Here is a 56,147-nt window from a genome sequence, read left to right as displayed (position 1 = left end):
GCGATTGCCTGGCGGACTAAACGGTACGATACGAAGCAACGCACCCGAACGCGAAAAGCGCAGCGGGCGAACGGCGTGCCCCCGATTCACGTGGGGCTTTCGGCCACGATGGCGCGCAAGAGCGCATCGAAATCGGTGGTGGTCGGTGCAGTGTTGTCGAACATCAGCAGGCCCTCGCGCGCGGCGCCGCTCGGCACAAAGCGGCGCTGACGATACTCGTCCCAATGAGCCAGCTTGTAGGCATCGTTCGGATTGCGGCGCGCGACGATGCGCGCATGAGCGGTCTCCTCGGAGGTCGATACCCACACGATCCGGATCGCGATGTCGTCGTTGATGCCAAGCCATTTTCGATCGAAGAGCCGGCGGTCGCGGATCTCGCGCGACAGCGGGCCAACCACGACAGCGCTAATACCAAGCTCCAGATTCTCGCGCGCGGTATCGAGGAGCCCCCGATATTCGGGCTCGCGCAAGTGCTGCAAGTACAGTGGACTATCGCGATCGTTCGGGTCGCCGGTCAGCGCACGCATGGCCGCGGCGCTGTAGTTGCCGTAGAGCGTGTCTTTGTCGAGCAAGCAAAACGCTTCGCTCGTCGCTCGCATGAGTGGGCCAATGAGCCGCTTCGCGAGCGTGGTTTTGCCCGTGCCGGCATGGCCGCAGAAAAAAACGAGGTGGGTCACGAATCGATATCCTTCGAATTCAGCGCGAAATCAGCGGGAAAGGGTGCTCCCGTACGTATGCACTCGATCATCCGCACGAAGCTCGCATCGCGCAAGGGGGACGGCTAGGGTTCTCGCCGCGATGGCGGCGCAACGGGGCCGTTAAACTGTCATGGCTTTCATTCGTCCACCATTCGCAAGGACCCGCTCATGACTGTTCCGCACGATGCTGCTCGTTTGTTGATCGACCGGCTAGGCCTTGCTGCACACCCGGAGGGCGGCTATTACCGCGAAACGCATCGCGATGCCGCGCATGTCGCCCGCCTTGGGGCCGACGGCGCCGCCCTCGGCGCGCCGCCTCGCTGCGCATCGACGGCCATCTATTACCTGTTGGCCGATGGCGCTTATTCAGCGTGGCACCGAATAGACGCGGACGAACTGTGGCACTTCTACGCGGGCAATCCACTCGACATCCATATGCTCGATGAAGCGGGGCAGTTGACCACCCAGCGGCTCGGCAACGCGCTCGTGCATCCGGACGCCGCGTTTCAGGTGCGGGTGCCGGCGGGCTGCTGGTTCGCGGCCGAGTGCGTTCGTTCGACGGATGAAAGCGCCTCGTTCGCGCTGGTCGGATGCACGGTGGCGCCCGGGTTCGAGTTCTCGGCCTTCGAGTTGGCCGACACGCCAGCGCTCGTTGCCGCTCATCCGTTCCACGCTGCGCTGCTGCAACGGCTCGCGCCGGGCGGCCCGCGGCCGGCTACCGCGAGCTAGTGAAGCGGATTGTCGGCAGATTCACCGACGACGGTCGTCCAAGGCCTGATCTGCCAGCCTGTGACCACGCCGTTGAGCACGTAGGGATCTTTCTTCGCGAAGGCGTCGACGATTTCCTTGCTCTCGCATTGGAACAGCAGCACCGACCGATCGACGGGGTCGCCAAGCGCGCCGCCCAGCACGAGCTCACCGCGTTCAACGGCCTGCCATGCGTAACTCAGATGTGCAGCGCGAAACTCGGCGCGCCGTTGCAGATAGTCGGGCGCAACGTCGTAAAAGAGCAGAAAGTGCATGGTCAGTCTCCTTTTGATTAGTGAACATCAGGGCTCGAGCAGCGACGCTCATCTTAGCAGGCGGCGTGAAAATCGCCGTGAACGCGCACAGGCACGCTCGATGCTGAATCACTCTCGATCGCATCGGCTGCGCCGGCGAACAAATGGCCGGCCGCCAGGGGGAACACACTGACACTCAATTCAGATGCGCATTGCTCAAGTTGCCCCGTTGTACGAAGCCGTCCCGCCACAGGCGTATGGCGCTACCAAGCGCGTGATTCATTATTTGACGGAAGAATTGGTACGCCTCGGCCACGAGGCCACGCTTTTTGCCACGGCCGATTCGACGACCTGCGCGGAACTCATCCCGCTCTGCGCGCGCGGGCTATGGCGCGACGCCGAGGTGTGGGACACGCTGACTCATCATGTGCGGCAACTCGAGGCCGTCATGCAGCGCGCGGAACGTTTCGACGTCGTGCATTTTCATGGCGACCCGCTGCATTTTCCGCTTGCGCGGCGCTTGCGTTGCGCACATCTGACGACGATGCACGGCCAATTGCTGACGGCCGATCACGGGCCGCTCTTTCGCGAGTTCGCCGAAGCGCCGCTCGTTTCGATCTCCGGCGATCAGCGCCGGCCGCTTCCGTGGGCGAACTGGCGCGCCACGATTCATCACGGCTTGGCGCGCGCCGCGCTGCCGTTTAACGATGCGCCGGACGACTACCTGTTGTCTCTGGGCCGCATGATGCCGCAAAAGCGGCCCGATCTCGCGATCGAGATCGCCCGTCGCGCGGGGCTGCCGCTCAAGATGGCAGCAAAGGTGCATCCAAGCGAGACCGATTATTTCCGCAGCCGGATCATGCCGCTCATCGACGCGAATAAACATTTTGTCGACTATCTCGGCGAAGTCGGCGGCAGCGAGCGCGTCGATCTGCTCTCGCATGCGCGCGCTGGTATTTCCGATCGAATGGCCAGAGCCGTTCGGGATGGTGATCATCGAGGCGATGGCGTGCGACACGCCCACAGTGGCATTTCGCGCGGGCGCGGTGCCGGAGATCATCGAAGACGGAACGACCGGATTCATCGTCGACGACGTTGACGAAGCAGTAGCGGCTCTTGAGCGCGTTCCGACGCTTTCCCGCCGACGCTGCCGCGAGCGCTTCGAGGCACACTTCACGGCCGAACGTATGGCGGCCGAGTACGTGTCGGTCTATGAGGGCCTGACGTCGTCGCATGCGGCGCATCGGGGTATCCCCGAAGAAGAGCGAGAAATGCGCGGTGAGTAAGCTCCGGGTAAGTGAAGCCGATTAGCTTAGGCACTCGAAAGCGCATGCGAGAGAACATCGCGCGACCTGATCCTCGTCCGGGCTTAAGGCGACCTCGATGCGTCGCCCTTGAGCCCGCGTGTTCAACGTCCATGTATGGAGAAGATAGTGAGTCCTATCGAATCGGTCCTGCGCGAGGGCCGCGTATTCGCTCCGCCCGCTGAGCTTGTGGCCAACGCGACGATTTCGGGCGTGGACGCGTACCGCGCGCTGGTCGAGCACGCGGCGCGCGACTACGAAGGTTTCTGGGCAAAGCTCGCTCGTGAAACGCTGAGCTGGCACCAGCCGTTCACGAAGGTGCTCGACGAGTCGAACGCGCCGTTTTACCGCTGGTTCGAAGACGGCCAGCTGAACGCGTCGTACAACTGCCTCGATCGCCAAGTGGCCAATGGTCATGCCGACAAAGCAGCGATCATTTTCGAAGCCGATGACGGCACCGTCACGTCGGTCAGCTATGGCGAGCTGCTGCAGCGCGTGTGCCGGCTGGCCAATGCATTGAGAGCGCGCGGTGTGGGCAAGGGCGAGCGCGTGGTCATCTACATGCCGATGTCGGTCGAGGGCGTGGTGGCGATGCAAGCGTGCGCGCGCATTGGCGCCACGCACTCGGTGGTGTTCGGCGGCTTCTCGTCGAAGTCGCTCAACGAGCGGCTCGTCGATGTGGGCGCCGTGGCGCTCGTCACGGCCGACGAGCAAATGCGCGGCGGCAAGGCACTGCCGCTCAAGAGCATTGCCGACGAAGCACTGAGTCTGGGCGGGTGCGAGGCGGTCAACAGCGTGATTGTCTATCGGCGCACGGGCGGCGCGGTGCCGTGGCAAGCCGGGCGCGATGTGTGGCTGCACGAGATCACGCAGGGTGAGGCCGACACGTGCGAGCCCGAGTGGGTGAGCGCCGAGCATCCGCTGTTCGTGCTGTACACGTCGGGCTCCACGGGCAAGCCCAAGGGCGTGCAGCACAGCACGGGCGGCTATTTGCTGTGGGCCGCACAGACGATGAAGTGGACGTTCGACTGCAAGCCCGCGGACGTGTTCTGGTGCACGGCCGACATCGGCTGGGTGACGGGCCACACTTACATCGCGTACGGGCCGCTCGCGTGCGGCGCGACGCAGGTCATGTTCGAAGGCGTGCCGACCTATCCGGACGGCGGGCGTTTTTGGAACATGATCGCCAAGCACAAGGTGAGCATTTTCTATACGGCGCCCACGGCCATCCGCTCGCTGATCAAGCTTGCCGATGCTAACCCGCAAGTTCATCCGAAACGCTACGACTTGTCGACGCTGCGGGTGATCGGCACGGTGGGCGAGCCGATCAACCCCGAGGCGTGGGTCTGGTATCACGAGAACGTGGGCGGGTCGCGGTGTCCGGTCATTGACACCTGGTGGCAAACGGAGACGGGCGGGCACATGATCACGCCGCTGCCGGGCGCCACGCCGCTGGTGCCGGGCTCGTGCACGCTGCCGCTGCCGGGCATCGAGGCGGCGATTGTCGACGAGACCGGGCAGGACGTGCCGCACGGGCAGGGCGGCATTTTAGTCGTCAAGCGGCCTTGGCCCGCGATGATCCGCACGATCTGGGGCGACCCGGAGCGCTACAAGAAGAGTTACTTTCCCGACGAGTTGGGCGGTCGGCTCTATCTGGCGGGCGACGGCGCGGTGCGCGACAACGAGACGGGCTACTTCACGATCATGGGCCGCATCGATGACGTGTTGAACGTGTCGGGGCACCGCTTGGGGACGATGGAGATCGAATCGGCGCTGGTCTCGAACCCGTTGGTGGCGGAGGCGGCGGTGGTGGGGCGGCCTGACGAGACGACGGGCGAAGCGGTGGTGGCGTTCGTGGTGCTCAAGCGCACGCGTCCGCAAGGCGAGGAGGCGGTGAAACTGGCCAACGAGCTGCGCGCCTGGGTGGGCAAGGAGATCGGGCCGATCGCCAAGCCGCGCGATATCCGTTTCGGCGAGAATCTGCCGAAAACGCGCTCGGGCAAGATCATGCGGCGATTGCTGCGCTCGCTGGCCAAAGGCGAGGCGATTACGCAAGACGTCTCCACGCTCGAAAACCCCGCTATTCTCGATCAGCTTAGTGAGGTGCGTTGAGAGAGCGAGTAGACGGATGAACACAAGCCCGGACCTTCGCGGTGCCGGGCTATTTTTTCCGCCGTTGCAGTCAAGACAAGCCGTGCCCCAGTGCGGGCACGATCGACGCGACGAGCAGCACGGCCATCGTCCAATTGAACCCGCGCAGCACGATCGGCTTCGATAACAAACGTCGCACGCCGAGACCGCAAGCAGCCCAAACCGAGATGCTGGGCAGATTCACGATCGCGAACGCGACGGCAAGCAGCACTGCGTTCACGAGCAAATTAGCGTGTAGATGAAATGCGGTGACGCCAGTCACGGCCATCATCCACGCCTTTGGATTCACCCACTGAAACGCCGCTGCCTGCACGAACGTCATCGGCCGCCCGTCAGCGGTGCCGAGCGACAACGACCGCGAGGCGGCAATCTTCCAAGCGAGATACAACAGATAAGCGACGCTCACTGCTTCGAGCGCCGTATAGAGTGCCGGCACACGCGCGAACAACTGACCCAAGCCCAGGCCGATCGCGATCATCATCACCATGCAACCGAACGTAATGCCGGCCATATGCGGCAATGTTCGGCGAAAACCAAAGTTGACACCCGAGGCCAGCAGCATCGCGTTGTTCGGACCAGGCGTGATCGACATCACGAGCGCAAAAGTCATCGCGGCGGACACAACGCCATAAGGCAAAGCAAGCATTGCAAAGCTCCTCATCTCATCTCGACATCTCGATAATCTCGACCCGACTGGACGTGATACGAGGGACAGTCTATCCGGTCTTACCGATACGGTACCGGTACAGATGAAGGGTTAATCGACAGTACGGGTCTGTGGCGTGAGGGCATGCATGGCGCTCCGCGGTGGTCTGGCGCCTCGGGAAAACACTGAGCCTGTAGTGAGCCTGTAGTCAGACTACTTCCATAACATCAGTAGTTATGCAATCTGCTTACGTCGATGGTACCGGTCCCTTTACGAGAGTGGCTCGCTGGTCCCTATGTCGCCATGGCGCGTTCGCCTTGCATCAAGATTGCCGGTGCCTGTCTGGTGTCCCGGAGCCACATGTTTCGGAAAATCATGACAGCCGGTGTTGTTCCGTAGCATCCCCCAACGTTCACGGAGAAACATACATGCAGGTTTATCGTTGGCCAATGGCATTGCTGTTGACGGCTGCGTTCGCGACCGCTCATGCGAGCGAGAGCGATACAGCCATCATCCCCGCCCCATCGTTTATCGCCCCCGGCATCGACTTCACCGCGCATCGCCGCGCCGACGCGCTCGTGAGGCAAATGACGCTCGATGAGAAGCTGCAGTTGATCCATTCGAAATATCAAATGAGTGACGTGCCGGGTGGCGGAGCCGGCTACATTCAAGGCGTGCCGCGCCTTGGCATTCCCGATCTCAACATGGTCGATTCGGCGACGGGCTCGGGCAGCACCTCGCAGCCCAGCACCACATTCCCGGCGACGATCGCGCTGGCCGCAAGTTGGGACCGTCACTTGTCGTATGACTTCGGCGCGCGAATTGCCAAACAATTGCGCGCTCAGCGCTTCGGCATGGGGCTTGGCGGCGGGACCAATCTCGCGCGTGAGCCGCGTGGCGGACGCCTTTTCGAATACCTAGGCGAAGACCCGGTGCTGGCCGGCGAGATGTTGGCTGCACGCACCGTCGGTACGCAAAACCAGAAGGTCATTGCAACGATCAAGCATTTCGTCGGCAACGAACAGGAAACCGGCCGTATGGGCGGCAACAGCCAGATCGACGAGCGCACGCTGCGCGAAATCTATCTGCTGCCGTTCGAAATCGCCGCGCGACAAGCCCGCCCGGGCAGCGTGATGTGCAGCTACAACCGGCTCAACGGCACCTATGCGTGTGAAAACACGCACGTGTTGACCGATGTGCTCAAGCACGACTGGGGTTTCGAAGGGCAGGTCCAGTCCGATTGGGGGGCGGCGCATAGCACTGCCGCGTCGATCAACGCCGGGCTTGACGAAGAAGAAGATGTCGGTCCGACCGTGTTCCTCACGCCCGACGCCGTGAAGCAGGCGCTCGCGAATCACCAGATCACCGAGGCGCGGCTCGACGACATGGTGCGCCGCAAGCTCTACGTCATGATTCGCACCGGCGTATTCGATGACCCGCCCAAAGGCGGCGCAATCGATTTCGCGGCTGGGCGCGCGTTTGCCCAGGCGGCCGCGGAACAGTCGATCGTCTTGCTGAAGAACGACAACGGGCAATTGCCGCTTGCCGCGCAAGCGCTCCGGCGTGTCGCCGTGATTGGCGGGCATGCCGATACAGCGGTGCTCACAGGGGGTGGCTCGGGTAATACACGGGCCCCTTACAGCGGCAATTTTGCTGGCTGCGGCGGTTTAACGTTTGGCACCGCAACCGGTTGCAGCTGGTGGACCAATCCTTGGCTCAAACTCGATGTGCCGATCGCCAAAGCGATTCAGACGCTCGCGCCCACTGCGCAAGTAAGCTTTGCAGGCAACAGCGACCAGCAGGCTCCGTTCAGGGCCTATACGCAACAGGAGATCGACCAGGCTGTAGCGCTCGCGAAACAGTCGGACGTCGCCGTGGTCGTGGTTGCGCAGGCGTCGGGCGAAGATTTCGGCGAACTGAAGAGCCTGAGCCTTGCGAATCCGACGAATCAGGATCAACTCGTGGAGGCAGTCGCGGCTGCCAACTCGCATACGATCGTCGTCGTCGAAAGCGGCAATCCGGTACTGATGCCATGGAAAGACCGCGTCTCGGCGATCGTCGAAGCGTGGATGCCAGGCGAGGGCGGCGGGCAGGCAATTGCCAACGTTCTGTTCGGCAAGGTCAATCCGTCGGGCAAGCTGCCCATCACGTTCCCGGCGCGCGACCAGGACACGCCGACCTGGGGTGCCGACGGCACGTTGCAGACCGATCCTGTGTACTCCGAAAAGCTTGACATGGGGTATCGCTGGTACGACGCGAAAAATATCGCACCGCTTTTCGAGTTCGGCCACGGCTTGTCGTATACGCACTTCACCTATTCGAACCTCTCGGTGCGTCGTGGTCCCGGACACATGCTGATGGCGAGCTTCACGGTGAAGAACGACGGCAAAATGGGCGGCGCCGATGTACCGCAGGTTTATCTCGGCGTGAACTATAACGGCGAGCCGCCCAAGCGGTTGGTGGGATGGAGGAAGGTCTATCTGAACCCGGGCGAAGCGCGGCAAGTGGAAGTTCCGATTTCCGAGCGGATGCAAAGCGTGTGGGACACGTCGCGCAGCGATTGGAAATTCGTGCCGGGCAGTGCGGTGTATGTCGGTGCGTCCTCGCGTGATATTCGTTTGCAAAGACGGTAACGAGAACGCTGCCGCCGCCGCGCCGCTTAGCGCGCGCAGCGGCGGCAGGGCGCGGGCTTTTTAGTTGTGAGCGTCCGGTATTGTCGCCAAGCGTGCAGCAGGCGAGCGCAGAATCACGCATGCCTGTATGACGAAGGCGAATACCGCGGCGATCAGACACGGCGCGGGTCCGGCGAAACCGCCGAGCACCGCGCCGATCAATGCACCGAGCGGCCGCGCGCCATAGGTCGCGGTACTGATCAGTGCCGACACGCGTCCCAACATCGATTCCGGCGTAATTGCCTGCCGGAGGGTCGTCGAGCTGATGGTCCAGAGTATTGGCCCGGCACCGAGTTGAAAATAGGCGGCTGCCGCAAGCCACGGTGACGGAACGACCAGCGTCGCGCAGATCGTCAACGATGCCGCGAGCCCGCATAACGGGCCGATGATGATCATCTGGCCAAACCGTATGGCGGTTGCCAGGCGTGGCGCAACCAATGCGCCCGCCACCATGCCGGCGCCGTAGGCGGCCAAGGTGGCGCCGACACCGGCAGGGGACAAGCCGAGCGCTCTACTTGCATACGGCACATAGACGGCTTGAATCGTGAAGAAGCCGACGTTGAAAAACACTGCCGTCAGGACGATGGCCCGCAGCAGCGGGTTCAGCGCCACGAAGCTTGCCCCGTCGCGCAAGTCGGCGAAGAATTGCCGCCGCGGCGCGGGTTTGCGCGGCGGTTCCGCGATTCGCCCCAGCAGCAGCGCCGCGATGGCGGAGAGGATTGCCGCCACGATGAACGCGGCGGCCGCACCGATTTCACCGACGAGCAGACCGCCGAGCGCGGGGCCTGCCGCATAGGCGACGCTGCGTGCGAGCTCGGTGCGTCCGTTGGCAGCGGCCCAGGCATCGCGGGGCACCAGCCCGGTGATCAGCGATGGCGCCGCGACGTTATAGGCGACCGTACCGCATGCGCCGATAAAACCGCATATGGCCAGCAATGGTAACGAGACAGTCGCCGTTGCGAGTGCGGCGAGCACGACGAGCAGTGCAAGCGCACGGACGGCTTCCGCTCGATACATCAGCTTTCGGCGCGAGGACTTGTCGGCCCACACGCCCAGCGGCACCGATAGCAACAGAAAGGGCAGCGTCTGAGCCGTCTGCAGCCAACCTGTTTGACCGGCACCTGCGCCAAGCGTGAACACAGCAACCATCGGCGCCGCAGCAAGGCCGATCTGCTCGGCTGACTGGGCGGCTAGGTTGGACCACGCGAGTCGATGGAAAGCGGGCGTCAGGCCTGCGACGGAACGGGAAGGGGCGGCTCGGACATTCATCGTGCGATCTCTGGGCTCGGTTGACGAGCCTCATGATCGCAATACAGTTAGGCGCGTGCGCCCCGATTCTTGCGGTTTCGTTCCGAGCCGGCCACTGTCACGGCCAACCAATGCGACGGCTATCGTTGATATCGTTGAGCACGAGGACGAGATCAGGTTTGCGTTCAGAGGCCTGCACGAGAGGCGACGCATCGGCCCATCGCTCAGCTGTGACGAACGAGAAATCCTTTCCGCATCTCGGCAGCGCATCAACCAACGCATCAATCGCCCGTTCAACGTGGCTAACGGGCGCAGGGCCATGGTCATCAAATATCGATTTCAACCCGTTGCCTTCGTCACGCGTCGATTGCACGGCGAATCGGCTGGCGATGGCCACATGTCGGGTGTCCTCCATTGCAAGCTGGGCCACCACATCTTCAAAGCTGGTGACAACTCGGGTACCGTCCAATCGATAAGCTCGCACGCTGCAGTGCCTCAGATCTTCCAACGCGGTAGTTAGCAATCCTCTACGGAACTTCTCCGCCTCGCTCGCAGGGCGAGCTTGGGCCGGCCGGCTGCCTGCAGGGGCAGGTTCAGCCGGCCGCTGGGGGAGACCCGGCGGACCGCTGAAAGCAGCAGGTACCTGTGGGGGCGGCGTCGAAGCGACGGATACGCCGTCGCCGTCCGTCGCGGGTAATCGATGATCACCGTTAAAGTCACGGTGTGGCCCAAAGCTGGCTCGCATATCTTTCTCTCCATGGGGCGGACGCGCCCGTATTCTCAGTGGGCTTTATAGCAAGCGCGCGTGCGCCATGGGATGGCGCTCACGAACTGGTCAAACGAAAAGCGAACGAAGGCCGGCGTCGCGCCACCCGAGTGGCTAATACGCGCGGCAAGCCTCAGGGTTAGCCGCCATCCTAGCTACGAAAGCAAGCACCTGTTCGCGAGGACGCCCAACGCCGGGCCTCAACGAGCAGTAAGTGATTAACATGCTGGCGCGCCTGAACCTGACGCCGCGGCCGGACAACGTTGAGACGAAACGTGTCCTACGGCCGACGCAGACGGGTCTGCGACGTCTGTCAGTCCCGGCGCACTCCGCCGTCAAGCAATGGGGAAGACCGGACACTCACGGTAGTTCGCGATGCCCGGCCACAGATGTGCCGTAGGCAGACGTCGACGCTCACTGAACCAGGTTTGCTACGAAGTCGAGCAGGGCTCGTGTCTTGGCCGGAACATGGTGACGCGACGGATAGTAGGCGTATAGCGGGAACCGCTCATCGGACCAGTCTGGAAAGAGGTTCACGAGCTTGCGCTCCGCAAAAAACTGCTCAGCCCCGAGTTCCAAGATTTGCCCAATGCCATGGCCAGCAACGCAGACACTTTGCATCGTGCCGGCCTCATTGACAGTCAATTGACCGCGCGAGTTGAACACGATCTTCTTGCGCCGCTGGTGAAACTCCCACGGAAACGGCCGTCCGGTCTCGGGGTCCCGGAACTGGATGCAGACATGACTGCCCGACTCCAGATCCCTCGGTTCCTTGGGCAGTCCGTATCGCTGAATGTAGGCGGGCGCCGCCGCGGTGATGATCCTCGTCTCCAGGAGCTTTCTTGCTACGAGCGCCGAATTGCGAGGGTGGCCGAATCGGATAGCCACATCGAAGCCATCCGTGATCATGTCGCCCAGCTCGTCGCGTGTAATCAGCTCGAGCTGCAAGCCCGGGTGGCTTTGCAGAAACGCTCCAAGCCGCGGACCCAGTATCAGTCGAGAGAAGAACGGGTCGACGTTGACGCGAAGGCGTCCGTTGATGGTCTTCGCATTTCCGCTTGCTGACGCAGTGATGGCGTCGAGGCTTGCGATCAGAGGCATGACCTGCTCGTAGAAGGATCGCCCTTCGTCTGTCATCCGAACGGAGCGCGTAGTGCGGTCGAAGAGTCGCAAGCCAAGCTGCTCTTCGAGCCGCGCGATCGCGCGACTGACACCGGACTGCGACATGTCGAGCGCCTCGCCCGCGCGTCCGAAGCTCCTGCTGTCCACCACCGCCGCCATTACCCGAATTCCGTCCAATACGCGCTGGTCGAGCCCACCCATTGATGCGCTCCAAGCATAATTTAAATGCCATCCATGCTATCGCCTTTTGTTGGCCTTGTCACCAGAATGCATGTCACGACGAGGCGTCAACCGACTACGAGGAACGTCACGCGACCCATCTCCGTCGACCGCTCGGCAATCTAGAAAGGGGAGCCCATGCTCAAAGCAAACAAATTCGTCGTTCGCCAAGGACTTTCACGTCTGGCCGTCGCCTTCGTGTCCATCGTGGCATTGGCGGCAACAAGTCCAGCGTTCTCACAAACCGCCAATCATCAAAGGAGCGGCACCATGTCCATGAAAGACGATCTCGCCAACCGCTCACCGGACATCCACTGGCCGGCCGGCTTCGATCCGCGCAAGGCTGACCTCTTTTCGCACAATGAGTTGTTCATCAACGCAACGTGTGAACGCGTCTGGCAGCACATCATCGAGGCGCCGAAGTGGCCTCAGTGGTACCCCAACTCCAAAGATGTCCACATCATCAGTGACGCGGGTTCTGTGCTCAAGGAAGAGAGCACGTTCCGCTGGACCACGTTCGGTCTGCCCATCGAGAGCAAGATCGACGAGTTCGTACCGTTCTCGCGCATTAGCTGGTTCGGCTACGCGCCGGGCACCAAGCCGGCCTTCTATCACACGTGGTACCTCATACCTCGTGGCAACGGCTGCCAAGTTGTGACCGATGAAGTAGGTAATGGCCCCGATGCTGCCGACCTTCGCAAGAACGATGAAGGGCTGATGCACCGTGGTCACGACCTCTGGCTGGCAACTCTGCGTTGGGTTGCCGAGAAAAGCTGGAGCTCAAGGAGCAATTAAAGGCCTATGAGCGGCGGCTCTCTGAGTAAAGGAGGCTCTCATGTCCCTGATTCCTCGTCGACCGTTCTCTCGCACGGCTGTCGATGCCGCGTCTGATCATGATCCTGGGCACGAAAGCCCGCCGCTAGCAAGCTCACCCCACATTGGCTCATCCCCGGGAACGAACCCCGTTCTCCAGGAGCTGTTGCAGCCCCGTCCGATGCGCAATAATTGTGAAGACGAACCATCCATCGCACATCATGCGCCCCCAGCTCAAGCGCCAGTTGGTAGGATCCGAAGCGCATCGTTTCCCGACATACATGGTGCTTCCCATGGAACGGACGGAGAACAAGAGAAACGGCCCGATCCCGCTGTGCGAGATATCAAGGCCCTGTCCGTACAAGACGCTAAATCTGCGCTCATTCAGCGACCGTATGAGATGGACGAATCCGACGTTGCCCAGATCGCTAAATATGGCGGGATCGAAGCGCTGCAAGCGGTGATGCTCAATTGGCTCAGCCTCGCTATGTCGGGCTTTTCTCCAGCCGACATAACATTCATGGCCAGCAACAAAGGAGCTGCCGAAACGCTGCCAGTGGTAGTCGAACTTTGCGGCTTGTTAAGCGATATGGGGTTCCCAAGGTACGAAATCGTGCGCGTGGCGAGCGACGGCGACGGCGCAGGCGCCTGGAGACTGCGGCAAACGGTCGTGTTGTATGGCGCACTGAGAGACCGCGAATTTTCCTCAGACACCATTACAACCGCCCTTCACTACAGCGATGTGCCTACGATGCGCGAGATGCTTCGCCTGGCGGAAGATCCTTCGCATGACGATGTGCTACGAAACCTCGTTTTGTTATTGGAGCGCTTTGCCCAGCAGAGTTACACCACTCTGCCCCAACTGGTCGAGATTGCCAAAAATCCCCGCGAGGTGCGTCGCACGCTCAAGCAGCTGGAAAAAAGGACGTTTGACCCGTTGGAATGGAGATCGAGAACCAATCCAGCAAACCTGAAGCCGAGGCCTAGCTCGGTATTGAGCACTAAACCTTCGCTAGTTTGGGCCACGCAAGCTCATCGGTCAGCTAGAGAAAACCACGCTTCAGTCGATGTGGAACTGATGGCAACCGTCTCATCCATTCTCGTCGAGCCGCCCTACTCGATCGATGAAAGCGACGTTGCACGGATCGCTGAGACGGGCGGAATCGACGCATTGCAGGCGGTCAAGACATATTATGCTGACTTGATAACTGCCGGCCTGTCGCCGCGCGACATCACGGATATCGCGACCAAGAAAGCGGGCGCCGAAGCGCTGCGCGAGATGACGCAGCTTCATGTGCCGCTCGAGTATGTGGGCTTGTCAATGGAGCAGATTGTCCGCATAGCGAACCATGATAATGGCCACCTTGCATTGCAAAGCGCTTTAATGCTCGGTAGCGGACTGCACCAGCGCGGCTTCTCTCGCGACGCGGTTTTGAGCGTCCTTCGGCACTGTGATCCGGAAGCGATGCACGCGATGCGGTCTTTATGTTTGAGCGTCACCGCGACTTATACTGGGCAGGGGCCCATCGGGCTATTCAGCGCCCAATGGCGATCATCGAAATGGCCGAGCACGGAGTGAAAACTGGCGATCGGTACTTTGTGAAAACACTGCAGCGGTGGCAGAAATACGAACTGAAGAGGAAAAGGAGCTAAAGTCAAGCCAGATGGATTGGCAATTTGACGGCGGGTTTCGTGGAGGCTGTTTGATCCAAGGCAGCGTAGAAAGCAAGCAGGCACGCACCTGAACGAGCAGGGCGATCACGCTTCAGGTGAGGGCGCTCGCAGACCGACGGGGGACTTGTGTGGTGCTTGTGCTTGATCACGGGGTTCGGGGGCAATGGAGCAGCCGCTCAACTTATAACACCGCTGGAGTGCGCAATCATAGGAGATGATCTGATTGCGGCACGAAGTCAGGACGACTACGGAGTTACGACTATTCTTCAAGACGTTGTCGGGCAAGAAGGCGTGCCACGGTAGAGGGATGGACGCCAAACAGGGTCCGTTCGCGCAGCATCTCTCGTTCGAATTCCGCAAATGAGCCGACGATCTGCATCATCATCCGACCCGCTGGCGAGGTGGTATCGATCGCCTCGGTCAGGCTTCGGAAGCCGGCTCCGGCCTGCTCGATGTGTTCCATCAGGATCAGCACATCTTTCAGGGACCGCGAGAGTCGATCCAGTTTCCAGACGATGAGCACATCGCCCTCGCGTAGCTGTTCGATGACGCGCGTCAACTCGTTTGGCCACGACCATATCAACCTACTGGGGCGATATTCGTTTGCGGTGCCTGATGCCGGCGCTCGCGGCGAACTACGACCGCTCCGGCGCCCAAATGACGCTTAAGTCGGTGGGTCTGTCAGCAATTTCGTGTTCAAGGCATATGATGCTCCCCAGGAGAATATATGCCTCGCAAACTGAAAGCCCTACCTGCAGACCTGCCGGCGATCCCCGCCGAGCTGCTTGAGCAATTCGGCAGCGGCCCGATGACAGCCGAATCGATTAACGCCGCGACGATGGCTCTGAAAAAGGCGTTGATAGAGCGGGCGCTGGGTGGCGAGATGAATCATCATCTCGGCTATCCGTCTGGCGCGGCCAAGCCCGCTGCTGTGACGAACCAGCGCAACGGCACTGGCGCCAAGACGGTGCTGACCGAAGACGGTCCAATGCGCATCGAAGTGCCACGCGATCGCGATGGCAGCTTCGAGCCGCTGCTGATTCCGAAGCACGGACGACGCTTCACGGGCTTCGACGAGAAGATCGTCGCCATGTACGCCCGCGGCATGACCGTACGCGAGATTCAGGGCTTTTTGCAGGAGCAGTACGGCACGGAGGTCTCGCCCGATTTCATCAGTTCGGTGACCGACGAGGTGATGGCGGAAGTCACCGCATGGCAATCCCGGCCGCTCGAACCGATGTATCCCGTGGTGTTCTTCGATGCGCTGCGGGTCAAGATTCGCGAAGACGCGGTCGTGCGAAATAAGGCCGTCTACCTTGCACTTGGCGTGCTGCCCGACGGCACGCGCGATATTCTGGGCCTGTGGATCGAGAACACCGAGGGTGCCAAGTTCTGGATGAAGGTGTTCAACGATCTCAAGACCCGAGGCGTCCACGACATCTTGATCGCCGTGACCGACGGCCTGAAGGGCATGCCCGAGGCATTGGCGGTCGTATTTCCGGCAACCACGCTACAGACTTGCATCGTCCACCTGATTCGCAACAGCCTTGAGTACGCGAGCTGGAAGGACCGTAAGGCGTTGGCTGCGGCGATTCGACCGATCTACACAGCCCCGAGCGTCGAGGCAGCGCAGGCCGAACTCGATGCCTTCGCCCAAGGGCCTTGGGGGCAACGGTTCCCGACCGTCAGCGCCGCCTGGCGCAACGCTTGGGATCGCGTGATTCCGTTCTTTGCGTTCCCGCCAGCGGTGCGCAAGGTGATCTACACAACGAATGCCATTGAGAACATCAACGCGCAACTGCGCAAGATCATCAAAACGCGAGGCCACTTCCCCACCGATGATGCCGCCACGAAACTCATCTGGCTTGCACTGCGCAACATCACGGCCGGCTGGAGTCGCTCTGCTCACGATTGGAAGCAGGCCATGAACCAATTCGCTATCCTTTACGCCGACCGATTCGTGCGACCATCCGTGTGAATCTTAGCCCCGCCTTGAACACAGAAATTCTGACAACCCCAAGTCGGTTGGCTGTTCCATTGCTCCCCGAACCCCAACTTCCATTCCGCATCCTTGAGAAAGATCGGCGACGAGCGTCATCGCGTAGATTTCCTGTATCTGCGTTCAATGCGGGACTGGATCACCTCCAGCATCATGGATAGCACCCAGTAGACCAAGGCGGCGGTAATCAGCATTTCCATATGCCGGAATTCACGCTGCCCCTCGGTAGTCGCCACGTACGTCAATTCCCATACGCCGACGACCGACACCAGAGAACTGTCCTTAAGCATCGCGATAAATTGATTCCCTGTCGGCGGAATAATGATCCGCAACGCCTGAGGAAGAATGACCAGCCGCATCATCATGCCGTGACTCAGACCGAGAGCGCGGGCTGCGTCCCATTGTCCTCTTGGAATGCTTTGAATGCCGGCCCGAAAAATTTCAGTCATGTAAGCGCCGTAGCAGAGCGACAACGCAGCGACGCCGGCGGGTATCGGGTTGACGATGTAACCCAACTGCGGCAAACCCAGGTACAAAATGAAGATTTGCATCAGCAACGGCAAGCCCCGAAACAACGACGTATAGAACGTCGCAATACCAATCGCGATACCATTCGACGACAGTTTTGCAAGCGCACCGATCAATGCAAGCACAAATGCAATCGCAATCGAGATCGCGGAGATGTAGAGCGTCGTCGTCGCGCCCTGCATCAGCAGATAGCCGATTTTTCGCTCGATGAACTCGAAGCTCAGGTTGAAGGTGGAGAAAAACAGCACCACTAGGGAGCATCTGATCTATTCGAGCCGTTAAGATTGATCCGTTGCCACTTGCCTCCGAGCCATGAAACAAACGACGTTCGCCTCGCTGGCGTTTGATGGAAAGAAGAAGCAGACGCGCCGGGAGCGTTTCCTGACGGAAATGGAAGCGGTGGTGCCGTGGACGGCGTTGCTGGCGGTGATCGAGCCGCACTATCCGAAGTCGGGCCGGCGTGGCCGACCGCCGATGCCGTTGGCCACGATGCTGCGGATTTACTTCATGCAGCAGTGGTACGCGTTGTCGGACCCGGCGATGGAAGACGCGCTCTACGAGATCGAATCGATGCGCCGGTTCGCGCAGCTTGAACTGTCGGACGATGCGCTGCCCGATGAGACGACGATCCTCAAGTTCCGACATCTGCTGGAGCAGCACGGGTTGACCTCGAAGATGATGAACGTCATCAACGAGACGCTGGAAGCACGGGGCATGCTGCTCAAGGGCGGCACGATGGTAGACGCGACGATCATCCATGCGCCGCCGTCGACGAAGAACGAGGGCAAGCAGCGCGACCCGGAGATGCATCAGACGAAGAAGGGGAACCAGTGGTTCTTTGGCATGAAGATCCACGTTGGGGCGGACGTCGATAGCGGCCTGGTGCATACGGTATCGGTGACGCCGGCCAACACGGCGGACGTGAGCGAGTTGCCGGTGCTGCTGCGAGAGAGCGATCGGGCGGTGTTCGGCGACAAGGGCTACGTGAACAACGCGTTCAAGCGTCTGGCGCGTGAAGCCGGTGTGTTCTGGGGTGTTGCGCTCAAGGGCAGCAAGCCGTATCCGCTGACGAGCGCAAACAAGCGCTTCAATCACCGGATGTCCTCGATCCGGGCCCGGGTCGAGCACGTGTTTCGGGTGATCAAGCGGCAATTTGGCTACGCGAAGGTGCGCTACAAAGGGCTGGCGAAGAACGCGGCGCAGGTGTTCTCGCTGATCGGCCTGACGAATCTTTATCTAGCGAGGCGAAAGCTGATGGCTTGATGGGAAAAATCCGTCCGCTGCCTCGGAAAATCGGCGCTCGGGGCCGATATGGCCTCGATTGGTAGCGTGATGGCCGGAAAAATCGATCATCGAAGCTCGCAGAAAATTGCTGGCATGAACGTCAACGTTCAAAACGTCAATAGATCAGATGTTCCCTAGCAGCGCCAGTTCAATCCACACGACGATGATTTGCAGTCGCACCGACAGACGCAACAGCAGATAGCAATTCGCGACAAACGCCGCGACAACCATCGTGCCGCCTATTAATTTTCTGACCAGATCTGCATCCAGACTAGCCGCTGGAAAGCCGTGCGCTGCACCGGCAAGCCAGTCCGGCACGACGTGCACGGCGTAATAGCCGACGATCAGTAACAAACCCAGCAAGGTCAGAACGACACCCGGATTGTGCTTCGGGGCTCCGGCAACATCTTCCGCAAACATGTCTGCCTCCAGATAAGCCGACGCGCTTTTTTTACGCCGCGCGTTCTCGCATGAAATCCATTAACTGGTAGTACCAGTACGTGAGTTGCACGGCTGCGGTGCCGGCTGGGCCGCCATTCCATTGCAAACCAAAAGGCGCGAATATCCTGTATCGATCGGTCTCACCCGTAATGCCTTGCGCTATCAGCCGGCCGCCGATTGCCGTCGTATTCATCCCGTGGCCGCCGAAGCCCATGCAGTACCACACGCCCGTTTGTAGTTGACCGATAAGCGGCATCAGATGCCTTGCATACGACATCCGTCCAGACCACGCGATCGCCACTTTCATATCGCTCAACTGGGGATAGGTGTCGACCATTCGATTGCGAAGGATTTCGGCCAGCCGATCCGGCTCCGAGGTGCGCGTCGTGATCGTGCCGCCCCACAGAACGCGCTCGCCGCCGTCCACCAGGCGGTAATAATCGCTGGCTCGACGGCTGTCCCCTACGGATGCCGTCGTGCGAATCGCTGTAGCGATCTGGTCTTTGGCCGGTTCGGTCAAAAGCATATAGGTCGAGATCGGCAGATAGCTGCGAGCCAGTTCAGGAACCAGGCCACCGGTATAGCCGCCGCAGGCGAAAATGACGTCACGAGCGCTAACGGTGCCTCTAGCGGTCTTCATCCGTTTAATGGCTGAAGTCGAGTCGAACGATATGACTTCCGAGTCTTCGAATACCTGCCCACCCAGGCGATCGATCTCTGCAACCAGCGCACGCGCGTAGTTCAGTGGATGAAAGTGGAAAGCTCGCCCGTCGTATAGCGCCTGACGGTATTTGCTCGATACCAGCAATTCGCGTACTTCTTCAGTTGATTTGAACGCAAGGTCGTACTGAAACTCATGCGCCATCCACGATTGATGGGCACGCATTTCGGCGGCGTTCTCATGACGGGTTGTGCGAAGCACGCCGTGAACCTGCTGTGCCTCGCGAATATCGAGTTGCGCAATATTGCCGGCCACGATGTTGACGCCTTCTATCGACATGCGGTAGATGGATTTGGCATCGTCGATGCCCGTACGCTGGGCGATTCGAGCAAAGCTCGTTGAATAGCCGGGGCTGACGACGCCCCCGTTGCGCCCCGACGCGCCCCACGATACACGTTGCGCCTCCAGCAAAATGACCGAGCGGCCACGCCGGAGCAACTCCAATGCAGCGGTAATGCCTGCCAGGCCGGCGCCAACGATGCAGACGTCGACCTCTTTGGCCCCGCTTAGCCGCGGTCTTGACTCGGAGGTTCGAAGGGTTCGCGTGTAATACGTGTCCGGGTAAGAAGCCATCTTGTGAGTCGCACCAGTTGTTGTGCTTGTCGGTCAGGCTACGCGACAGCGCAAGCCGCCGCTATCGCTCATTGTGTGTAATCGCGACCGAACCACTTCATGCTTATTTTGGTCAATGTGCCGTCCTGCTTCATCTGGTGGACCACGTCGCCGACTTTCTTGTCCCATTGCGCATCGCCCTTGTCGGCAACGATGGCAAGCGGTTCACGATACGCGTAGTCACCCGGGATGATCTTCACTGGATAACCGCTCTTGATCGCCGCGATCGCGGTCTGCTCCGGCGTGATGATGCCGTCCAGACGCTTGCCGTCGCCGAGACGCAGGTCGTCGTAGGGGAGCATGGAGTCCGTATACGTCTTTATTTCCTTCGGTTTCTGCGACATGTACTTGAACGGGGGGACATCGGGACCCGCGATTTCAAGGTGCCCTTGCGCGTAGTCTTCCGAAGTAGTGCCCGCTTCCACGCCGATGATCTTATTGTTCAGATCCGCACGTGTCGTGGCTTTCGAGTCTTTGTTTACAACGAACACGTATGGGCTGTAGTAATAGACAGCGGGGAAATCAAGCAGTAGGGCGCGCGGTTTAGTCGGAGTTACGGAAAGAACCGAGAGATCCCAGCGGCCGTGCCAATGCCCACCGGTCATCAGACTGAACTGAGGCGTATCGAACGATACCTTGACGCCGAGACGGCGCGCGATTTCCTTTGCGACGTCGATATCGAAACCGTCGAATTCGTGTTTGTCGTTCAGGAACGCCTGTGGAGGCCATTTGCCGCTCGTTGCCACCACCATGTTGCCGTTCTTCATGACCCGGTCCAGTGTTGCGCCCGCCTGAGCATTGATCGCGGTAAGGGCAACGCTCGCGCCGATCGTAAACCCTAGAAATCTGCTTAGAATTGTCGTAACCATGTTGCGTGTCTCCTGTTTATTGTTTTGGCGCACGGGTAGCCTGAAGGACTCCTCGTCGTTCCGTCTTTGCTGGCGCGACTGTACGGCGCGCACGGGAGGCGCGCTACTAATAAAAAGGCATCAAGTCGTTCTGCGACTGCATCAAGTCCGCCTGGCACGGGTCGCGGCCAGATAAAAGCGGACATTACTTATATGGTCGCCTCCCATTTGCAAGGCAATTGTTCATGGCGAGGAGGGTGGTTGCGGACTTATATCCGGACTCGATCGCGGGCATGCTCGCCGGCCCCGATGGATTTCGCCGCAAAGGTCCTAATCTAAATAGCGGACTCGAAGTCCGAGTAATGTCTCAGGTTTGCCTTTGCGCGGTCCAACCTGTCTTGCCATCGCTCAATACACCTGTGCAACCTTGGATGGGTTAAAGGGCTTCAATGCGTCATTCACTGCGCTGGCGTCACCTGATACGTTCGACCATAGGCGAGCAGCGCCCAGATCGTTCGCGCCATCTTGTTGGCGAGTGCTACAGCGACAACATTCGTTGGACGTCGGGATAGCATCTGACGCAAATGCTCGGGCAAGTGCCTTGCGCTGGAGATGACTGATCGCGCGCCGTGGATCAGCAGCGTGCGCAAATACACATCAATCACCGCGCTTGCTGATGCCGCCGAGCTTCACCTTGCCGCCCGAGCCGTTCTGACGCGGCACGAGGCCAAGATAGGCGGCAAACTCCCGTGCTGAGTGAAACGCATTTTCATCGTTGCTGCGCCATTCGAGAATGCGCTGTTTGGTTCTCCTTGTCGGCAGGACTGCCGAACAGCAATGTCGCATGCTGCAAAACGCAGTGCCTGTGGCGTCGGGCGACGCGTTAAGGCGGGAGGCGACCATTCCATCTAAAAAGCGCCCACATTCGTTTCAGTGATAATTCGCATTATGTCAAATTGATGAGGCACGCCCCAACGTCGTCTTCGGACTGCGGCATCGTTTCCAATTCCTCTGCTCACAGGTCAGTGACAATCGCCCGCTACGGCTACCGCTTCCTACGCAACGTGGTTGTTTTGGACACGGTTTTCCCTGGAATCATTAAGTTGCGTCGTCCGGGACGATCGTGGAGCCGCCGTAGGCTCCGGGGGGCTTCTCATGCCGCATATCATTATCGAATACACCGCAAACGTCGAAGCCGATGCTCGGATCGCGGAGCTCATGCGAGTGCTGAGTGATGTGTTGATTCGGCATGCGGATGTATTCCCGCCAGGAGGCGTCCGTACGCGCGCGCTGCGGTTGGACCAGTACCGCATGGCGGACGGCGCCGCAGATGGCGCCTTTATCCACGTCGCCTTCCGCGTCAAGGCGGGCCGGCCAAAAGCGGTCACAGGGCCGATTTGCGCCGAATTGTTTATGGCGTTGCGTGCTCACCTCGCCGACGTCTTCGCGCGGCGCTACCTCGGTTTGACATTGGAGCTGACTGAATTCGATACGCACGGCTTTCATGTCGAAAACAATATGCACTCGCGCTTCGTCAAGGGCGAAACGGCGTACGCGGACACAGCCGTGCAGATCGCAATGCCGCCGCCGCCGTTGTATCCGAAGCGGCGGCGGCCGCAATCACTCTAGCCGAAATACCGACACCGCCGATCGTAGCAACCTCGCCTCTTCTACGCGCGCGATGTTGCGTTGCGCATTGCGTCACTCCGTCCAGCAGGCGGCGATCGTTGTTCAATCGTTAGCTCGAACAAAACCGCAAGGTTCGGAGTGCACGCCCATTCAACGCGAGGTACTTTGAAGGACATCGATCTGTCCCGGAGTTCATCGTGAGTACGCCCGCCTACGGCACCGATCTCGTCCAAACACTGGATTGGCAAACGCTCGGCCGTGCGCTAGACGAATCAGGCGTTGCGGTGATCCCGCACCTTTTATCCAAGGAGCAATGTCGCGCTATAGCGGCCTTGTACGCGGACGACACCTGCTTTCGCAGCCGAGTCGTCATGACCCGCCACGGTTTCGGCCAAGGCGAGTACAAGTACTTTGCCTACCCGCTGCCCGATCTCGTCGCAGCATTACGAGAAGCGATTTATCCGTTTCTCGTTCCGATCGCCAATCATTGGAACGAGTCGCTCGGCTCGGACGTCAGGTATCCACGCACACACGCCGCGTTTATCCACCGTTGTCACGCGGCGGGACAAACGCGCCCCACTCCACTGCTACTCCAATACGAAGACGGCGACTACAATTGTCTGCACCAGGATCTATACGGCGAGCATGTGTTTCCATTGCAAGTGGCGATCCTGCTTTCGCAGCCGGGAGAAGACTTCACCGGCGGAGAGTTTGTATTGACCGAGCAGCGGCCGCGGATGCAATCGCGTGTAGAAGTCGTGCCGCTCGCTCGGGGGGATGCCGTCGTATTCGCTGTCAGTCATCGGCCGGCACAAGGCACGCGCGGAACCTATCGGGTCAATCTGCGGCACGGCGTAAGCCGCGTGCGATCAGGACACCGGCATACGGTCGGCATTATTTTTCACGACGCGCTGTAACGCGCAAGCACCGGCTGATCGCGACGATGATGCACGCATTGTTCAAGGATCGGGCCGAGGCGGGCCGCATGCTCGCCGAGCGCCTAAAGGACTACCGCAGCCCCGACACCGTGGTGCTCGCGCTGCCGCGCGGCGGCGTGCCGGTGGCGTTCGAACTCGCCGCGGCGCTCGGTGCGAAACTCGATGTGTTGCTGGTTCGAAAGCTGGGGGTGCCAGGACAACCCGAGCTGGCAATGGGGGCGATTGCGTCCGCCGGCGCTCAATTCGTGGATCGCGACATCGTCCGCTCGGCGCACGTATCGCAGGCGCAATTCGAATCGGTGCTCGCGCAGCAGACGGCGGAACTCGCAAGGCAGGAGAAGCTGTACCACGCAGACAACACCTCGCTCGAAGTCGAAAGCAAGACGGTCATCGTCGTCGACGACGGTATTGCGACCGGCGCCACGATGCAAGCAGCCGCGCACGCGCTGCGCGAAAGGCACCCGGCACACGTCATCGTCGCCGTGCCCGTCGCGCCCGCCGGCGTGCAAGCAGCGTTTGAGGACATCGTCGACGAGTTCGTCTGCGTAGCCCAACCGACGCTTTTTCTCAGCGTCGGTCAACACTACGATGAATTCGCACAGACGAGCGACGGCGAAGTCCTCGACCTGCTCTCACGCTCGCGCCGCCAATGAACGATCGATTTGTGACTCAGCCCTGCCCGCGCGCCGTCAAAGCCTCAGCTCAGGCGCCACATACCGACACTCGTAGCGTTTTCTAACGGTGCCGTTCTCGTCGACGCTCTCCAGAAAGACGTCGAACTGCCACAGCCGCGCCATATGCTTGAGCACTTCCTCGGTATCGCCATGCAGATGCCGGTTATCGCTCATGAAATGCCGCAGCGTCAAACTCCGATCCCCGCGCGTATTGACTGACCATACCTGGATGTTCGGTTCGCGGTGATGCATGTCGTACTGCCGCGACAAGGACTGCCGCACGTGCTGATAACCGCTATCGTCATGAATGGCAGAGACTTCGAGGGCCTCGCGCGTATCGTCATCGAGCACCGAGAAAAGCCGCATATCGCGAATCAGATGCGGCGATAAATACTGCGCGATGAAACTTTCGTCCTTGAAATTGCGCATCGCGTAATGCAGCGTGTCCAGCCACGGCGAGTCGGCAATCTCCGGAAACCACTTGCGGTCTTCGTCAGTGGGCGACTCGCAAATACGGCGGATGTCGCTCATCATCGAGAACCCGAGCGCATACGGATTGATGCCGCTGTAATAAGGCTTGGTGACCGGCGGCTGGTAGATGACGTTGCTGTGCGAGTGCAGGAACTCCATCATAAAACCGTCTTCGAGCAACCCCTGGTTGTACATCGTATTGAGCAACGTGTAGTGCCAGAAGGTGGCCCAGCCTTCGTTCATGACCTGCGTTTGCCGCTGCGGATAGAAATACTGGCCGATCTTGCGCACGATGCGGATCACTTCGCGCTCCCACGGCTCGAGCAACGGGGCGTTCTTCTCGGCAAAGTACAGCAGATTTTCCTGAGGCTCAGGCGGATACCGCTCCTCCTCTTCCGTCGCTGCGGGCTCGTTGCGCGCCGGCAGCGTACGCCAGAGTTCATTGACCTGTGATTGCAGATAGGCCTCGCGGTCGCGGCGCAATTCGGACTCCTTCGCAAGCGAAGGTCTCTGCGGCCGCTTGTAGCGATCGACTCCGTAGTTCATCAACGCATGGCATGAGTCGAGCAGTTCTTCGACGCGATCAAGGCCAAAGCGCTCTTCGCATTCGGCGATGTAATTCTTCGCATAGACGAGGTAATCGACAATCGCATGGGCATCCGTCCAAAGCTTGAATAGATAATTGCCCTTGAAAAACGAGTTGTGCCCGTATGCGGCATGCGCAATGACCAGGGCCTGCATCGTCATCGTGTTCTCTTCCATCAAATACGCGATGCAAGGATTCGAATTAATGACGATTTCATAAGCGAGCCCCATTTGCCCGCGGCGGTAGCTCTTTTCCGTCGACAAAAAGTGCTTGCCGAACGACCAGTGACGGTAGTTCACGGGCATGCCGACAGACGCATAAGCGTCCATCATCTGTTCCGCGCTGATGAGTTCGAGTTGAATCGGATAGACGTCGAGCTGGTATTGCTCGGCGACTTGCGCGATATGCGTGTCGTATTCCTCGATCAGCTCGAACGTCCAGTCTGAGGGCCACGGCAGCGGTCTGCGGTTGGCAACGTTCATGCGGCGTTCCCCTTGCGGCGCGGGCGGCACTTCGACACGGCTTGGCGTCGGCTCGATATCGCCGTGCTTGCCCTGTCCGTGCGGCCCGTTCCCATGTGAGCCCTTACGGCGACGCTCCGGCTGATATCCACGCGATTCGTTATGCAGATGCTTAGTACTCATGACTTGCCACCTGCTTCTCGAATAACTCCCTGAAAACAGGGTAGATATCAGCCGCGGCATCCACCTTCTTCATTGCCAAATGCGGTTGCGTCAATGCCAATTGCGCGTACTCGAGCCAAAGATTCTGCTCTTCCGGTGCGACCTGAATATACGCGAAGTAGCGCACCATGGGGAGGATGTCGTCGAGCAAAATGCGGCGGCATTTCGGCGAATCGTCGGTCCAATTGTCGCCGTCCGATGCCTGCGCGCCATAAATGTTCCATTCCGTCGGTGAATAACGCTCGGTCATCACTTTGCGCATCAGTTCAAGCGCGCTCGAAACGACCGTTCCGCCACTTTCCGTCGAGTGAAAGAACGTATCTTCGTCGACTTCCTCAGCACGTGTGTGATGGCGGATGAAGACGACCTCGATCTTTTCGTAATTCCGTCGCAAAAACAGATAGAGCAGGATAAAGAAGCGCTTGGCCAAATCCTTGCGCTGCTCGTCCATCGAACCAGAGACGTCCATCAGGCAAAACATCACAGCTTGGCTCGAAGGCTGTGGCTGCTTGACGCGGTTGATGTAGCGCAAGTCGAACGGGTCGATGAACGGAATGCGCCAGATGCGTCCGCGCAAGTGGTGAATTTCCTCTTCGCGGCGTTTGATTTCGTCGCCCGTGTCGCCCGGCTCGTTCTTGAGGTCCTCCAACTGGCGTTCGAGTTCGCGCAACTGATTGACGAGCGGCGCGCCGAGCGCAATGCGGCGTCCCAGCGCGCTGCGCAATGAACGCACGACGTCGATATTGTTCGGCGTGCCTTCGGCGGCCCAGCCGGCCCGGATATTCTTCCAGGTGGGCACGGCAAGCAGATGCGTCTTCACGAGCCGGGGCAACTCGAGATCGTCGAAAAAATACTGCATGAATTCTTCGCGACTCAACTCGAAGACGAAGTCGTCCTGCCCCTCTCCGTCGTTGCTGGCCTGGCTGCCACCGCCTCCACCACCGCCGTTCGGGCGTGGGATTTTATCGCCGCGGATGTAATCCTCATTACCCGGATGGACAATTTCCCGCTTGCCGCCGGGACCATGCCGGAACAGCGGCTCAGCGATATCCTTGCGAGGAATCGTGATGCTCTGCGTGCTTTGAATGTCCTTGATGCTCCGATCTCGCACCGCCTCGGAGACGGCACGCCGAATGTAATTCTTTACGCGACGTAAAAAACGTTCACGATTCGCAATGCTCTTGTTCTTCCCTGCCAGCCTGCGGTCGATGATTTGATGAAGCACATCCAGTCTCCCGCTTTGATTCCTGAAAGCGACATGCGTAGCCAGTTCGCAGGCATCGTGCCCGCGCCTGAACGCATCTCGCGAAGCGTTCGCCCTGCTTTCCGGCAGGACGAACGCACTGCCTTACGTTACGACGACTTACGCACGCGCAAGTACCAGTCGCACAGCAGGCGTACTTGTTTCGGCGTATAACCTTTTGCAACCATCCGATTGACGAAATCTTCGTGCTTGCGTTGCTCCTCTGCCGAACCTTTGGCATTGAACGAAATAACCGGCAACAGTTCCTCGGTATTCGAGAACATTTTCTTCTCGATCACCACACGCAGCTTCTCGTAGCTGACCCATGCCGGATTCTTGCCGCCGTTCGCCGCCCGTGCCCGCAGCACGAAATTGACGATCTCGTTGCGGAAATCCTTCGGGTTGCTGATGCCCGCCGGCTTTTCGATCTTCTCGAGCTCTGCGTTCAGCGCTGCGCGGTCGAAGCTCTCGCCTGTGTCGTGGTCCCGGAATTCCTGATCCTGAATCCAGAAATCGGCGTACGTGACGTAACGGTCGAAAATGTTCTGCCCGTATTCCGAGTACGACTCCAGGTAGGCCGTCTGGATTTCCTTGCCGATGAATTCGGCGTAACGCGAAGCCAGCACGTCCTTGATGAACGACAGGTATTTCTGCTCCGTTTCCGGTGGGAACTGCTCGCGCTCGATCTGCTGCTCGAGCACGTACATCAAATGCACCGGGTTGGCGGCTACTTCCATCGAATCGAAGTTGAACACGCGCGACATGATCTTGAACGCAAAGCGCGTGGAGATGCCGGTCATGCCTTCGTCGACACCCGCGTAATCGCGATACTCCTGGTATGACTTCGCTTTCGGATCAGTGTCTTTCAGGTTTTCGCCGTCATACACCTGCATCTTCGAGAACAGGCTCGAATTCTCCGGTTCCTGCAAGCGCGTGAGCACGGAAAACTGCGCCATCATTTTCAGCGTGCCTGGTGCGCATACCGCATCGGCAAGTGACGAGTTGCGGATCAGCTTCTCGTAGATCTTGATCTCTTCGGATACCCGCAGGCAGTACGGCACCTTCACGACGAAGATCCGATCGAGCAACGCCTCGTTGTTGCGGTTGTTCTTGAACGTCTTCCATTCGGACTCGTTCGAGTGAGCGAGGATGATGCCGTCGAACGGTATTGCGCCAAACCCTTCCGTGCCCTTGAAGTTGCCTTCCTGCGTGGCCGTCAACAACGGATGCAGCACCTTGATCGGCGCTTTGAACATTTCGACGAACTCAAGCAAGCCCTGGTTCGCCAGACACAGGCCGCCCGAGTAGCTGTAGGCGTCGGCATCATCTTGCGCGTATTGCTCGAGCTTGCGGATATCGACTTTACCGACCAGCGAGGAAATGTCCTGGTTGTTTTCGTCGCCGGGCTCGGTCTTCGCGATCCCGATCTGGCGAAGAATCGACGGATATCTGCGCACGACGCGGAACTTGCGGATGTCGCCGTTATATTCGTGCAGGCGCTTGACCGCCCACGGGCTCAAAATGCTCTTGAGGTATCGCCGCGGAATGCCGTATTGCTCTTCGAGAATCGGCCCGTCTTCGTCGTAGTCGAAAAGACCCAGCGGCGATTCGTTGACGGGCGAGCCCTTGATCGAATAGAACGCTACGTGCTCCATCAACTGCTTCAAGCGCTCCGCGATCGACGACTTGCCGCCGCCAACCGGGCCGAGCAAATACAGAATTTGCTTTCTTTCTTCGAGACCCTGTGCGGCATGACGAAAGTACGAGACCACCTGCTCGATCACGTCTTCCATTCCGTAGAACTCGCGGAACGCCGGGTACACCTTGATGACCTTATTCGCGAAGATTCGCGATAAGCGTGGTTCGTGGCGTGTATCAACCGGCTCCGGCTCGCCGATAGCCGTCAACATGCGTTCGCTCGCAGTGGCGTACGCGGCGGGGTCGTCTTTGCAGAGCGCGAGGTACTCCTCGAGCGAGAACTCCTCTTCTCGCGTCTTTTCGAAGCGACTCGCGAAGCTGCTGTAAATATCCATGCTACCTCCTCGCCGAAGTAAGGATCGATGCCGTGTCCGGTGCCCTATCCCGAAACGACCTCGCTCGAATTCATCCTAAACCCTTTTAAATTATTTTTCACGGCTTCCTTTGTTCGCGTGACTACTAACTTGGAGATGCGCCGACACTCGCATACAATCTTCGTCCGCAGCGTGCAGGTGCGTCGCATACCCTCGCATGCGCCGTCTTACATCGATCGATGGGCGCACTGCAAAAACGCACCGCAAATCGCCGTTCAAATCCCACATATCGTGCGCTCGGCCTCGCTTCGCGCCGACCGCATCGCGAGTTCACGGCTGAGGAATCACCGCGACATCAACTCGCTTTGCACGCCTTTTTCCTCTATACGCATCACGCCGCATTTTCGTCGACGCATGTAGGCATTCGTTACAACTTCGCATCGCTGCTTTGCGCCCCATTTCAATTGGCATACGGCGCGCGACGTGCAAGCGCCCCTATACCGATTAACGGCGGCGCGGCGCGGCGCTTGAGAGGGTTGGGAAACGCGAGCCCCCCGAGGAAACCCGCGGGCGCTCGGGAAGGAAGGAGGCAGTCAGCGCGTGGCGGCGTCGACTTCGGCGCGCGTGGGAATCGACGGCTGCGCGCCCGAGCGCGTCACCGATATCGCGGCGGCGCGCTGTGCAAAGCGCAATGCCAGCTCGCGTGGCGCGCCCAGAGCAAGCTGCGCGGCGAATGCGCCGATGAATGTGTCCCCGGCAGCCGTCGTATCGACCGCCTTCACGAGCGGTGCCGGCACGTGCACGGTTTTGCCGCCGACCGCGGCCAGCACGCCCGCTGAGCCAAGCGTAATAAGCACGTTGCGCACGCCCTGGTCCATCAGCGCGCTGGCAGCGGCCACCGCGTCGGCGGGAGAGCGGATCGGCTGCCCCGTCAGGGCGGCTGCCTCGATTTCATTCGGAATCAGGTAATCGATCAGCGGCAGCCAGTGCGCCGGCAACGGACCCGTGGCCGGCGCGGGATTCAAAATGACAGTCTTGCCGAGCCGTCGGCCCGCCGCCAGTGCCGCGGCAACTGTCTCGAGCGGCGTCTCGAGCTGGCAAACGAGCACGTCGGCCGCGGCCAGCACAGCTTCGTGAGAAACGATATCATTTGGCGTCAACTCGCCGTTACTGCCCGCTACGATGACGATCGAATTGCGGCCGTCATCGTCAACAAAAATCAAGGCGACGCCCGTCGGCGCGGCGCTCGTCACGGAAAGAGCGTGGCAATCGATGCGCTCGGCTTCGAGGCCGTGGCGCAACGTCACGCCGTTCGCGTCGTCGCCAATCCGCCCAATCATCGTCACGCTCGCACCAAGCCGCGCCGCGGCGACGGCCTGATTGCCGCCCTTGCCGCCTGGCACCTGGGCGAACGTCTGGCCTGCCAGCGTCTCGCCCGCAACCGGCATGCGCGGCACGCGCGCGACCAGATCCATGTTGAGACTGCCGACCACGGCCACGCGTCCCGACGCCGGCGTTATGGCTGCTGTCATACGGTGTTCTCCTTCTCGGCGTGCTGCGCGCTGCCGGCGTACACCGCGGTGGACTCCCGCATGACGAGGCGCGGCGACACGACGCGCCGCTGAGATGGACCTGACACGGAGCCGTTGATGCGCGCGATCAGCAACTGCGCCGCCCGTTCGCCGAGCGCGCGGACCGACTGGCCGACCGTCGATAGCGCCGGATACGTGACCGCGGCGAGTTCGATGTCGTCAAAGCCAATGATCGAACACTGATGCGGTACGCGAATGCCCCGCTCGGCGGCGGCACGCAACGCGCCGATTCCCATCATGTCGTTGCAGGCGAAGATGGCAGTGGGTCTGATGGTGTCGAACAGGCGGCCCGCCGCTTCGTAGCCGCCGCGACCCGAAAAATCGCTTTCAACGATCGCCTCGGGCTCGATTTCGATACCGCGTTCCGCCATCGCGTGAATGAAGCCATGCACGCGCATCGCGCTGACCGCCATCGATACCGGCCCGGTAATGCACCCGATCCTCACATGTCCGAGCTCGAGCAGGTGGCGCGTGGCGAGACAAGCGCCCCGTTCGTGGTCGATCTGCACGAGATCGGCGGCCAGCCCCTCGATATTCCGATCAACGATGACGAGCGGCTCGCGGGCATCCGCCAAACTCTTCGCGAGCACCGCATCCTCACCCGCCGACGCGATGATCAAGCCGTCGATACGTTTTTCCTGTAACACGCGTAGATAATTGCGCTGCTTGGCCGGATCGTCGTCGGAATTGCAAAAGAACATGCAATACCGCTCGCGCGCGCATTCGTCCTCGATGCCGCGCGCCAACTCGGCGAAATAAGGATCGCTGCTGTTGGGCACGACCACCCCGATCGTGGCAGTCGTCTTCGCCTTCAACGAACGTGCGACGGCCGAAGGTACGTAGTTGAGGTGGATGATTGCGCGTTCCACTTTGGCGCGGACATCGGCCGATACGGGCCGCGTGTTGTTGACCACATGCGACACCGTGGTGAACGACACGCCTGCCATGGCCGCTACATCTTTGATCGTCGCCATAACTCATTTCTCTCTCGTTTTTGTGCGCCCGCAATCGGACCGCCCTCACCCTGTTGATTCGTTCACGCGCGCTTGCGGCTTCGATACGTATCCAGCACCACCGCGACGACGATAACAGCCCCCGTGATGATCCGCTTCGTTGGCTCGTTCGCTCCCACTTGCGCCAATCCGGCCGCCAGCACCGAAATGATCAGCACGCCGAAGAAGCTGCTGATGACCGAACCGCGGCCGCCCATCAGACTCGTGCCACCAATGACCACCGCCGCGATGACTTGCAGCTCCAGGCCGACGCCGGCATTCGGGTCCGCCGCTTCGAGGCGCGACACCTGGAAAAGTGCGGCGAGTCCGGCCAGTGCCCCCATCAACGCGAATACGGCCACCTTGTAGGGGCGCGGATCGACGCCTGCCAGCCGCACGGCTTCCTCGTTCGTCCCGATGCCGACCAGATGCCGGCCGAATACCGTGCGCGTCAGCACGAATTGTGCGGCTACCATCACCGCGACAGCGATCAGAAACGCCGGGGAAATGCCGACGGCGATCGGGTTCGACAGAAAATCAAAGGCGTCGCCGATATAGGACGTGCGCGAGTTCGTCATCTGGTAAGCCAGGCCACGTGCGGCCTCCAGTACCCCAAGCGAAACGATGAACGAGGGAATGCGCCAGCCGACGGTGACGGCGCCGGTGACCATGCCCGTGGCACCGGCCGCAGCCATGCCGAGCAATGCGGCCGGTATCGGCGGCCAATTCCATTTCAGCGCGGCCACGCTGACGACCGATGCCGCAAGCGCGAGCACTGAGCCGACCGATAGATCGATGCCGGCTACGATCAGCACGAACGTCATGCCCACCGACATCACCACCAGGTCGGGAATTTGATTGGCGATCGTGCTAAAGGTTTCGTAGGTCAGAAAATGCGAACTCAGCACCGAAAAAAGCGCGATCAGCGCGGCGAGCGCGCCTGCCAGACCGAGATAGGTCGACGCGCCAAGCCGGGTGCCCACCCGCTTGGTCGGGGATGCTTCGGCGGGAAGAACCGGGGCCCCGTCGGGGGGCGCGGATCGATCGGTCATGGCAGACTCCGTGCCTCGTTTTCGTTGCGGCGAACACCCTCGGATGCGCCGTTCATATGTCCTGCAAAAGCCGCGGCAAGCAGCGCGTCTTGTGTCCACGCGCCGCGTTCGAACATGCCTGTCATGCGCCCGGCCGACATCACGGCGATGCGGTCGCAGATCAGCATCAGCTCGCGCAGTTCGCTCGACACGACGACGAGCGCCCGGCCCTCGCGCGCCAACGCGCCCATCAGGCCGTAGATATCGAACTTCGCGCCGACATCGATGCCGCGAGTCGGCTCGTCGAACAGCAGCACGTCGGCCTCACGTGCGAGCCAGCGGCCAATGACCACCTTCTGCTGATTGCCTCCCGACAGCTCGCTCACCGGTTGCGCAGGGCCGCTCGCCCGCACCCGCAGCGCGTCCATCTGCTTGCGCGCGAGCGCGCTTTCGCGGCGTGCGTCGACGAGCCCCCAACGCGCCACCCGCGCAATGTTGCCGAGCGACACGTTGGCCGCAATGGAATGCGGCAGCAGCAGGCCCTCGCCCTTGCGGTCCTCGGTGATCAGCGCGATGCCATGCCGCACAGCGTCGACGGGCGACGCGATGCGCACGGCCACGGGCGGGCGGCCGACCGAGATCGTGCCGCGATCGGCCTGGTCAGCGCCATAGATGAGCCGCAGCAGCTCCGTGCGCCCCGCGCCAATCAGACCGCTGATGCCGAAAATCTCGCCCTCGCGCACGTCGAACGAGACATCGCGCACGACATTGCCGCGCCCAAGCGCATCGACCTTCAAGCGCGGTTCGCCGATGCGGCGCGCGCCGAGATCGATATGTTCGCCGATCTCGCGCCCGACCATCAACGTAACGAGGCGCTCGCTGGTCACCTCCGACATCTTCGCGACCTCGACGAGCCGGCCATCGCGCAGCACGGCGACGCGCTCGGCAATACGCGCAAGCTCCTCGAGCCTATGCGAAATGTAGACGATCGCGACGCCCTTGGCCTTGAGCCGCGCAATCTGATCGAACAGCAGATCGACTTCGCGGGCCGTCAACATCGCCGTGGGCTCGTCGAAGATCAGGACTTGCGTCTCCCCGATCAAATTGCGTGCAATCTCAACCATCTGCTGATGGCCGATGCCGAGCGCGCCTACCGGCGTATCGGGGTCGATCGAATCAAGTCCGACGCGTGCCATGGCTGCCCGTGCATCGTTTGCCAGCCGCCGGCGATCGATCCACCCGAGCGAGCGCGGCCCGCGCCGCGGCAGATGGTCGAAAAAGAGGTTCTCGGCGACCGTCAGCGTCGGCAGCAGGTTCAGCTCTTGCATGACCATGCGCACGCCATGCGCTTCGGCGTCGCGACGGCTCGTCGGCACATAGGGCTGGCCGGCTAAGCGCATCGTGCCTGTCGTCGGCGCGACAAGGCCGCCGATAATTTTCGAGAGCGTGCTTTTACCGGCGCCGTTTTCGCCTGTCAGCGCCAGCACCTCGCCTGCATGAAGCGCCAGTGTCACGTCAGCCAGCACGGGCCCGGCGTACGTCTTGCCGAGGCCGTGCACGCTGAGCACCGCGTTCTTTTCGTCTGGGTCGGTGAAATCCATCGCGATCCTGTTCTCGCGGCCGCCGTTGCGCTTGGCGACTTCGCGGGCGGCGCTCCGCCTTGCAGCATGACGCCTATCCCGCAGATAACGGCATCGGCGAGGGTTTTCTTGAATGTCGGCAGAGGAATGCCCTCCCCGCGTGCACGCCTCTCGCGGCCGCCACGACGGGCGGCCGAGGGCGGGCTTACTTCGTGACGAGCACGACCGGCGTCTCGACCACGCTGGACAACTCGGCTTGCTTCTTATGCTCGCTGATCGCCTTGAGCGCGGTATCGATACCGAACACCGCCTGCTTGGCGGCGTATTGATCGGCGGTCGCCAGTACGCGGTGGTCCTTGAGCATCGGTTTGATCGCGCCGATGTTGTCGTAGCCGACCACATAGACCTTGCCCGTCTTGCCCGCCGCCCGTACGGCCGACACGGCGCCGAGCGCCATGTTGTCATTGCCGCACAGCAGAGCGCGCAGATTCGGGTAGCTGGTCAGCATCTGCGCGGCAATCGCATTACCTTTGTCGATTTCCCATTCACCCGACTGCATGGAAACGACTTTCGCACCGACTTTCTCCATCGCATCCTTGAAGCCTGCCGTACGTTGCTGCGCGTTGGTGGTCGTCGACACGCCCTCGACGATGCCGACCTCGTCGCCCGCCTTGAGCTTTTTCGCCAGCTCGTTGCCGACCAATTCGGCCCCCTTGCGATTGTCCGGCCCGACAAAGGGCACATTCAGGTTCTTCGCCTTGAGCACGTCGGTATCGAGCCGATTATCGATGTTGACGACGATGATGCCGGCGTCAACTGCCTTTTTGACCACCGGCACGAGCGCTTTGGAATCAGCCGGAGCGAGCACGATTGCATCGACTTTCGAGCCGATCATCTGTTCGACGATGTTGATCTGCGCCGCCGTATCAGTCTCGTTCTTGATTCCGTTCGTGATCAGGTCGAACTTGTCGGTGTTGTGCTTTTGATAGTCCTTGGCGCCGGTTTCCATCGTCAGGAAGAACTCGTTGGCGAGCGACTTCATCACGAGCGCCACCTTCGGCTTTTTGGCCGCTTGCGCGGCCGCGTCCGTTACGCTGAACGGGGCGACGGCAACGGCCAGCAACATGGCGGCCGTGGTGACCAGGCGACGACGGGTGCGGTGAGTCATGAGATTCTCCTTTTTCCTTTTTAGCCAGGCTTCGCAAAGCCTTGATTGTTCGAATTGAATGGGTTGACACGACACCTGCGTCGCCGCGGCCGGCAGCTTCAGCGACGGCCGTTTCACACGTTGAGACGAAAGACAACCATGCCCCGCGTGATCCGGACCGCTTATGCTGGACTGTTCCGGCAAGGTGCGCAAGGAGCCTACGCGCGCAACTCGGGTTTGTGCTGACACGCGGCAGGAGAACAACGAAGGAAATGGCGGCGGTTACATGACGGGCTACAGGTGGTCGACGGAGGTGCCGTCGACCTTGCCGTCGATGATGTCGTGCGCGTATTGCAAGCCGACCTTATGCGCTGCGATTTGATCGTCGAGCGGATCGTGCTCGGGCACGCCGAACATTTCGGATTTGCCGCGCTCGCCGCTGGCCTTGCGCGCAATCGTCACGACAATATCGAAGCGCCGCAGCGCTTGCGGCGGCTCGCCCGGCTCTTTCGCTCGGCGCAGGGCCTGCACCCCGATCGAAAAGCCTTTGTATTGCTCGGTGAATGGTTCCGGCATGGATCGAACCTCCGTGCGAAGCCAAGCCTCCTTCGGGGCCCCATGCGGGCGGGGCGGCTCGGTGCAACAGTCAGATGCAAGAGCCGTTCCCTCTTTAATTGCAGGCGCCAACGCCTCGCATCCTGATTTTCCCGACTTGCTGGCCGGGAATGCAGGAAAGATTGAAGAATTTACTCGCCGCTTGCTGCACTGTAGCAGCAGGCGCGACGATTGGTCGCATTTCTTCTATGATGACTGCCAGGCCGGCCCACTCTTATATCTAATCAGACGCCATGGGCCGCCGTCCCGTCGTTGTTGCGCAGCGCACAAGCGGAGGCACGAATGGCATGGAGACAAAACCGGTGGGTCAGGCGCTGGATCATCGCGATCCTCGTGTGGGCCGTGCCGGTGATTTTGGTTGCGATACATGAGATCCGGGAGGAGATGGCGTACAACGTCGTCGATCGCGACCGCGCACTGACAAGCTGGACATTTACCGATAGCCAGCGCGCCGCGGGCGCGGCTGCGCGTTGTCACGGCACATCCGCCGAGGCCCGTGCCGCTGGCTGCCCTGCTGACGTTCTCGCAGCCAATGCACCGCGCCAGCAAGCGGCGCTCGATGAGTACGTCATGCGCCGAAATACGCTCGCCAGCTACCTTTGGCACGCGTTCGTCGGATACTGGGTGGTTCCCGCCGCATTTCTGTTAGGCTTCGGCGTGCTCGTGGCCGGCGTGCGGCGCGCGCTGCGCCGGCCGCCTGTGCCGAAGCGGCCCGTCCCGCATTAGCTTGCATCTTTTTTGACGAAATCGGGACAGGTCCGGGCATGCCCTGTGCTTTGCGCTTAACGCGTTGTGTGAGATCCACGCTTCGTCCAAACCTGCTGTCGCAGGCTTGACCGACGGATCAAAACGGAGAAAAGCCATGAAAAAACGAAGTCTGATGCTGAAAGCGGCGACTGCGGCCGTGGCAGGCAGTCTGATCCTGCTGGGGTGCACGACCACACCGAACAACGGCAACCCGGTTGGACAAAGCCCCGGCAGCACGTCGTCCAAACAGCAGGAAATCAACGCGGGGGTCGACGCGACACTCTCGAAGATGTATGCGCAGGTACGGGGTTCACGCGATTTGGCTTCCCGGGCGCGCGGCATACTCGTCTTTCCGAAGGTCTTGCAGGCGGGCTTCATCGTCGGCGGTGAATATGGCGAAGGCGCGTTGCGTGTCGGCGGCGTGACGCAGGGCTACTACAACCTCGTGTCAGGGTCCTTCGGGCTGCAGGCCGGCGCCCAATCGAAGGCGATCATCTTCCTGTTCATGACCGACGATGCGCTCAACGCGTTCAAGTCTCGCGATGGCTGGTCGGCCGGCGGCGACGCTTCCGTCGCGCTGCTGAAAATGGGTGCCAACGGCGCAGTCGACACGACGAGCATTACCAAACCGGTTCAGGTCATTGTCATGACGAACGCGGGTCTGATGGGCGATCTCTCGCTGCAAGGCATGAAGATCTCGAAGATCAAGCCTTGATCTGAGTTCCGCCGTGCGGTGCGCGGCGCTTCGCGCGCACCGCTTCGTATAACGTTCGGTTTTCAGTTCGAGGTGGAATCGATCACCTTGAAGCGGGACCGTTTTTGCGCCCGAATTACGGACTGATACGCGCCTATGTACTGCTTGGCCATGAAATGCGACGTGAAACGCGTTTCGAAACGCCGCCGTACCTGCTCGCGCGATACTGTATGCAGGCGGTTCACAGCCGCCACCGCGCTGATTTCGTCCTCGACGATAAAGCCGGAAATGCCCTCGTCGACCACCTCCGACACCGAGCCGCGATTGAATGCGATAACCGGCGTGCCGCATGCCATCGATTCAATCATTACGAGTCCGAACGGTTCCGGCCAGTCCACCGGAAACAGCAACGCATGGGCGCCTGACAGAAATTCGGCCTTCTGATCGTCTGCGATCTCGCCGATGTATTCGACATGCGGCAAATCGAAGAGCGGTTTGATGTCTCGCTCGAAATATTCTCGGTCAGCCGAGTCGATTTTTGCGGCAATGCGGATCGGCAAACCGCAGTGCGCGGCAATTCGTATCGCGATATCGACGCGCTTTTCGGGCGAAATCCGACCGAGAAACGCCAGGTACTTCTGCTCTACCGGCTGCGGCGTATAAAGCATTTCGGGTAACCCGTGATAGACGGTCGTCAACCACTTGGCCTGCGGCAGCGGATGACGTTGCGCGTTCGAAATCGAAATGACCGGTGCGGTATCGAAGGTATCGAACACAGGCTGCTGCTCGGGAAGATCGAGTCGGCCATGCAGTGTGGTGACGAACGGCGTCTCTTGCCGCTTGAAAAGCGAAAAAGAGTAATAGTCCATATGAAAATGGAGCACATCGAACTCTTCGGCACGGCGGCGCACGAGTTCCATCAACAGCATATGCGGTGCGATACGATCGCGAATTGCGGGGTCGAGCCGCAGCGCACGTGGCCACACCGCTTCGAGCTTCGCGTTCGTTTTCGAATCGCCGCTAGCGAATAGCGTGACGTCGTGACCGAGTTCGACAAGCGCCTCGGTAATGTACGACACGACACGCTCGGTGCCGCCATACAGCTTCGGCGGCACCGATTCAGTCAGCGGTGCAATCTGCGCAATTTTCATCGGATGAACTCCAGGCAAGCAGGGCAACGTTCGCTTTTTCGCCGCTACGGTATATGCGGTACCGCGCATCGGCCCTCTCCAGGACGGTAGGGGGCGGCGACTGCGCCTATATAGCCGGCGCTCGATTCTGCATTATTAGGCACGTCCCTCGGAATGGAACGCGCCATTTTCACTTATTCCGGGCTGTTACAGTCGCGAAACATCCGTGTAAAGACATTCAGAGTGCGAATTTGCCGCCAGCAAAGCGAAAATGAGGCGGCGCAGCGCTCAAGCCTTATTCGGGTCCTTTACAGGGGAACGCCTTGCCGAGACCCAGCGAGACAATCGTGCTCGCGTTATAACTGGCCGCATTCGGATTCTCGGCAACGTACTTCCGAACGGCATCGACGAGTTGCGGTGGCTTCGCGCTCGCCGGCAAGCAAAAAAACTGCCCCACGCGCGGCCCCGTCGTGCCGCCGATCGCCTCGATCGTGTTGTAGACCCCGTCCACTGCGCCTAGCACGTAGCCCCCGCAATAGTTGCGTGACGCGACGTCGGTTCGGGCGCATAGCTTAATGAGATCGGCACCGGTAAAGGCGAACGCCGCAACCGGCGTAGCAATCGCACCCAGGGTGACACCGAGGCATATCAAAGCCCGCAACATAGTTTTCCTTTTCTCCGAGCGGTGAATCTGCGGCCTCGGCGCTACCGCGCCGAGTCACCGTCTAACCGAGTAGCCGTCTGGCCGTCCAGCCGCAATGAGGCGACCGTGCCAAAAAACGCTCATTTTGCACCGTTTTGCCCTGTTGTAGGGGCGCCGCCGGAGGCTGAGGCCCCCGCGCGGGCGAACATGGCCTCGAGCCCCTCCGTTGCGTCCTTGGCGTTATACCGCTTGGCGAAGTCGAGTGCGGTCATGCCGATCTGGTTTTTCAGCCGCGGGTCCGCGCCCGCATCGAGCAGCACCTTCATGGTCGAGATGCGGTTGGCGCGCGCGGCCATCATCAGCGGCGTGGTGCCGTTCGGCGACGCCGCGTCGAGATAGGCCGAATGGGCCACCAGCAATTGCACGATATCGTCGTGGCCGTTAGCCGCTGCGTAATGTAACGGTGCCCAACCCTTCTTGTTGACCTCCGCGCCTTTATCGATGAGCAGCTTGACCAGCGCGATGTCGCCGTTCAGCGCCGCCAGCATCATCGCATTTTCGCCGGCGCTGTCGAGCTTTTCGAGATCGGTATTCGGGTTTTCGGCCAGCAGTTTCGCTACATTCTCCGATTTCTCGCGCGCCGCGAGGACGACGAGCGGCATTTGCAGTTTGTCGGGCGTCGTCGTGTTCGGGTCCATGCCCGCTTTGAGCAGCTTGGCGACACGGGCTTCATCGTCGAACTTGACCGCTTTGATGACGCTGTCCGTATCGGCTGCAAAGGCCTGCTCGGCCATCGTCAGCGCGGCGAATGCCGCCATAAAACAGGCAAGCAGTGCGCGATGAGCACCGGTCGGCCGGCGCAAGCGGGGATGGTGGGCGATCGCGCGATCGGGTGATCGGCGCTTGGTCGTGTTGGTGGACACTGTCATTTCCCTTATATTGTCTGACTAATAGAGCGTGAATGTAGGAGCCAGCGGCTCGGTCAACGCGCGGGCGGCACTGCCGAGGCGAACAGCCGAAAGAAGTTCCGGGTGGTCGCCGCCGCTAACTCCGCCTCGGGCATCTCGCGCAACTGCGCGATGAAACGTCCGACATAACTGACGTAGGCAGGTTCATTGGGCTTGCCCCGATACGGCACCGGCGCGAGGTAGGGGGAATCCGTTTCGATCAGCAAACGATCTGTCGGAACGCGGCGCGCCACGTCCTGTACGTCGGTGGCGCTTTTGAAGGTCACGATGCCCGAGAGCGAAATATGGAAGTTCTGCGCGAGTGCACGTTCAGCCACCGCCCACGGCTCCGTAAAGCAGTGCATCACACCGCCCGGAATCTCGGCACCCTCCTGCGCCATGATGCTCAGCGTATCGTCGGCCGATGCGCGCGTATGGACGATGAGCGGCTTCATCGCCGCGCGAGCGGCGCGAATATGCGTGCGAAAGCGCTCGCGCTGCCACTCCATATCGGCAATCGAACGGCCTTCGAGGCGGTAGTAGTCGAGGCCCGTCTCACCGATGGCCACCACTTTCGGATGCATGGCCAGCTCGACGAGCTCCGCTACGCTCGGCTCGCGCGCCGCTTCGTGATCGGGGTGCACACCGACCGAAGCGAAGACGTTGTCATAGGCGGCGGCAACGTCGAGCACGGAGGGCAGCGTCTCGAGATCGACGCTCACACAAAGCGCGTGCGTCACCTGATGCTCGCGCATGTTCTCGAGCAGTTCCGGCAAGCGTTCGGCCAGTCCTTCGAAATTGATATGGCAGTGCGAATCGACGAACATCGTGGGTTCCTGTGTGAATCGGTTGGCGTGCGCCTCTTTCGTTATGCAGGGTCGCGGTTAATGCGTTTGCCGAGAATGACGAGGTCCCGCTCGGCGCCGTCGAGCACGGCAACACGCGGCAGCCGTCCCCAGTCGTCAAAGCCGGAGCGTCTGAACAACGCGAGGCTCGGCACGTTATGGCCGAAAATAAAACCGAGCACCGTATCGATGCCAAGCCGTGGCGCCGCTTCGAGCGCCGCTGAAAGAAGCTGGGTACCAAGGCCCCGCCCTCTTGCCGCAGCGTCAAGGTAAATGCTGAGTTCGGCCGTGCGTACATAGGCCGGGCGCCCGTAGAAGTCCGAGAAGCTGAGCCACGCTATGACGCGGCTGTTTTTGTTCGCGTTGGCGTTGGCGTTGGCGTTCGCGTCGCCCTGCCCGTCGTCGTCTTCAACCACCCATAACGGCCGCGTTTGCGGACCATGCGCGTGAAACCAGTGCACACGGCTTTCGACGGTCACGGGCTCGAGATCGGCCGTCACCATCCGGGATGCGACGGTCGAATTGTAAATAGCGACGATCGCCGGTAAATCGACTAGCGTGGCATCGCGATAACGAACGGACATGGACGATTTCTCTCGTCGAGCAAACGAACGTCAAACAAAAAGCGCTCGGTAGCCGAGAAACAACGCCTCGAATACAAGGCGTGCATTGAGCGGATGGTTTTCGACCGCACGCTCGCGTGTCACGGTCTTCAGGTACCGGGCAAATGCGTTCGCATCGATTTGTCGAGCGCATTGGGTCAATTCTCGCGCGGCTGCCGGAAAATAGCGCGGTCGGTCCGCCGTGCGCTGCGCGAGCACATCGTAAAGCCAGCGCTGCAGCCAGCCGAGCACGACGGGCACCGGCAGCTTTTGCAGCGCTTCGGCACAAGCGAACGCGTCGCATTGCGCGCCGGCCGCGAGCTGCTTGAGCGTAAAGTCGCGCAACGGACGGTTCGGGTCGGCTGCCAGCGCCTGCGCCGCGAGCGGCGCCCCGCCCGTCTCGGCCAGCAGCGTGCCGGGCTCGGCCACGCCTTGCTGGGCGAGCCACGCGCGCGCGCGCTCGGCCGAGGGCGTTGGCATCGGCCATAGGCGGCAACGGCTGATGATGGTCGGCAACAGACGATCCATGCGCGCCGACACGAGCAGGAACACCACGCCCGCGGGCGGTTCTTCCAGCGTTTTCAACAGCGCGTTCGCCGCCGCCGCGTTGAGCGCTTCAGCCGGATACACGAGCACCACGCGCGCGCCGCCCCGATGCGCGCCGACCCCGCAAAAGTCGAGCAGCGCGCGAACCTGTTCGATCTTGATTTCCTTGCTCGGCGCACGGGTTTTCTTCCCGTCATCGGTCTCGACTTTTTCATCTGACGACGCCGCCGACGCAAGCGCGAGTTCGCCGGCAAGAAGCTCCGGCAGCAGCGCGCGGTAGTCGGGATGGTTGCCTTGTGCAAACCAATTGCAGGCAACGCAGGACCCGCAGCGCTCGCCGTTGCCCGTGGGATCCTCGCACAACAGCCCCTGCGCCAGGTGCTGTGCAAAATGCAGCTTACCGATGCCGGCCTGCCCATGAAACAAAAGCGCATGCGGCCAGTGTGCGCGCAAGCCTTGCAGGCGGGTCCAGTCGTCGAGTTGCCAGGGATAGATCATGGTCGAGTTACGTCAGGGCGAGATCAAAGCGCGGAAATCACTTGATCGAGCGATTGTCGGATCTGGCCGATGTCTTGCGTCGCATCGACGAGCGCGAACCGGTACGACGCTTCTTGCGCGCGCCGCAGGTACTCCGCGCGTGTGCGCTCGAAAAACGCCAATGTCTCGCTTTCGAATTTGTCGGGCGCGCGCACGGCGCCGCGCCGCGCGCTGGCCGTGTCGGGCGGCACGTCGAAGAGCACCGTCAGATCCGGCTCGAACCCGCCCTGCACCCAGCGCTCGAGCGTTTCGAGCTTGTCGCGCGGCAAGCCGCGTCCGCCACCCTGATAGGCGAACGTGGCATCGGTGAAGCGGTCGCTCAAGACCCAGTCGCCGCGCGCAAGCGCCGGTTCGATCACGCGCGCGAGATGCTCACGGCGCGCAGCGAACATCAGCAGCGCTTCGGTTTCGAGATCCATCGGCTCATGCAGCAACAACTCGCGCAGCGCTTCGCCAAGCGCGGTGCCGCCCGGCTCTCGCGTCATTACGACTGCGCACCCTTGCTGGGCCAGCTTTTGTTCGAGCCGCTCGCGAAACCAGGCGAGATGGGTGGTCTTGCCCGCGCCGTCTATGCCTTCGAAGGTAATAAATTTACCGCGCGCCATTTAAGGTTGACCTCGGATGTATTTGTCGACCGCTTTGTTGTGAGCGTCGAGCGTATCGGAAAAGACGCTGCTGCCGTCGCCGCGCGAGACGAAATAAAGCGCGCTGGTCGGCGCGGGCTTCATCGCCGCTTCCAGTGACGCCGCCCCCGGCAGCGCGATCGGCGTAGGCGGCAAACCGCGACGGGTATAGGTGTTATACGGCGTATCGGTTTGCAGGTCGCGCTTGCGCAAACGGCCGGGGTAGGCGTCGCCCAGACCATAAATTACAGCTGGGTCGGTCTGCATCGGCATACCGACACGCAGCCGGTTTGTCAATACAGCCGCCACAAGCGGCCGGTCCGCCGCCTTGCCCGTCTCTTTTTCGACGAGCGACGCCATAGTCAACGCTTCATACGCCGTCTGATACGGCAACCCCGGTGAACGCTCCGCCCAGACGCGTGTGAGTTGCTGTTGCATGAGCCGGTAAGCGCGCCGATAGACTTCGAGATCGCTCGCGCCTTTATCGAACAGGTAGGTGTCCGGAAAGAAAAGCCCCTCGGCGCTCGTGAGCGACGTCTCTCTCGCGCCGATCGCCGCAAGCAGCTGCGCATCGCTCATGCCGGCCGTGTCATGTTTGAGCGAAGGATCGGCGTCGATTTCGGCGCGCATGCGCTTGAACGTCCAGCCCTCGATGATCGTCACGACATCTTCGTTCGTATCGCCAAGCGCCAGCTTTTGCAGGACCTCATACGGTGTGACGCCTCGCTTGAACTCGTAGTTGCCCGACTTGAGCCGCGTCTGGACGCCGAGCGCACGCGTCATCAAAATAAACGGCTCGGGCGCCATGCCTACGCCACCGCGAACAAGCTGCTGGGCAACGCTGCGCACGCTGCTGTGCGGCTTGATCGTCACGTCGACGGCGGGCGCGGCGAGCGCGACGGGACGAGTGGCCCAGTAGTATCCGCCGGCAAGCGCAGCGGCAACCAAAACGACGGCAACTGCCCCGATGGCGAGGCATTTCTTCAGAAGGGACATGCGAAACAAGGCTCGGGTAGACCCCATATAATACTTGTTCGCATCCGCCCAAGTCAGGATTGACCGGACACTGAATCCATGAACGCCCCCATTGCATCTGCTTCGTCCAACGCGGCAGCGAACGCGTCAACGCCCGCTGCGCCGCTCGTCATCCCCCGCCCCGCTCAAGGCGAATTCGAATCGGTGCTCGCGCACGGCGGTTTTATGCTGCTAGACCAGTTCGGCGTGATCGAAGCCACCGGGGATGACGCCCCTACTTTCTTGCACAGTCAACTCACCAGCGACATCCAGCACCTCGATGCCGCCAGCGCCCGGCTGGCGGGCTATTGCACGCCAAAAGGCCGGCTACTGGCTTCCATGCTGGCTTGGCGCGCGGGCGATGCCATTCGTCTGCTGGTCCCGCACACGCTTGGCGCAAGCCTGCAAAAGCGCTTGTCGATGTTCGTGCTGCGCGCCAAAGCGAAGTTGGCCGATATCACCGATAGCGTTGCCGTCGTCGGCTTTGCCGGCGATGTGCGCGACGCGCTGTCGAGCGTCTTCGAAGCGCTGCCCGATGGCGTGCACGTCCAACTGGCAGGCCCGGCCGGTTCGCTGATTCGCGTGCCCGATGCCGGCGGGCGGCCACGTTATCTCTGGATCGGCCCACGCGCCGATGTGCAAGCGCGCCTGCCGGCGCTCGAAAGCCGCCTCGCACGTGTCTCGCCCGCGGTGTGGGACTGGCTCGACATTCGCGCGGGCGAGCCGCGCATCACGGCGGACGTCGCCGAGCAATTCGTGCCGCAGATGGTTAATTTCGACGTGCTGGGTGCGGTGAACTTTCGCAAAGGCTGCTATCCAGGCCAGGAAGTGGTCGCGCGCAGCCAGTATCGCGGCACGATCAAGCGACGTACCGCGCTTGCTCATATCGCCGAAAATGCCGGCGTTCGTGCCGGTGCGGAGCTTTTTCATTCGGCCGACCCGAGCCAGCCGTGCGGCATGGTGGTGAACGCAGCCGCGGCGCCACAAGGCGGCTTCGACGCACTCGTCGAAATCAAGCTCGCGGCGCTCGATGACGGCACCGTGCATCTCGGCGCGGCCGACGGCCCGGCGCTCGCTTTCGAACCCCTGCCGTACGCATTGCCCGCCGAAGGCTGACCGGCACATGTGCCTGATCGTGTTCGATTGGCAGCCTGCTGCAACGCACGGGCCGCTTTTCACGCTCGCAGCAAATCGCGATGAATATTTCGCGCGCGCCACTGAGCCGCTCGGTTGGTGGCATAACGCCCCGGGCTTGCTCGCGGGGCGCGACTTGATGGGCGGTGGGACGTGGCTCGGCCTTTCGCGCGATGGGCGCTTCGCGGCAGTCACGAATTATCGAGCGCCGCATGACGTGCGTGCCGACGCGCCGACGCGCGGCACGCTCGTCGCCGGTTACCTGACAGGCACACCCATCGCGCCGCTCGCCTACCTGCGCAGCGTGGCCGAACGAGCGGACGGCTACAACGGCTTCAATCTGCTTGTCGGCGATTTCGTTCGGCGCGAGCTCGCCTGGTACTGCAACCGCGGCGGTATGGCTCCGGCGCTGTTACCAGCCGGTGCGCACGGTATTTCGAACGCGGTGCTCGATACGCCCTGGCCGAAGCTCGCGCGCAAGCGTGCGGAATTATCGGCATTCGCGGCGCGGACTGCGGCACCCGCATCGCTTGCGGCGTTGATCGAACTGATGCGCGATACGCAACGTGCAAGCGATGACGCATTGCCTTCGACAGGGCTTTCCATCGAACGCGAGCGCGCACTGTCTGCCGCTTTCATCGAACTACCCGATTACGGCACGCGTGGGACGACGGCCCTGCGCGTCAGTACCGAGGGCGCGGGGCTCAGGGTGGACATCGTCGAGCGCAGCGACGACGACGGCTCGCATCGCCTGCGCCGGCCAGGCGACATCGAGCGGGCTTTCGCCTTCGCGATCGACGTGGCACGCTGACGTAAGCGGTGCTGCGCACGGCCCCGCAATCGGCAAACTGTTCACGCTTGCGTCGAAACCCGGTCAGCCGATAGACCGCGCACCATTTCGATGTGCGGAATGCCTGCGACTTCGAACATGTCTCCCACCGTGGCAAAGCCGTGCCGCTCGTAAAACGACACCACTTGGCACTGCGCGTAAAGCCTCACTTGCGCGTCGCCACGCTGGACAGCGTGCGCAATCAGCGTTTGCAACACGCGCGAGCCAATGCCGCGACGACGCGCCCCGCATAGCACGGCAAGGCGGCCGATCGCGCCCTCGGGCAAAAGTCGCCCTGCCGCTATGGGGATATGCGGACCTTCGTCTTTATTTTTATCCGTTTCGATATCGAAGGCCACGACATGCAGCGCGGCGAGATCGGTCTCGTCCCATTCGAACGGCGCAGCGATCCGTTGCTCTTGCGCGAAGACCGCGTTGCGCACGCGTGTGGCATCGGCGCCGAGGGCCGGCCAGCGTCCCGCTTTCAAGACGATTTCGCTCATCATGGCTCCGGTCGACAAGGCGATGGCCCGCTTTTGCTCAGTCGTCCATCCCGGGGCGCAGCGACATCGGGTCGGTCGGTGCGCGCTGCAACTCAATATCCTCGTGACGCAGGCGCACGCTCGGCAAAATCGCTGGATGCGTGAACACATAGAAACGTCGAGCGCGAACCGCGTCGAATGCAGCTTCGGCAATCTGCGCCGGGCCAAGCCGCCCGGCGCGTACCGCGCGCCGCAACTCGCGGGCGGCCAGCACCTGCGAGGCGCTCGGCGCCGCCGCGTTGCGCCATCGAGCCGGCCGCGCGCGTTCGGCATCGGCAATGCCGGTCGGCGCAAACGCGGGGCTCAGCAACGAGCAACCGATTGGCGCATCGATTTTGCGCAAATCGTGATACAGGGTTTCGGTCAGCGCGACGACAGCATGCTTCGAAGCGTTATAGACGCCCATCATCGGCGGCGCCAGAAACCCCGCGACCGACGCGGTATTGACGATGTGCGCGGGTTCCTTTTGCGCAAGCATGATCGGCGTAAAAACGCGCACGCCGTGTGCGACGCCCATCACATTGACGCCGAACACCCACGCCCAATCGTTCGCGCTCATTTCCCACACGAAGCCGCTCGTGCCGACCCCCGCATTGTTGAACAGCAGATGCACGGCACCGTAAGCGTCGAGTGTTTTCGCCGCGAGCGCTTCGACCTCGGTGGCATCGGCCACATCGGTCGGTACGCCGATTGCGTGCGCCCCCGCGGCCGTCAATGCATCGACTGTGGCGGCGAGCGCATCGGCGTCGATGTCGGCCAGCACCAGGTTCATGCCGAGCGCCGCGCTCCGTTCGGCGAATGCGCGACCCAAGCCGCCGGCGGCACCGGTAATCACCGCGACTTTGCCCTCGAACTGCTCCATGACCTCTCCTCGCGCGATTCAGACGAGTTTGACGAGCTGCTTGCCGAAGTTTTGACCCTTGAGCAGCGCAATCAGCGCTTGCGGCGCGTGCTCGATGCCTTCGACGACGCTCTCCCGATAGCGCAGCGAGCCGCCCGCCACGAGCGGCGCGAGTTCGGCAAGCGCCTGAGGCCATGCGTCTTTATGCTCGGTGACGATGAACCCCTGGACCGTCACGCGCATCGTCAAGATGCGGGCTGGCTGCTGCAACGGCACCGGTTGACCGTCGTAGCCCGCGATCATGCCGCACAGCGCAATGCGACCGAACGGGTTCATGCGCGCGAGCGTCGCGTCGAGCGGTGCGCCGCCGACATTTTCGAAGCAGCCGTCCACGCCCTCGGGCGTGGCGGCCGCGAGGTCTTCCTCGAGCCGACCAGCCTGATAGTCGACACAGGCGTCAAAACCGAGTGTCTGGACAACATAGCGGCACTTGTGCGGCCCGCCTGCAATACCCACGGCTCGACAACCGGCCAGTTTGGCCAATTGACCGACGACGCTGCCGACCGCTCCGCTTGCCGCGCTGACGACGATCGTCTGGCCGGCGCGCGGCGCGATGATGCGATTCAGCCCGTACCACGCCGTCACCCCGGGCATGCCAAGCACGCTCAGATAGGCGGAAAGCGCAATATTCGTGACGTCGATCTTGCGCACCGCCGCGCCATTGGCGGTACCGTCCGATAGCCCGAATTCCTGCCAGCCGAACATGCCTGTCACGCACTCGCCCACCGCATAGCTCGGATGCTTCGACTCGACTACCTCGCCGGCGGTGGCGCCCATCATCACTTCGTCGAGCGGCTGCGGCGGCGCATACGATTTCGCGTCGCTCATGCGGCCGCGCATGTACGGGTCGATCGACAGCCAATGGTTGCGAACGCGAAAATGCCCTTGCGGCAGCGGCACAAGCGGCGTCTCGACCAACTTGAAGTTGTCTTGCGAGATCGCGCGTTGCGGGCGCGAGACCAGCAGCATCTGGCGATTTATTTGCGTCATGGCGAATTCCCTGGTTCCAATTGGCCGCACTCGCCAACGGCGTCAACCGTCGCTCGGCCCAGGCTGGGCCGATGGTGCACTACGCTTTCGCTGTTCGACGATGTCGCGGCCGACGGCCAGCCTGCGCATGTACTTGAACGTGCCAAGCGCTTTGGCGACGAAATGCCCGGCGCTGTCGCGCACTTCACCTTCGCAATAGGCCATCGTCGTCGAGCGGTGCAAGACGCGCCCAAACGCGCGCAACTCGCCGCGCCCAGGCTGCATGAAGTTGACCTTCATTTCGATGGTGACAACGCCCACACCATCATCGGCGAGACTGCGCGCCGCGGTCGCCAACGCGACATCGGCAAGGGTCATCGTCACGCCGCCGTGCACGACTTGCCATGTGTTCATGTGCGCGTCGGCGAGCGTCAGCGCAACCTCGCTCGCGCCGTCCGCCGCCGATATCAGTCGCACGCCGAGATGATCGACGAAGGGGCTTTCGATCGCCGGTTGGCGTTCAGCGGTCAAGCCAGAGTCGGGCATCGTACCCTCCGTTTTTCAGCACGGGTTTCAGCATTCGTAGTCGACGCACGCGCGTGTCTCGCGCACCGCGCCGACGAACGCTTTGAGCGCCTCGTGTGTCGGATGCACCTGGTACGCATCGAGCGCGGCCTTGTCAGCGAAATCGGAAACGAGCACGACATCGTAGGTCGATTCGAGCCCCGATGCGGCAATGCCGACGTCGATCTGCACGATGCCCGGCACGATGTCCCGACACGCTTCGAGTTTTTCCTTCAGCTTGCGGGCGTTCTCGGCGCGCGTGGCGCCCTCGGCCGTTTCTTTCAATTTCCACATCACGATGTGTCGGATCAATCTGGGCTCCTTCGTTATGCATTGGCGAGTTAAATAGCAGCGACGGATGATACTCGTTTCGCGTTGTCGCGATCGAACGGCGCGCCGCTTACGCAACCGCTTCATCGGCGAGCATGCGCACGACACCTGCCGCTCGCATATCGCGCCAAGCCAGTTCGAGCGAGCCGTCGAGATCAATGGCGCGGCAAGCATCGTCGACCACGACGGCCTCGAAGCCGGCCGTGCGCGCATCGAGTGCCGTCCACGCGACGCAGTAATCAGTAGCGACGCCGCAACACCACACGCGCGTCACGCTCGACTCGCGCAAATAGCCAGCAAGGCCCGTCGTCGAATGACGGTCTGCTTCGATGAAGGCCGAGTAGCTGTCGATGTCGCGGCGATAGCCCTTGCGCAGCACCAGTCGCGCATGCGGCACATCGAGCCCCTCATGAAACGCTGCGCCCGTCGTACCCTGTACGCAATGCACCGGCCACAGCACTTGCTCGCCATAGGCTAGCGCGACGCCGTCGAAGGGCTTGCGCCCGGCATGATTGGCGGCGAACGAGACGTGCTCGCGCGGGTGCCAATCCTGCGCGAACACGACATGCTCGAAGCCGCGCGCGAGCCGATTGATAACGGGTATGATTTCGTCGCCATGGGCCACGGCAAGTGTGCCGCCCGGCATGAAATCGTTTTGCATGTCGATAACGACGAGCGCTTCATTCGATCCTTTCATAAGCTCACCTCTTAGCCTTTCCCATTTAGTGGAGAAATGGTACTGCAGCTTGTATGCGCGTGCGCAAACGAGAAATTTCCCGCAGATGCGCGCCACACGATACCTAAAATGAGGACCAACGCGCAACGAACGATAAAGCGCCAACCCATGAAGGGTGCTGTCACCCATGACCGACTGGCAACAACAGCGCAAGGATCGCAACGCGCGACTCTCCGCGGCGCGCCCTTATGCCGACGGAAAAATCTTTCAGCCCGACGACACCGTCGCGCTGCTCGAAGCGATCCTGCGGCCTGGCGACCGCATATGCCTGGAAGGCGACAATCAAAAGCAGGCCGATTTTCTCGCACGCGCGCTGACGCAAGTCGATCCTGCCCGTGTGCATAGCCTGCATATCGTCCAATCGGGGATCACGTTGCCCGAACATCTCGATCTGTTCGAGTCGGGCATCGCACGCAAGCTGGATCTTTGCTACTCCGGCCCGCAGGGCAGCGCGATCGCCCGAGCGTTGGCCAAAGGGCGCATCGAACTGGGGGCGATTCACACCTACCCGGAACTTTTTGCACGCTACTTCATCGACCTGACGCCGAAGGTTGCGTTGATTGTCGCGCGCGCGGCCGATCGCGACGGCAACCTCTATATGGGTCCCAACACCGAGGACACGCCGACGATCGCCGAGGCCACCGCCTTCAAAGACGGTATCGTCGTCGCGCAGGTCAACGAGATCGTGACGCGTTTGCCGCGTGTCGATTTGCCTGGCGATCAAGTCGATTTCGTCGTTCAGTCGCCAGAACCGTTTTACATGGAGCCGTTGTTCACGCGCGACCCGGCCAATATCACCGAAACGCAAATCCTGATGGCGATGATGGCCATCAAGGGCATCTATGCCGAATACGGCGTCGTGCGCCTGAATCACGGTGTGGGGTTCCCAACCGCCGCGATCGAACTGCTGTTGCCGACCTACGGCGAACGTCTCGGCCTGAAAGGAAAGATCGCCACGCACTTCATGCTCAATCCGCATCCGACGCTGATTCCGGCAATCGAATCGGGATGGGTCCAGCATGTGCATTCGCCCGGCGCCGAAATCGGGATGGACGCCTATGTGTCCGCGCGGCCGGACGTTTTCTTTGTGGGCCAGGACGGTGCACAGCGCTCGAATCGCATGTTTGCGCATAATGCCGGCCACTATGCACTCGATCTGTTCATCGGCTCGACGCTGCAAATCGATTTACAAGGCAACTCGTCGACCGTGCGATCCGATCGCATTGCCGGCTTCGGCGGCGCCCCGAACCTGGGTGCCGATGCGCGCGGCCGGCGGCATCCGTCGCCCGCGTGGCTCAAGGCAGGTGAGCAAAGTCAACGCGGCACCGGAGCGACACTCGCGCGCGGGCGCAAACTCGTCGTGCAAGTAGTCGAAACCTTTGGCGACAAGAACTCGCCCGCGTTCGTTGAAACGCTTGATAGCGTGGCCATGGCAAAGCAATTCGATCTCGATTTGCCGCCCGTCATGATTTATGGCGATGACGTGACGCACATCGTCACCGAGGAAGGCATCGCGAATCTGTTGCTGACGCGCAGCCACGCCGAGCGTGAGCAGGCCATTCGCGCGGTGGCGGGCTACACCGACGTCGGGCGCGCGCGAGATCGCAACGCAACCGAGGCACTGCGCGCGCGCGGCATCATCCTGCGTCCGCAGGATCTCGGCATCAATGCGCTCGATGCGAGCCGCCAATTGCTGGCTGCGCGCTCGATTGCCGATCTCGTCGACTGGTCGGGCGGACTTTACAAGCCGCCCTCGAAGTTCCGCAACTGGTGAGGTGCCTACGATGGAAACGTTGACCTTTACTCATGCATCGACGCGGCGTCTGCCAGGCTTCAAGGCCCAGGCCATCGTGGGCGTCGTCGGCTCGGGCAATCTCGAGGTACTGGCCGAGCGCATCGATGACGACGCCGTCTGCGAGATCGAGATTTGCTCGCCCGTCAAAGGTTTCGCGGCGCTCTGGCACGCGGTGACGACCGATTTTGTCGAGCGCCACGCGCCGGGCGGCGTTCGCTTTTCGATCAACGATTGCGGCGCCCGTCCCGATACGGTGATGCTGCGACTGATGCAAGCGGCCGCGGCATTGGGAGACGACGTATGACGCAGGTCTTGGCCGCCCACGCCGTGCCGAGCTGGCTCGAAGCCACGGCGCGCGAGCGCGTGCGCGCCCTGCTCGATAAACGCTCGTTCGTCGAATTCATCGGGCCGCAGCAACGCGAGACGAGTCCGCATCTTCCCCTCTTCGAGCTGCCTTGCGCGTTCGATGATGGAATCGTCATTGGCCGTGGCTTGCTCGCGGGGCGCGCGGTGTGGCTCGCGGCTCAGGAAAGCCGCTTCATGGGCGGCACTTTTGGCGAGGTGTCCGGGGCCAAGCTCGTCGGCTTGTTGCGGGCGGCGCGCGTGAGTGCGCAACTTGGCGCGCCGCATCCGGTGTTGCTGGCGCTCGACAGCGGCGGCGTGCGGCTGCAAGAAGCGAATGCCGGCGAAATCGCGGTATCCGAAACGATTCGCGCGCTGCTGGATGCGCGGCGCGCCGGCGTACGCGTGATTGGACTCGTCGGCGGGCGCAGCGGCGCATTCGGCGGCGCCGGGATCACCGCCGCTTGTTGCACGGTGCTCGTCATCTCGCGTCACGGACGCACGGGCGTGTCCGGGCCCGAGGTCATCGAGACGAACCGAGGCGTCGAGGAGTTCGACGCAAAGGATCGCGCGCTCGTCTGGCGCATCACGGGCGGCCGAACCCGGACGCTGATGGGCAGCGCCCAACGTTATGTCGCCGATACCATCGATGCGTTTCGCAATGCGGCCATCTCGTTGCTGGACGGGCCAGCAACGTTCGACATGAACGGTGCGCGAGCCGAACAACGCCGTTTGGCGGAGCGCCTTGCCGCGTTCGGCGAGTGCCGCGACGCGCCGGACCTCTGGCGTAAGCGCGGGTTGCCGGACCCCGAGCGCGTGGCCGAAGTCGGCGACGCGCAGTTTGTCGCAAGTTGGTTGGCATCCGAGGAGATCCGCAATGACGCACGATGAGCTGCTCGCGGCATTGTCGGTGAGCGTCGGCATCGGTGTCGATATGGGCGCCGGTTCGCTCGAACCCGATGCGCTCGGCATCGTCGCAGGCGAAGGCCGGCTTGGGCCCGGGCCCGGGCCTGGGCCTGGGCCTGGGCAGGCAATAGGCATCCTCTGCATGACCGGTGGCCGCATGCTTAGCCCTGAAATCGCGCTCGCGCTGGCGGTGCGTGTGCTCGATCACATCGAACGGTTTGCGGGCACGCCGCTCCTTTTGTTGATCGATGCAGGCAGCCAGAGCCTGTCCCGACGCGACGAGTTGCTGGGCCTCAACGAATATTTGGCGCACTTGACCCAGGCAATGCATCTGGCTTCGGTCAACGCGTGCCGCACCGTAGCGATTCTGTACGGCAAGGCTGCTGCGGGAGCAATGATCGCAACGGCGATGGCCGCCGACTATCTCGTTGCCGTGCCAGGCGCCGCGCCAAGCGTCATGGATCTGCCGTCCATCGCCCGGGTGACGAAGCTGTCGCCCGACGCGCTCGAGACCATGTCGCGCCTTACGCCGATCTTTGCGCCGGGCGTTCGTCCGCTGTTCGATACGGGCGCATTCGCCGAGCATTGGACCGAACCGGCTACTTTCGCTGCACGCCTGCGCTCGCTGTTGGGCGACGAGCCAGACGAGCGTCCGAAGGATCGTCGCGATCAAACGGGCGCGTCGCGGGGCGGCCGCACGAAAGCCGCAGCGATCGCGCAACGGGTGATCAGCGAGGCACTTGGCGATGGCTGAGTGGCCCCTCTCGCAGCGGCGCCATACGTTGGTGCGTATTTCGCCGCCGGGATGGCGTGAGATCTTCGCGCGTACACCGAGGCTTGCGGCGATGCCATTCGTGCTCGATTGGGCCGCGGCGGGCCATCCGCTCATCGTGCGCAGGCCCAACGCGGATGACGAGCGGATACCCCCCTTCGACACGATAGACGGTTATGTTCCGGTCGGACTCGCCACGCCGCCCGCGCATGGCAAAAAGCGGCTTTGCCTGCGCGTGCTGGAGAGCAGCATCGTTGAACGAACGGCGCTGCCTCCTATCGAGCGCTTGCTCGAATCGAAAGCAAGTGCAAGTTTGCCTGTCGCCTGGGTTTCAACGCTGCACGAGTTGGCCCGGGGCAGCGCGACGTTGGGTGTCGTCACGCGCGTGTACGGCAGCCTGCTGTGGCAGTACGTCAGCGGCGTGCAGTATGTCGGCGCGGGGTCGGACGCCGACTTGCTATGGTCGATTGGATCGCAACAACAAGAACAGTTGCGCGAGCTGATCGACCTGATCGCAAGGCTTGACCGGCGCGCCGCCCCCCGCATCGACGGCGAAATTTTGATCGCGGACAAAGCCGTGTCATGGCGGGAACTCGCCCGTGCGCGCGAGCCAACGGACCGCGTGCTCGCGAAGACCGACCGCGACGTGATGCTGTGCGAGCGCCGTTGGCTGTTCGAAGCGCCGATAGCGCCGATAGCGCCATGATCTGCGAGATAAGCGCCGATGACGTCGCGCGATGCGCGGCGCCCAGGCCCAACCTCTTCCACGGGCGCCCAGTGCCCGCGGACTACGCTTTCTTTGCGTCCAGTGCGCACCGGGCGCTGGTCCTCGAAGTGATGACGTGGCCGAAGCCGGGGCTGGTGTCCCACATCGACGCCGGCAGCCATGCCGACATGACTGCCGCGACCTTTTATGCGAGCGCCGACCGGCTGCTCGCCTACTTCCACGCGATCGCAGCAGCCGGGGCGCGCGTGGCGCCAATGGATGAACTGCGCCGGCTCGGCGTGGCAGCGGAAGCCGACATGCTCGATGCGACCGGCGGGGTCAACACGCACCGTGGCGCTATTTTCGGGCTCGGGATGCTCTGCGCGGCGGCGGGCTTGCGCCGCTCGAGCGGCGAGCATCGGCCGCTCGGGCAGATCGTGGCAACGCACTGGGGGCGCGCCATTCTCGCCTCGCCGCTGCCGACGGCAACGCATGGCACGGCGGCCGCATGCCGCTACGGCGCGGGCGGCGCGCGCCACGAAGCCGCCCTCGGTTTTCCGAGCCTTTACGACATCGCGTTGCCGGCGCTGCGCTGGGCGCGCGCCATCCGCGCGCACGACGCGCAAGCGCAGCGCGTGCAGGTGCTTTTTGCACTGGTATCCGAGGTGGACGACACGAATCTCCTGCATCGCGGCGGGCTCGCCGGCATGCGATGGGCGCGCACGCGCGCTCGCCAATTTCTGGCGCAAGGCGGCATCGCGGACAACGCTTGGCGCACGCGCGCCGCCGACATTCATCGCGAGTTCGTCGCACGGCGGCTGTCGCCGGGAGGTTGTGCCGATTTACTCGCCATGTGCCTGTTTGTCGACGCGATCGACCAGTCGCACAAGGTCGATGCCATCGCAGCGAGCGCCTAACCGTGCTCGCCATTCTCTGTTCGGGCCAGGGTGCGCAACATCGCGATATGTTCTCGCTGACGGGGCAATCTCGGGAAGCGGAGGCGATCTTCGAAGCGGCTGCGACGCATCTCGGCCGCACGGACCCGCGTGTGCTCGTACGCACGGCCCCCGAGGCGGCATGCTTCGATAACCGCACGGGCCAACTGCTTTGCTGCACCCAAGCGCTTGCCGCGTGGGCCGCGCTGCAGCCGCTATGGCCGATGCGTATCGTGATGGCCGGTTATAGCGTCGGCGAATTAGCCGCTTGGGGGTGCGCCGGCTGTCTGAGCGTCGATGAAACATTGCGTCTGACAGCCCGGCGTGCCGAGTATATGGACGCTGCGTCGCCTGGCAATTGCGGCATGCTCGGCGTGACAGGTCTGCGCGCGGCCGTGCTGGAGCCGCTTGCCGAAGG

General features: G+C 61.7%; 54 protein-coding genes and 3 pseudogenes (1 of these 57 cut by a window edge). 22 read left to right on the top strand and 35 right to left on the bottom strand.

What is annotated here, in order from left to right:
- Positions 1 to 86: 86 nt before the first annotated feature.
- Complete coding sequence (locus ACSQ20_RS09575; protein WP_436019285.1) at positions 87 to 677, bottom strand: AAA family ATPase; 591 nt, start codon at positions 675 to 677, stop codon at positions 87 to 89.
- A gap of 189 nt (positions 678 to 866) precedes the next feature.
- Between ACSQ20_RS09575 and ACSQ20_RS09570 the strand changes: the two genes are divergently transcribed.
- Positions 867 to 1,427 carry a cupin domain-containing protein gene (locus tag ACSQ20_RS09570; RefSeq protein WP_436019283.1) on the top strand — a complete coding sequence of 187 codons (561 nt, stop codon included), beginning with the start codon at positions 867 to 869 and terminating at the stop codon, positions 1,425 to 1,427.
- Here ACSQ20_RS09570 and ACSQ20_RS09565 read toward each other — a convergent pair.
- Positions 1,424 to 1,720, bottom strand: a complete 297-nt coding sequence (locus tag ACSQ20_RS09565) for a YciI-like protein (protein ID WP_436019281.1) — start codon at positions 1,718 to 1,720, stop codon at positions 1,424 to 1,426. The two genes, ACSQ20_RS09570 and ACSQ20_RS09565, sit on opposite strands and share 4 nt — an antisense overlap.
- A gap of 184 nt (positions 1,721 to 1,904) precedes the next feature.
- Here ACSQ20_RS09565 and ACSQ20_RS09560 point away from each other — a divergent pair.
- Together ACSQ20_RS09560 and acs are read left to right on the top strand one after the other, a co-directional pair.
- A pseudogene (locus ACSQ20_RS09560) lies at positions 1,905 to 2,985 on the top strand (glycosyltransferase family 4 protein).
- Positions 2,986 to 3,132: 147 nt separating this feature from the next.
- Positions 3,133 to 5,115, top strand: a complete 1,983-nt coding sequence (acs, locus tag ACSQ20_RS09555; protein WP_436019279.1) for an acetate--CoA ligase — start codon at positions 3,133 to 3,135, stop codon at positions 5,113 to 5,115.
- A 70-nt stretch (positions 5,116 to 5,185) separates the two neighbouring features.
- Here acs and ACSQ20_RS09550 read toward each other — a convergent pair whose 3' ends face one another.
- The gene (locus ACSQ20_RS09550) at positions 5,186 to 5,800 is read right to left on the bottom strand and encodes a LysE family translocator (protein WP_436019277.1); all 615 of its coding nucleotides are present in this window, start codon (positions 5,798 to 5,800) and stop codon (positions 5,186 to 5,188) included.
- A gap of 428 nt (positions 5,801 to 6,228) precedes the next feature.
- Here ACSQ20_RS09550 and ACSQ20_RS09545 point away from each other — a divergent pair, with 428 nt between their 5' ends.
- Positions 6,229 to 8,433: a glycoside hydrolase family 3 C-terminal domain-containing protein gene (locus ACSQ20_RS09545; RefSeq protein WP_436019275.1), complete on the top strand. Its 2,205-nt coding sequence runs from the start codon at positions 6,229 to 6,231 to the stop codon at positions 8,431 to 8,433.
- 60 nt (positions 8,434 to 8,493) lie between these two features.
- On the opposite strand, the gene ACSQ20_RS09540 is transcribed toward ACSQ20_RS09545, so the two are convergent.
- The 3 genes from ACSQ20_RS09540 to ACSQ20_RS09530 all read right to left on the bottom strand — a co-directional run bounded on the left by ACSQ20_RS09540 (position 8,494) and on the right by ACSQ20_RS09530 (position 11,809).
- Entirely contained in the window at positions 8,494 to 9,741 is a 1,248-nt protein-coding gene (locus ACSQ20_RS09540; RefSeq protein ID WP_436019273.1) for an MFS transporter, read from the bottom strand.
- A 97-nt stretch (positions 9,742 to 9,838) separates the two neighbouring features.
- Entirely contained in the window at positions 9,839 to 10,204 is a 366-nt protein-coding gene (locus tag ACSQ20_RS09535; RefSeq protein ID WP_436019271.1) for a hypothetical protein, read from the bottom strand.
- Between the two features lie 696 nt (positions 10,205 to 10,900).
- Entirely contained in the window at positions 10,901 to 11,809 is a 909-nt protein-coding gene (locus ACSQ20_RS09530; protein ID WP_436019269.1) for a LysR family transcriptional regulator, read from the bottom strand.
- Positions 11,810 to 11,965: 156 nt separating this feature from the next.
- Here ACSQ20_RS09530 and ACSQ20_RS09525 point away from each other — a divergent pair, with 156 nt between their 5' ends.
- Positions 11,966 to 12,622: an SRPBCC family protein gene (locus ACSQ20_RS09525; protein WP_436019267.1), complete on the top strand. Its 657-nt coding sequence runs from the start codon at positions 11,966 to 11,968 to the stop codon at positions 12,620 to 12,622.
- Positions 12,623 to 13,040: 418 nt separating this feature from the next.
- On the top strand, positions 13,041 to 14,219 hold the full coding sequence (locus ACSQ20_RS09520) for a hypothetical protein (protein WP_436019265.1): 1,179 nt from the start codon (positions 13,041 to 13,043) through the stop codon (positions 14,217 to 14,219).
- A 354-nt stretch (positions 14,220 to 14,573) separates the two neighbouring features.
- Here the strand turns inward: ACSQ20_RS09520 and ACSQ20_RS09515 are convergent, their stop codons facing one another.
- A complete protein-coding gene (locus ACSQ20_RS09515) occupies positions 14,574 to 14,837 on the bottom strand; it encodes a recombinase family protein (RefSeq protein WP_436023014.1) in 264 nt (87 codons plus the stop codon).
- A gap of 204 nt (positions 14,838 to 15,041) precedes the next feature.
- On the opposite strand from ACSQ20_RS09515, the gene ACSQ20_RS09510 reads away from it, so the two are divergent.
- Positions 15,042 to 16,292 carry an IS256 family transposase gene (locus tag ACSQ20_RS09510; protein WP_436016415.1) on the top strand — a complete coding sequence of 417 codons (1,251 nt, stop codon included), beginning with the start codon at positions 15,042 to 15,044 and terminating at the stop codon, positions 16,290 to 16,292.
- A 116-nt stretch (positions 16,293 to 16,408) separates the two neighbouring features.
- Here ACSQ20_RS09510 and ACSQ20_RS09505 read toward each other — a convergent pair whose 3' ends face one another.
- Entirely contained in the window at positions 16,409 to 17,092 is a 684-nt protein-coding gene (locus tag ACSQ20_RS09505) for an amino acid ABC transporter permease (protein WP_436019263.1), read from the bottom strand.
- 61 nt (positions 17,093 to 17,153) lie between these two features.
- On the opposite strand from ACSQ20_RS09505, the gene ACSQ20_RS09500 reads away from it, so the two are divergent.
- Positions 17,154 to 18,104: an IS5 family transposase gene (locus tag ACSQ20_RS09500; RefSeq protein ID WP_436018149.1), complete on the top strand. Its 951-nt coding sequence runs from the start codon at positions 17,154 to 17,156 to the stop codon at positions 18,102 to 18,104.
- A gap of 144 nt (positions 18,105 to 18,248) precedes the next feature.
- On the opposite strand, the gene ACSQ20_RS09495 is transcribed toward ACSQ20_RS09500, so the two are convergent.
- The 4 genes and pseudogenes from ACSQ20_RS09495 to ACSQ20_RS09480 form a co-directional block, all read right to left on the bottom strand.
- On the bottom strand, positions 18,249 to 18,545 hold the full coding sequence (locus ACSQ20_RS09495; protein WP_436019261.1) for a hypothetical protein: 297 nt from the start codon (positions 18,543 to 18,545) through the stop codon (positions 18,249 to 18,251).
- Positions 18,546 to 18,576: 31 nt separating this feature from the next.
- Positions 18,577 to 19,860, bottom strand: coding sequence for an NAD(P)/FAD-dependent oxidoreductase (locus ACSQ20_RS09490; protein WP_436019259.1), 1,284 nt, complete (start codon positions 19,858 to 19,860; stop codon positions 18,577 to 18,579).
- A 68-nt stretch (positions 19,861 to 19,928) separates the two neighbouring features.
- On the bottom strand, positions 19,929 to 20,861 hold the full coding sequence (locus tag ACSQ20_RS09485) for a transporter substrate-binding domain-containing protein (RefSeq protein ID WP_436019257.1): 933 nt from the start codon (positions 20,859 to 20,861) through the stop codon (positions 19,929 to 19,931).
- Between the two features lie 344 nt (positions 20,862 to 21,205).
- A pseudogene (locus tag ACSQ20_RS09480) lies at positions 21,206 to 21,521 on the bottom strand (transposase); the annotation flags it as partial.
- 381 nt (positions 21,522 to 21,902) lie between these two features.
- Between ACSQ20_RS09480 and ACSQ20_RS09475 the strand changes: the two are divergent.
- From ACSQ20_RS09475 to ACSQ20_RS09465, 3 genes and pseudogenes are all read left to right on the top strand, one after another.
- Positions 21,903 to 22,283 (top strand): annotated as a pseudogene (locus tag ACSQ20_RS09475) (5-carboxymethyl-2-hydroxymuconate Delta-isomerase); the annotation flags it as partial.
- A gap of 290 nt (positions 22,284 to 22,573) precedes the next feature.
- Entirely contained in the window at positions 22,574 to 23,293 is a 720-nt protein-coding gene (locus ACSQ20_RS09470; RefSeq protein WP_436019255.1) for a 2OG-Fe(II) oxygenase, read from the top strand.
- Positions 23,294 to 23,319: 26 nt separating this feature from the next.
- The gene (locus ACSQ20_RS09465) at positions 23,320 to 23,967 is read left to right on the top strand and encodes a phosphoribosyltransferase (protein ID WP_436019253.1); all 648 of its coding nucleotides are present in this window, start codon (positions 23,320 to 23,322) and stop codon (positions 23,965 to 23,967) included.
- Between the two features lie 36 nt (positions 23,968 to 24,003).
- Here the strand turns inward: ACSQ20_RS09465 and ACSQ20_RS09460 are convergent, their stop codons facing one another.
- The 9 genes from ACSQ20_RS09460 to ACSQ20_RS09420 all read right to left on the bottom strand — a co-directional run bounded on the left by ACSQ20_RS09460 (position 24,004) and on the right by ACSQ20_RS09420 (position 35,901).
- Positions 24,004 to 25,689, bottom strand: coding sequence for a SpoVR family protein (locus ACSQ20_RS09460; RefSeq protein WP_436019251.1), 1,686 nt, complete (start codon positions 25,687 to 25,689; stop codon positions 24,004 to 24,006).
- On the bottom strand, positions 25,679 to 26,953 hold the full coding sequence (locus ACSQ20_RS09455) for a YeaH/YhbH family protein (RefSeq protein WP_436019249.1): 1,275 nt from the start codon (positions 26,951 to 26,953) through the stop codon (positions 25,679 to 25,681). Before ACSQ20_RS09455 ends, ACSQ20_RS09460 begins: the two co-directional genes overlap by 11 nt.
- A gap of 128 nt (positions 26,954 to 27,081) precedes the next feature.
- On the bottom strand, positions 27,082 to 29,004 hold the full coding sequence (locus ACSQ20_RS09450; RefSeq protein WP_436019247.1) for a PrkA family serine protein kinase: 1,923 nt from the start codon (positions 29,002 to 29,004) through the stop codon (positions 27,082 to 27,084).
- 572 nt (positions 29,005 to 29,576) lie between these two features.
- The gene (gene rbsK / locus ACSQ20_RS09445) at positions 29,577 to 30,515 is read right to left on the bottom strand and encodes a ribokinase (RefSeq protein ID WP_436019245.1); all 939 of its coding nucleotides are present in this window, start codon (positions 30,513 to 30,515) and stop codon (positions 29,577 to 29,579) included.
- Positions 30,512 to 31,549, bottom strand: coding sequence for a LacI family DNA-binding transcriptional regulator (locus ACSQ20_RS09440; RefSeq protein WP_436019243.1), 1,038 nt, complete (start codon positions 31,547 to 31,549; stop codon positions 30,512 to 30,514). The genes rbsK and ACSQ20_RS09440 overlap by 4 nt, the downstream gene beginning before the upstream one ends.
- Before the next feature lie 62 nt (positions 31,550 to 31,611).
- Positions 31,612 to 32,619: an ABC transporter permease gene (locus ACSQ20_RS09435; protein WP_436019241.1), complete on the bottom strand. Its 1,008-nt coding sequence runs from the start codon at positions 32,617 to 32,619 to the stop codon at positions 31,612 to 31,614.
- Complete coding sequence (locus ACSQ20_RS09430) at positions 32,616 to 34,199, bottom strand: sugar ABC transporter ATP-binding protein (protein ID WP_436019239.1); 1,584 nt, start codon at positions 34,197 to 34,199, stop codon at positions 32,616 to 32,618. The genes ACSQ20_RS09435 and ACSQ20_RS09430 overlap by 4 nt, the downstream gene beginning before the upstream one ends.
- A gap of 184 nt (positions 34,200 to 34,383) precedes the next feature.
- Complete coding sequence (locus tag ACSQ20_RS09425) at positions 34,384 to 35,346, bottom strand: sugar ABC transporter substrate-binding protein (RefSeq protein WP_436019237.1); 963 nt, start codon at positions 35,344 to 35,346, stop codon at positions 34,384 to 34,386.
- A 273-nt stretch (positions 35,347 to 35,619) separates the two neighbouring features.
- Positions 35,620 to 35,901: a hypothetical protein gene (locus ACSQ20_RS09420; RefSeq protein ID WP_436019235.1), complete on the bottom strand. Its 282-nt coding sequence runs from the start codon at positions 35,899 to 35,901 to the stop codon at positions 35,620 to 35,622.
- A 321-nt stretch (positions 35,902 to 36,222) separates the two neighbouring features.
- Here ACSQ20_RS09420 and ACSQ20_RS09415 point away from each other — a divergent pair, with 321 nt between their 5' ends.
- Together ACSQ20_RS09415 and ACSQ20_RS09410 are read left to right on the top strand one after the other, a co-directional pair.
- A complete protein-coding gene (locus ACSQ20_RS09415; RefSeq protein ID WP_436019233.1) occupies positions 36,223 to 36,666 on the top strand; it encodes a hypothetical protein in 444 nt (147 codons plus the stop codon).
- A 136-nt stretch (positions 36,667 to 36,802) separates the two neighbouring features.
- A complete protein-coding gene (locus tag ACSQ20_RS09410; RefSeq protein WP_436019231.1) occupies positions 36,803 to 37,402 on the top strand; it encodes a BPSL1445 family SYLF domain-containing lipoprotein in 600 nt (199 codons plus the stop codon).
- A gap of 62 nt (positions 37,403 to 37,464) precedes the next feature.
- On the opposite strand, the gene ACSQ20_RS09405 is transcribed toward ACSQ20_RS09410, so the two are convergent.
- The 8 genes from ACSQ20_RS09405 to mltG form a co-directional block, all read right to left on the bottom strand.
- Positions 37,465 to 38,532, bottom strand: coding sequence for a glycosyltransferase family 4 protein (locus tag ACSQ20_RS09405; RefSeq protein WP_436019229.1), 1,068 nt, complete (start codon positions 38,530 to 38,532; stop codon positions 37,465 to 37,467).
- A gap of 274 nt (positions 38,533 to 38,806) precedes the next feature.
- The gene (locus ACSQ20_RS09400; RefSeq protein ID WP_436019227.1) at positions 38,807 to 39,175 is read right to left on the bottom strand and encodes a Rap1a/Tai family immunity protein; all 369 of its coding nucleotides are present in this window, start codon (positions 39,173 to 39,175) and stop codon (positions 38,807 to 38,809) included.
- Positions 39,176 to 39,294: 119 nt separating this feature from the next.
- Positions 39,295 to 39,972 carry an ankyrin repeat domain-containing protein gene (locus ACSQ20_RS09395; protein WP_436023012.1) on the bottom strand — a complete coding sequence of 226 codons (678 nt, stop codon included), beginning with the start codon at positions 39,970 to 39,972 and terminating at the stop codon, positions 39,295 to 39,297.
- 164 nt (positions 39,973 to 40,136) lie between these two features.
- Positions 40,137 to 40,928, bottom strand: a complete 792-nt coding sequence (locus ACSQ20_RS09390; protein ID WP_436019225.1) for a TatD family hydrolase — start codon at positions 40,926 to 40,928, stop codon at positions 40,137 to 40,139.
- A gap of 41 nt (positions 40,929 to 40,969) precedes the next feature.
- Positions 40,970 to 41,530, bottom strand: coding sequence for an N-acetyltransferase family protein (locus tag ACSQ20_RS09385; protein WP_436019223.1), 561 nt, complete (start codon positions 41,528 to 41,530; stop codon positions 40,970 to 40,972).
- A 30-nt stretch (positions 41,531 to 41,560) separates the two neighbouring features.
- Positions 41,561 to 42,592 (bottom strand): DNA polymerase III subunit delta', encoded by a 1,032-nt coding sequence (locus ACSQ20_RS09380; protein ID WP_436019221.1) that lies wholly within the window; start codon positions 42,590 to 42,592, stop codon positions 41,561 to 41,563.
- A gap of 23 nt (positions 42,593 to 42,615) precedes the next feature.
- Positions 42,616 to 43,236 (bottom strand): dTMP kinase, encoded by a 621-nt coding sequence (gene tmk, locus ACSQ20_RS09375; RefSeq protein WP_436019219.1) that lies wholly within the window; start codon positions 43,234 to 43,236, stop codon positions 42,616 to 42,618.
- On the bottom strand, positions 43,237 to 44,250 hold the full coding sequence (mltG, locus tag ACSQ20_RS09370; protein WP_436019217.1) for an endolytic transglycosylase MltG: 1,014 nt from the start codon (positions 44,248 to 44,250) through the stop codon (positions 43,237 to 43,239). It abuts the gene before it with no gap.
- Between the two features lie 78 nt (positions 44,251 to 44,328).
- Here mltG and ygfZ point away from each other — a divergent pair, with 78 nt between their 5' ends.
- On the top strand, positions 44,329 to 45,384 hold the full coding sequence (gene ygfZ, locus ACSQ20_RS09365) for a CAF17-like 4Fe-4S cluster assembly/insertion protein YgfZ (RefSeq protein ID WP_436019215.1): 1,056 nt from the start codon (positions 44,329 to 44,331) through the stop codon (positions 45,382 to 45,384).
- Between the two features lie 7 nt (positions 45,385 to 45,391).
- Positions 45,392 to 46,213, top strand: a complete 822-nt coding sequence (locus tag ACSQ20_RS09360; RefSeq protein WP_436019213.1) for an NRDE family protein — start codon at positions 45,392 to 45,394, stop codon at positions 46,211 to 46,213.
- 41 nt (positions 46,214 to 46,254) lie between these two features.
- Here ACSQ20_RS09360 and ACSQ20_RS09355 read toward each other — a convergent pair whose 3' ends face one another.
- The 6 genes from ACSQ20_RS09355 to pncA form a co-directional block, all read right to left on the bottom strand.
- Positions 46,255 to 46,734, bottom strand: coding sequence for a GNAT family N-acetyltransferase (locus tag ACSQ20_RS09355; protein WP_436023010.1), 480 nt, complete (start codon positions 46,732 to 46,734; stop codon positions 46,255 to 46,257).
- 37 nt (positions 46,735 to 46,771) lie between these two features.
- Positions 46,772 to 47,635 (bottom strand): SDR family NAD(P)-dependent oxidoreductase, encoded by an 864-nt coding sequence (locus tag ACSQ20_RS09350; RefSeq protein WP_436019211.1) that lies wholly within the window; start codon positions 47,633 to 47,635, stop codon positions 46,772 to 46,774.
- Positions 47,636 to 47,653: 18 nt separating this feature from the next.
- Positions 47,654 to 48,664 carry an NADP-dependent oxidoreductase gene (locus ACSQ20_RS09345; RefSeq protein WP_436019209.1) on the bottom strand — a complete coding sequence of 337 codons (1,011 nt, stop codon included), beginning with the start codon at positions 48,662 to 48,664 and terminating at the stop codon, positions 47,654 to 47,656.
- Between the two features lie 42 nt (positions 48,665 to 48,706).
- Positions 48,707 to 49,189 carry a PaaI family thioesterase gene (locus ACSQ20_RS09340; RefSeq protein WP_436019207.1) on the bottom strand — a complete coding sequence of 161 codons (483 nt, stop codon included), beginning with the start codon at positions 49,187 to 49,189 and terminating at the stop codon, positions 48,707 to 48,709.
- Between the two features lie 27 nt (positions 49,190 to 49,216).
- A complete protein-coding gene (locus ACSQ20_RS09335; RefSeq protein WP_436019205.1) occupies positions 49,217 to 49,519 on the bottom strand; it encodes a Dabb family protein in 303 nt (100 codons plus the stop codon).
- Between the two features lie 88 nt (positions 49,520 to 49,607).
- On the bottom strand, positions 49,608 to 50,234 hold the full coding sequence (pncA, locus tag ACSQ20_RS09330) for a bifunctional nicotinamidase/pyrazinamidase (protein WP_436019203.1): 627 nt from the start codon (positions 50,232 to 50,234) through the stop codon (positions 49,608 to 49,610).
- A gap of 166 nt (positions 50,235 to 50,400) precedes the next feature.
- Between pncA and mdcA the strand changes: the two genes are divergently transcribed.
- The 7 genes in view from mdcA to ACSQ20_RS09295 are tightly spaced (at most 10 nt apart) and all read left to right on the top strand, a layout consistent with a single transcriptional unit that may run on beyond the window.
- Positions 50,401 to 52,047, top strand: coding sequence for a malonate decarboxylase subunit alpha (gene mdcA, locus ACSQ20_RS09325; RefSeq protein WP_436019201.1), 1,647 nt, complete (start codon positions 50,401 to 50,403; stop codon positions 52,045 to 52,047).
- Positions 52,048 to 52,057: 10 nt separating this feature from the next.
- Complete coding sequence (mdcC, locus tag ACSQ20_RS09320; protein WP_436019199.1) at positions 52,058 to 52,372, top strand: malonate decarboxylase acyl carrier protein; 315 nt, start codon at positions 52,058 to 52,060, stop codon at positions 52,370 to 52,372.
- Positions 52,369 to 53,301, top strand: a complete 933-nt coding sequence (locus tag ACSQ20_RS09315) for a biotin-independent malonate decarboxylase subunit beta (RefSeq protein WP_436019197.1) — start codon at positions 52,369 to 52,371, stop codon at positions 53,299 to 53,301. Before mdcC ends, ACSQ20_RS09315 begins: the two co-directional genes overlap by 4 nt.
- On the top strand, positions 53,288 to 54,070 hold the full coding sequence (locus ACSQ20_RS09310) for a biotin-independent malonate decarboxylase subunit gamma (protein WP_436019195.1): 783 nt from the start codon (positions 53,288 to 53,290) through the stop codon (positions 54,068 to 54,070). Before ACSQ20_RS09315 ends, ACSQ20_RS09310 begins: the two co-directional genes overlap by 14 nt.
- Positions 54,063 to 54,794 carry a malonate decarboxylase holo-[acyl-carrier-protein] synthase gene (gene mdcG / locus ACSQ20_RS09305; RefSeq protein WP_436019193.1) on the top strand — a complete coding sequence of 244 codons (732 nt, stop codon included), beginning with the start codon at positions 54,063 to 54,065 and terminating at the stop codon, positions 54,792 to 54,794. Before ACSQ20_RS09310 ends, mdcG begins: the two co-directional genes overlap by 8 nt.
- Positions 54,791 to 55,711, top strand: coding sequence for a triphosphoribosyl-dephospho-CoA synthase MdcB (mdcB, locus tag ACSQ20_RS09300; RefSeq protein ID WP_436019191.1), 921 nt, complete (start codon positions 54,791 to 54,793; stop codon positions 55,709 to 55,711). The genes mdcG and mdcB overlap by 4 nt, the downstream gene beginning before the upstream one ends.
- Positions 55,712 to 55,713: 2 nt before the next feature.
- Positions 55,714 to 56,147: the 5' end (the start) of an acyltransferase domain-containing protein gene (locus ACSQ20_RS09295; RefSeq protein WP_436019189.1), read on the top strand. 493 nt of this gene lie beyond the right edge of the window; 434 of the gene's 927 nt are visible here — the first part of the coding sequence; it begins with the start codon at positions 55,714 to 55,716; its stop codon lies beyond the right edge, outside the window.

The organism is Trinickia sp. LjRoot230 (assembly GCF_964253315.1).
GTDB lineage: Bacteria > Pseudomonadota > Gammaproteobacteria > Burkholderiales > Burkholderiaceae > Trinickia.
Note: the sequence above shows the minus strand (reverse complement) of the source record. Positions and strands in the feature narration are given on the sequence as shown.

Excerpts from the sequence above, each read along its gene's own strand:
- ACSQ20_RS09525 (WP_436019267.1), top strand. The coding sequence starts at position 11,966 with ATGCTCAAAGCAAACAAATTCGTCGTTCGCCAAGGACTTTCACGTCTG.
- ACSQ20_RS09355 (WP_436023010.1), bottom strand. The coding sequence starts at position 46,734 with ATGAGCGAAATCGTCTTGAAAGCGGGACGCTGGCCGGCCCTCGGCGCC.
- ACSQ20_RS09565 (WP_436019281.1), bottom strand. The coding sequence starts at position 1,720 with ATGCACTTTCTGCTCTTTTACGACGTTGCGCCCGACTATCTGCAACGG.
- ACSQ20_RS09460 (WP_436019251.1), bottom strand. The coding sequence starts at position 25,689 with ATGAGTACTAAGCATCTGCATAACGAATCGCGTGGATATCAGCCGGAG.
- ACSQ20_RS09390 (WP_436019225.1), bottom strand. The coding sequence starts at position 40,928 with ATGTTCGTCGATTCGCACTGCCATATCAATTTCGAAGGACTGGCCGAA.
- ACSQ20_RS09530 (WP_436019269.1), bottom strand. The coding sequence starts at position 11,809 with ATGGGTGGGCTCGACCAGCGCGTATTGGACGGAATTCGGGTAATGGCG.
- mdcA (WP_436019201.1), top strand. The coding sequence starts at position 50,401 with ATGACCGACTGGCAACAACAGCGCAAGGATCGCAACGCGCGACTCTCC.
- ACSQ20_RS09450 (WP_436019247.1), bottom strand. The coding sequence starts at position 29,004 with ATGGATATTTACAGCAGCTTCGCGAGTCGCTTCGAAAAGACGCGAGAA.
- ACSQ20_RS09310 (WP_436019195.1), top strand. The coding sequence starts at position 53,288 with ATGACGCACGATGAGCTGCTCGCGGCATTGTCGGTGAGCGTCGGCATC.
- ACSQ20_RS09545 (WP_436019275.1), top strand. The coding sequence starts at position 6,229 with ATGCAGGTTTATCGTTGGCCAATGGCATTGCTGTTGACGGCTGCGTTC.
- ACSQ20_RS09420 (WP_436019235.1), bottom strand. The coding sequence starts at position 35,901 with ATGCCGGAACCATTCACCGAGCAATACAAAGGCTTTTCGATCGGGGTG.
- ACSQ20_RS09430 (WP_436019239.1), bottom strand. The coding sequence starts at position 34,199 with ATGGATTTCACCGACCCAGACGAAAAGAACGCGGTGCTCAGCGTGCAC.
- ACSQ20_RS09315 (WP_436019197.1), top strand. The coding sequence starts at position 52,369 with ATGACGCAGGTCTTGGCCGCCCACGCCGTGCCGAGCTGGCTCGAAGCC.
- ACSQ20_RS09490 (WP_436019259.1), bottom strand. The coding sequence starts at position 19,860 with ATGGCTTCTTACCCGGACACGTATTACACGCGAACCCTTCGAACCTCC.
- ACSQ20_RS09350 (WP_436019211.1), bottom strand. The coding sequence starts at position 47,635 with ATGGAGCAGTTCGAGGGCAAAGTCGCGGTGATTACCGGTGCCGCCGGC.
- tmk (WP_436019219.1), bottom strand. The coding sequence starts at position 43,236 with ATGGCGCGCGGTAAATTTATTACCTTCGAAGGCATAGACGGCGCGGGC.
- ACSQ20_RS09410 (WP_436019231.1), top strand. The coding sequence starts at position 36,803 with ATGAAAAAACGAAGTCTGATGCTGAAAGCGGCGACTGCGGCCGTGGCA.
- ACSQ20_RS09440 (WP_436019243.1), bottom strand. The coding sequence starts at position 31,549 with ATGGCGACGATCAAAGATGTAGCGGCCATGGCAGGCGTGTCGTTCACC.
- ygfZ (WP_436019215.1), top strand. The coding sequence starts at position 44,329 with ATGAACGCCCCCATTGCATCTGCTTCGTCCAACGCGGCAGCGAACGCG.
- ACSQ20_RS09465 (WP_436019253.1), top strand. The coding sequence starts at position 23,320 with ATGATGCACGCATTGTTCAAGGATCGGGCCGAGGCGGGCCGCATGCTC.
- ACSQ20_RS09405 (WP_436019229.1), bottom strand. The coding sequence starts at position 38,532 with ATGAAAATTGCGCAGATTGCACCGCTGACTGAATCGGTGCCGCCGAAG.
- ACSQ20_RS09380 (WP_436019221.1), bottom strand. The coding sequence starts at position 42,592 with ATGATCTATCCCTGGCAACTCGACGACTGGACCCGCCTGCAAGGCTTG.
- ACSQ20_RS09550 (WP_436019277.1), bottom strand. The coding sequence starts at position 5,800 with ATGCTTGCTTTGCCTTATGGCGTTGTGTCCGCCGCGATGACTTTTGCG.
- ACSQ20_RS09435 (WP_436019241.1), bottom strand. The coding sequence starts at position 32,619 with ATGACCGATCGATCCGCGCCCCCCGACGGGGCCCCGGTTCTTCCCGCC.
- ACSQ20_RS09415 (WP_436019233.1), top strand. The coding sequence starts at position 36,223 with ATGGCATGGAGACAAAACCGGTGGGTCAGGCGCTGGATCATCGCGATC.
- ACSQ20_RS09570 (WP_436019283.1), top strand. The coding sequence starts at position 867 with ATGACTGTTCCGCACGATGCTGCTCGTTTGTTGATCGACCGGCTAGGC.
- ACSQ20_RS09400 (WP_436019227.1), bottom strand. The coding sequence starts at position 39,175 with ATGTTGCGGGCTTTGATATGCCTCGGTGTCACCCTGGGTGCGATTGCT.
- mltG (WP_436019217.1), bottom strand. The coding sequence starts at position 44,250 with ATGTCCCTTCTGAAGAAATGCCTCGCCATCGGGGCAGTTGCCGTCGTT.
- ACSQ20_RS09345 (WP_436019209.1), bottom strand. The coding sequence starts at position 48,664 with ATGACGCAAATAAATCGCCAGATGCTGCTGGTCTCGCGCCCGCAACGC.
- ACSQ20_RS09395 (WP_436023012.1), bottom strand. The coding sequence starts at position 39,972 with ATGGCGGCATTCGCCGCGCTGACGATGGCCGAGCAGGCCTTTGCAGCC.
- ACSQ20_RS09340 (WP_436019207.1), bottom strand. The coding sequence starts at position 49,189 with ATGCCCGACTCTGGCTTGACCGCTGAACGCCAACCGGCGATCGAAAGC.
- ACSQ20_RS09385 (WP_436019223.1), bottom strand. The coding sequence starts at position 41,530 with ATGTCCGTTCGTTATCGCGATGCCACGCTAGTCGATTTACCGGCGATC.
- ACSQ20_RS09495 (WP_436019261.1), bottom strand. The coding sequence starts at position 18,545 with ATGTTTGCGGAAGATGTTGCCGGAGCCCCGAAGCACAATCCGGGTGTC.
- ACSQ20_RS09360 (WP_436019213.1), top strand. The coding sequence starts at position 45,392 with ATGTGCCTGATCGTGTTCGATTGGCAGCCTGCTGCAACGCACGGGCCG.
- ACSQ20_RS09500 (WP_436018149.1), top strand. The coding sequence starts at position 17,154 with ATGAAACAAACGACGTTCGCCTCGCTGGCGTTTGATGGAAAGAAGAAG.
- ACSQ20_RS09425 (WP_436019237.1), bottom strand. The coding sequence starts at position 35,346 with ATGACTCACCGCACCCGTCGTCGCCTGGTCACCACGGCCGCCATGTTG.
- ACSQ20_RS09510 (WP_436016415.1), top strand. The coding sequence starts at position 15,042 with ATGCCTCGCAAACTGAAAGCCCTACCTGCAGACCTGCCGGCGATCCCC.
- mdcB (WP_436019191.1), top strand. The coding sequence starts at position 54,791 with ATGATCTGCGAGATAAGCGCCGATGACGTCGCGCGATGCGCGGCGCCC.
- ACSQ20_RS09520 (WP_436019265.1), top strand. The coding sequence starts at position 13,041 with ATGGACGAATCCGACGTTGCCCAGATCGCTAAATATGGCGGGATCGAA.
- pncA (WP_436019203.1), bottom strand. The coding sequence starts at position 50,234 with ATGAAAGGATCGAATGAAGCGCTCGTCGTTATCGACATGCAAAACGAT.
- ACSQ20_RS09540 (WP_436019273.1), bottom strand. The coding sequence starts at position 9,741 with ATGAATGTCCGAGCCGCCCCTTCCCGTTCCGTCGCAGGCCTGACGCCC.
- mdcG (WP_436019193.1), top strand. The coding sequence starts at position 54,063 with ATGGCTGAGTGGCCCCTCTCGCAGCGGCGCCATACGTTGGTGCGTATT.
- rbsK (WP_436019245.1), bottom strand. The coding sequence starts at position 30,515 with ATGACAGCAGCCATAACGCCGGCGTCGGGACGCGTGGCCGTGGTCGGC.
- mdcC (WP_436019199.1), top strand. The coding sequence starts at position 52,058 with ATGGAAACGTTGACCTTTACTCATGCATCGACGCGGCGTCTGCCAGGC.